The organism is Photobacterium sp. Ph5 (assembly GCF_022129445.1).
GTDB lineage: Bacteria > Pseudomonadota > Gammaproteobacteria > Enterobacterales > Vibrionaceae > Photobacterium.
The window spans coordinates 1-52,350 of the sequence record NZ_JADQAQ010000033.1 but is presented as its reverse complement, the minus strand read 5'-3'; the positions used below and the strand labels follow the sequence as shown (position 1 = coordinate 52,350).

The 52,350-nt window shown below is 38.7% G+C and carries 40 protein-coding genes and 5 pseudogenes; 16 read left to right on the top strand and 29 right to left on the bottom strand.

The features are described 5' to 3' along the window. Positions 1-96: 96 nt before the first annotated feature. Positions 97-1,923 carry a sodium:proton antiporter gene (locus I3259_RS13485; RefSeq protein WP_238030091.1) on the bottom strand — a complete coding sequence of 609 codons (1,827 nt, stop codon included), beginning with the start codon at positions 1,921-1,923 and terminating at the stop codon, positions 97-99. Between the two features lie 350 nt (positions 1,924-2,273). On the opposite strand from I3259_RS13485, the gene I3259_RS13480 reads away from it, so the two are divergent. Further along, positions 2,274-2,492: a hypothetical protein gene (locus I3259_RS13480; RefSeq protein WP_238030090.1), complete on the top strand. Its 219-nt coding sequence runs from the start codon at positions 2,274-2,276 to the stop codon at positions 2,490-2,492. Between the two features lie 100 nt (positions 2,493-2,592). Here I3259_RS13480 and dbpA read toward each other — a convergent pair whose 3' ends face one another. Beyond that, a complete protein-coding gene (dbpA, locus tag I3259_RS13475; RefSeq protein WP_238030089.1) occupies positions 2,593-3,978 on the bottom strand; it encodes an ATP-dependent RNA helicase DbpA in 1,386 nt (461 codons plus the stop codon). A gap of 410 nt (positions 3,979-4,388) precedes the next feature. On the opposite strand from dbpA, the gene I3259_RS13470 reads away from it, so the two are divergent. Further along, positions 4,389-4,817, top strand: coding sequence for a hypothetical protein (locus tag I3259_RS13470; protein ID WP_238030088.1), 429 nt, complete (start codon positions 4,389-4,391; stop codon positions 4,815-4,817). Positions 4,818-4,929: 112 nt separating this feature from the next. Then, the gene (locus tag I3259_RS13465; protein ID WP_238030087.1) at positions 4,930-5,478 is read left to right on the top strand and encodes a prepilin-type N-terminal cleavage/methylation domain-containing protein; all 549 of its coding nucleotides are present in this window, start codon (positions 4,930-4,932) and stop codon (positions 5,476-5,478) included. Between the two features lie 57 nt (positions 5,479-5,535). On the opposite strand, the gene I3259_RS13460 is transcribed toward I3259_RS13465, so the two are convergent. Further along, positions 5,536-7,065, bottom strand: coding sequence for an alanine/glycine:cation symporter family protein (locus I3259_RS13460; RefSeq protein WP_238030086.1), 1,530 nt, complete (start codon positions 7,063-7,065; stop codon positions 5,536-5,538). A 979-nt stretch (positions 7,066-8,044) separates the two neighbouring features. On the opposite strand from I3259_RS13460, the gene trpS reads away from it, so the two are divergent. The 5 genes from trpS (at position 8,045) to I3259_RS13435 (ending at position 13,040) form a co-directional block, all read left to right on the top strand. Continuing rightward, a complete protein-coding gene (gene trpS, locus I3259_RS13455) occupies positions 8,045-9,061 on the top strand; it encodes a tryptophan--tRNA ligase (RefSeq protein ID WP_238030085.1) in 1,017 nt (338 codons plus the stop codon). A gap of 98 nt (positions 9,062-9,159) precedes the next feature. Then, positions 9,160-10,806, top strand: a complete 1,647-nt coding sequence (locus I3259_RS13450) for a VRR-NUC domain-containing protein (protein ID WP_238030084.1) — start codon at positions 9,160-9,162, stop codon at positions 10,804-10,806. A gap of 107 nt (positions 10,807-10,913) precedes the next feature. Then, on the top strand, positions 10,914-11,258 hold the full coding sequence (locus tag I3259_RS13445; protein WP_238030083.1) for a hypothetical protein: 345 nt from the start codon (positions 10,914-10,916) through the stop codon (positions 11,256-11,258). 278 nt (positions 11,259-11,536) lie between these two features. Further along, positions 11,537-12,109, top strand: coding sequence for a DUF2913 family protein (locus I3259_RS13440; RefSeq protein ID WP_238030082.1), 573 nt, complete (start codon positions 11,537-11,539; stop codon positions 12,107-12,109). A 316-nt stretch (positions 12,110-12,425) separates the two neighbouring features. Then, a complete protein-coding gene (locus I3259_RS13435) occupies positions 12,426-13,040 on the top strand; it encodes a DUF2799 domain-containing protein (protein WP_238030081.1) in 615 nt (204 codons plus the stop codon). Between the two features lie 231 nt (positions 13,041-13,271). On the opposite strand, the gene I3259_RS13430 is transcribed toward I3259_RS13435, so the two are convergent. Genes I3259_RS13430 through I3259_RS13390 form a run of 9 tightly spaced genes read right to left on the bottom strand, consistent with a single transcriptional unit; the run spans position 13,272 to position 20,168 of the window. Next, positions 13,272-13,715, bottom strand: coding sequence for a F0F1 ATP synthase subunit epsilon (locus I3259_RS13430; protein ID WP_238030080.1), 444 nt, complete (start codon positions 13,713-13,715; stop codon positions 13,272-13,274). Positions 13,716-13,731: 16 nt separating this feature from the next. Then, on the bottom strand, positions 13,732-15,117 hold the full coding sequence (gene atpD / locus I3259_RS13425; RefSeq protein ID WP_238030079.1) for a F0F1 ATP synthase subunit beta: 1,386 nt from the start codon (positions 15,115-15,117) through the stop codon (positions 13,732-13,734). Positions 15,118-15,138: 21 nt separating this feature from the next. Continuing rightward, positions 15,139-16,011: a F0F1 ATP synthase subunit gamma gene (gene atpG / locus I3259_RS13420; RefSeq protein ID WP_005366517.1), complete on the bottom strand. Its 873-nt coding sequence runs from the start codon at positions 16,009-16,011 to the stop codon at positions 15,139-15,141. Positions 16,012-16,069: 58 nt separating this feature from the next. Further along, the gene (gene atpA, locus I3259_RS13415; protein WP_005366518.1) at positions 16,070-17,611 is read right to left on the bottom strand and encodes a F0F1 ATP synthase subunit alpha; all 1,542 of its coding nucleotides are present in this window, start codon (positions 17,609-17,611) and stop codon (positions 16,070-16,072) included. 13 nt (positions 17,612-17,624) lie between these two features. After that, the gene (locus tag I3259_RS13410; protein WP_107207375.1) at positions 17,625-18,173 is read right to left on the bottom strand and encodes a F0F1 ATP synthase subunit delta; all 549 of its coding nucleotides are present in this window, start codon (positions 18,171-18,173) and stop codon (positions 17,625-17,627) included. A 14-nt stretch (positions 18,174-18,187) separates the two neighbouring features. Beyond that, positions 18,188-18,658: a F0F1 ATP synthase subunit B gene (atpF, locus tag I3259_RS13405; RefSeq protein ID WP_005366521.1), complete on the bottom strand. Its 471-nt coding sequence runs from the start codon at positions 18,656-18,658 to the stop codon at positions 18,188-18,190. Positions 18,659-18,710: 52 nt separating this feature from the next. Further along, entirely contained in the window at positions 18,711-18,947 is a 237-nt protein-coding gene (gene atpE / locus I3259_RS13400) for a F0F1 ATP synthase subunit C (RefSeq protein ID WP_004727739.1), read from the bottom strand. A gap of 53 nt (positions 18,948-19,000) precedes the next feature. Further along, complete coding sequence (atpB, locus tag I3259_RS13395; protein WP_107207377.1) at positions 19,001-19,768, bottom strand: F0F1 ATP synthase subunit A; 768 nt, start codon at positions 19,766-19,768, stop codon at positions 19,001-19,003. A 1-nt stretch (position 19,769) separates the two neighbouring features. After that, positions 19,770-20,168: an ATP synthase subunit I gene (locus I3259_RS13390; RefSeq protein ID WP_238030078.1), complete on the bottom strand. Its 399-nt coding sequence runs from the start codon at positions 20,166-20,168 to the stop codon at positions 19,770-19,772. A gap of 1,391 nt (positions 20,169-21,559) precedes the next feature. Between I3259_RS13390 and I3259_RS13385 the strand changes: the two genes are divergently transcribed. Together I3259_RS13385 and I3259_RS13380 are read left to right on the top strand one after the other, a co-directional pair. Next, positions 21,560-22,621 carry an AraC family transcriptional regulator gene (locus I3259_RS13385; protein WP_238030077.1) on the top strand — a complete coding sequence of 354 codons (1,062 nt, stop codon included), beginning with the start codon at positions 21,560-21,562 and terminating at the stop codon, positions 22,619-22,621. A gap of 161 nt (positions 22,622-22,782) precedes the next feature. Beyond that, complete coding sequence (locus I3259_RS13380; protein ID WP_238030076.1) at positions 22,783-23,004, top strand: VF530 family protein; 222 nt, start codon at positions 22,783-22,785, stop codon at positions 23,002-23,004. A 251-nt stretch (positions 23,005-23,255) separates the two neighbouring features. On the opposite strand, the pseudogene I3259_RS13375 reads toward I3259_RS13380, so the two are convergent. Continuing rightward, positions 23,256-24,263: pseudogene (locus tag I3259_RS13375) on the bottom strand (helix-turn-helix domain-containing protein); the annotation flags it as partial. Between the two features lie 32 nt (positions 24,264-24,295). Between I3259_RS13375 and I3259_RS13370 the strand changes: the two are divergent. After that, positions 24,296-24,622: pseudogene (locus I3259_RS13370) on the top strand (transposase); the annotation flags it as partial. A 497-nt stretch (positions 24,623-25,119) separates the two neighbouring features. On the opposite strand, the gene I3259_RS13365 reads toward I3259_RS13370, so the two are convergent. The 8 genes from I3259_RS13365 to dpdE are packed head-to-tail and all read right to left on the bottom strand — an operon-like array spanning position 25,120 to position 41,709. Further along, a complete protein-coding gene (locus tag I3259_RS13365; RefSeq protein WP_238030075.1) occupies positions 25,120-26,331 on the bottom strand; it encodes a hypothetical protein in 1,212 nt (403 codons plus the stop codon). Next, the gene (gene dpdK / locus I3259_RS13360) at positions 26,312-26,875 is read right to left on the bottom strand and encodes a phospholipase D-like domain-containing protein DpdK (protein WP_238030074.1); all 564 of its coding nucleotides are present in this window, start codon (positions 26,873-26,875) and stop codon (positions 26,312-26,314) included. The genes I3259_RS13365 and dpdK overlap by 20 nt, the downstream gene beginning before the upstream one ends. Continuing rightward, on the bottom strand, positions 26,872-31,305 hold the full coding sequence (gene dpdJ, locus I3259_RS13355; RefSeq protein ID WP_238030073.1) for a protein DpdJ: 4,434 nt from the start codon (positions 31,303-31,305) through the stop codon (positions 26,872-26,874). The genes dpdK and dpdJ overlap by 4 nt, the downstream gene beginning before the upstream one ends. Continuing rightward, complete coding sequence (dpdI, locus tag I3259_RS13350) at positions 31,305-32,039, bottom strand: protein DpdI (RefSeq protein WP_238030072.1); 735 nt, start codon at positions 32,037-32,039, stop codon at positions 31,305-31,307. Before dpdI ends, dpdJ begins: the two co-directional genes overlap by 1 nt. Then, positions 32,029-35,208 (bottom strand): protein DpdH, encoded by a 3,180-nt coding sequence (gene dpdH / locus I3259_RS13345; RefSeq protein WP_238030071.1) that lies wholly within the window; start codon positions 35,206-35,208, stop codon positions 32,029-32,031. Before dpdH ends, dpdI begins: the two co-directional genes overlap by 11 nt. A 5-nt stretch (positions 35,209-35,213) precedes the next feature. After that, positions 35,214-36,203 (bottom strand): protein DpdG, encoded by a 990-nt coding sequence (dpdG, locus tag I3259_RS13340; RefSeq protein WP_238030070.1) that lies wholly within the window; start codon positions 36,201-36,203, stop codon positions 35,214-35,216. Positions 36,204-36,205: 2 nt separating this feature from the next. Continuing rightward, a complete protein-coding gene (gene dpdF / locus I3259_RS13335) occupies positions 36,206-38,587 on the bottom strand; it encodes a protein DpdF (RefSeq protein WP_269130328.1) in 2,382 nt (793 codons plus the stop codon). 32 nt (positions 38,588-38,619) lie between these two features. Next, entirely contained in the window at positions 38,620-41,709 is a 3,090-nt protein-coding gene (gene dpdE, locus I3259_RS13330; protein ID WP_238030068.1) for a protein DpdE, read from the bottom strand. A gap of 462 nt (positions 41,710-42,171) precedes the next feature. On the opposite strand from dpdE, the gene dpdA (I3259_RS13325) reads away from it, so the two are divergent. The 5 genes from dpdA (I3259_RS13325) (at position 42,172) to I3259_RS13305 (ending at position 48,120) form a co-directional block, all read left to right on the top strand. Beyond that, positions 42,172-43,425, top strand: coding sequence for a tRNA-guanine transglycosylase DpdA (dpdA, locus tag I3259_RS13325; protein WP_238030067.1), 1,254 nt, complete (start codon positions 42,172-42,174; stop codon positions 43,423-43,425). Next, complete coding sequence (gene dbpB / locus I3259_RS13320) at positions 43,419-44,537, top strand: DGQHR domain-containing protein DpdB (protein WP_238030066.1); 1,119 nt, start codon at positions 43,419-43,421, stop codon at positions 44,535-44,537. Before dpdA (I3259_RS13325) ends, dbpB begins: the two co-directional genes overlap by 7 nt. A gap of 69 nt (positions 44,538-44,606) precedes the next feature. Next, positions 44,607-45,521, top strand: a complete 915-nt coding sequence (locus tag I3259_RS13315) for a DUF6884 domain-containing protein (protein ID WP_238030065.1) — start codon at positions 44,607-44,609, stop codon at positions 45,519-45,521. Further along, the gene (gene dpdA / locus I3259_RS13310; RefSeq protein WP_238030064.1) at positions 45,518-46,912 is read left to right on the top strand and encodes a tRNA-guanine transglycosylase DpdA; all 1,395 of its coding nucleotides are present in this window, start codon (positions 45,518-45,520) and stop codon (positions 46,910-46,912) included. The genes I3259_RS13315 and dpdA (I3259_RS13310) overlap by 4 nt, the downstream gene beginning before the upstream one ends. Continuing rightward, positions 46,912-48,120, top strand: coding sequence for a DGQHR domain-containing protein (locus I3259_RS13305; protein ID WP_238030063.1), 1,209 nt, complete (start codon positions 46,912-46,914; stop codon positions 48,118-48,120). The genes dpdA (I3259_RS13310) and I3259_RS13305 overlap by 1 nt, the downstream gene beginning before the upstream one ends. 130 nt (positions 48,121-48,250) lie before the next feature. Here the strand turns inward: I3259_RS13305 and I3259_RS13300 are convergent. The 8 genes and pseudogenes from I3259_RS13300 to I3259_RS13265 form a co-directional block, all read right to left on the bottom strand. Next, positions 48,251-48,424 (bottom strand): annotated as a pseudogene (locus tag I3259_RS13300) (IS3 family transposase); the annotation flags it as partial. A 32-nt stretch (positions 48,425-48,456) separates the two neighbouring features. Then, the gene (locus I3259_RS13295) at positions 48,457-50,004 is read right to left on the bottom strand and encodes an IS66 family transposase (protein WP_238030062.1); all 1,548 of its coding nucleotides are present in this window, start codon (positions 50,002-50,004) and stop codon (positions 48,457-48,459) included. Positions 50,005-50,090: 86 nt separating this feature from the next. Beyond that, positions 50,091-50,399 (bottom strand): IS66 family insertion sequence element accessory protein TnpB, encoded by a 309-nt coding sequence (gene tnpB, locus I3259_RS13290; protein ID WP_346015700.1) that lies wholly within the window; start codon positions 50,397-50,399, stop codon positions 50,091-50,093. Positions 50,400-50,430: 31 nt separating this feature from the next. Continuing rightward, positions 50,431-50,730, bottom strand: a complete 300-nt coding sequence (locus I3259_RS13285) for an IS66 family insertion sequence element accessory protein TnpB (RefSeq protein WP_238030060.1) — start codon at positions 50,728-50,730, stop codon at positions 50,431-50,433. Between the two features lie 123 nt (positions 50,731-50,853). After that, positions 50,854-51,021: pseudogene (locus I3259_RS13280) on the bottom strand (transposase DNA-binding-containing protein); the annotation flags it as partial. A 138-nt stretch (positions 51,022-51,159) separates the two neighbouring features. Then, on the bottom strand, positions 51,160-51,519 hold the full coding sequence (gene queD / locus I3259_RS13275) for a 6-carboxytetrahydropterin synthase QueD (RefSeq protein ID WP_238030059.1): 360 nt from the start codon (positions 51,517-51,519) through the stop codon (positions 51,160-51,162). A 59-nt stretch (positions 51,520-51,578) separates the two neighbouring features. Further along, complete coding sequence (locus tag I3259_RS13270) at positions 51,579-51,815, bottom strand: hypothetical protein (protein ID WP_238030058.1); 237 nt, start codon at positions 51,813-51,815, stop codon at positions 51,579-51,581. Positions 51,816-52,003: 188 nt separating this feature from the next. Then, positions 52,004-52,276: pseudogene (locus I3259_RS13265) on the bottom strand (IS30 family transposase); the annotation flags it as partial. Positions 52,277-52,350 lie beyond the last annotated feature (74 nt).

The window sequence follows — 52,350 nt, the reverse complement described above, 5'->3', positions numbered from 1 at the left end:
ATTAGTTCAAAAAAATCCCCAAGCTGCAGCTTAGGGATTTGTGTATAAGAGACAGCGTTAAACGTGCCTTTGTCATTATGATGAGAGTTAGAATTGCTAAGCGTCTGTTTTTGTATCTTTTACTTCATCCGAAACTTTTAATTCTTTAATTAAAGAAACTATCGTCCAGCCTGGCTTCACAACAAATTCATCATTAATCGTATAAGTATAAATATATCCTTTAGGATCGACAGCAAACATTGGAATAAGTTGGCTTGCTTTATACTGCGAGTAATAATCTTCTAATGTAAAATTATCACTTAACTTAGTATGTTTAATCTCACCACCTTGATTGATCAAACTCGCTAATTTCTTATAGCTAATATCTTCACCAAATAAAGCTGCACCATTATGTGCTTGAGATGCTGAGTGTTTCTCTAAACCACTATTATGACGACGACCATTCAAGCGAAACACATTGCGGCTACCAAAATCACTTTCAAAGTGCATTGCAGCTACCGCATTAAAATGCTTATCTGGTGTTAACGCTAATAAGTGACCAATGCCAATGACATCTAAATACTCATCCGCATGACTCGATACAGCATTACCATAATAGGTTTCAAGCCCCGCCATACGTGCTGCACGAATATAGTCCCAGTTAGAATCTGTCACCACTACACGGCAGTCGTATTTTTTTAATGCTAACGCGATATTACGTGCAACGTCATTAGCACCTACAATAATAAAGCCTTTAGGTGAAGGCTCTGCAACACCGAGTAATTTTGCTACAGGTCGGGCTGTTAAGCTTTGCAGTACCACAGTGCCAATAATCACCATAAAGGTTAATGGAACCAACAGTTCAGCACCGGCTACCCCATCGTTTGAAAGCTTTAGTGCAAATAATGCTGAAATAGCTGCCGCAACAATACCTCTTGGTGCTACCCAAGCTAAAAACAGTTTTTCTTTAAACGCTAACTGGCTAAACATGGTTGAAACGAAAATAGATACAGGGCGAGACACTAATTGAATCACCACAAATACAGAAATCGCTCCCCAACCTAAGGCATGGAAGTCAGACATTTGAATACGTGATGCTAATATCAAGAACAAACCAGAAATCAGTAAGATTGTTAGGTTTTCTTTAAAATGCAGAATATGCTGGATATTGACGTCTTTTGCGTTAGCTAACCACATTCCCATCACTGTAACAGCTAACAATCCCGCTTCAGGCTCTAACGCATTTGCACCGGCAAATACCCCAAGTACTAATGCTAACACAGCAAACGGCTGGAGATATTCCGGTAATAAATGACGACGTAACACATGCGCTAATAGCCAACCGGCAACACCACCCAGTACCAAACCCACCAGCAACATTAGGCCAAAAACTTCTACGCTATGGATTGTGCTACTAGAAACGATGAACTCATAAACAATAACAACGAAAATCGCACCAATGGGATCAATTAAAATCCCTTCCCAACGTAAAATATTAGCAAGTTTGGCTTGTGGTCTAACGGTACGTAACAACGGAACAATCACCGTTGGCCCTGTTACCACGGTCATAGAACCAAACAACAAGGCTAATGGCCAACTAAAATCCAATAAGTAATGGGTAGCGACACTGGTAATCATCCACGTAATGATCGCTCCGACGGTGACAATGGATTTTACATTACGCCTTACATTTTTAATTTCATCAAAATTCAGTGTCAAACTGCCTTCAAATAGAATCACAGCTACTGATAATGAAATTAATGGAAACAGTAAATCACCAAATAAAATATTAGGATTAAATACCCCTGTCGCTGGGCCGATAATTAATCCAGCCATCAATAATAATAAAATCGCAGGCAATTTCATTCGCCATGCTAACCATTGACAACTCAAGCCTAAAACACCCAGTCCGGCAATAGTTAGGCCAATCATTTCTTCATGCATGAGGTCATACTCTGTCGCTTAATACACACCACATAATTTATGTGAATTTAAAAATATATCGAATATAGATCCCTATATTCTTATCTGGCTAATATAATTAAAAGCTTTTGTTTGCCATCATCTGACTAGTAAATAGATCTTGAGTTCAATCTTATCGTTTTATTGCTCATCTTTAGTACAAAATCAGCAAGGTACTTAATAATTATGCTAATCATAGATAATAACCATTCACATCACATATTAATTACGAATAGAAATCGAGATCTTCATTCCAAAAAAGAATTGATATTATTGTTATAAGGAATAGTTATTCATATCCTCGCTTCACTTTAATTATTACACTATTTTGTATGGCTATTTTAACAATAAACCTCAATAGTGATGAAAAACTCATCGCTGATATACCACTCAATCGTGAATTACAATTATGGAAAACAATTGCGATAGCTCTCAACTCGATTGATCAAGATGAACGAGACTGCACCCTATGTATTGATGAACATTCATTTCAACTGTCTTACTACCTTAGTGAGTTAATTTACTCTCAATACCAGCACTACTTCTTATAAGTTCAAGGGTTCATAAGGTCTTTTGGAGATTAAATAATAAAAAAGCCGATATCACTATCGGCTTTGCTTTACACTGTCTTTAGCTTAGGTAAATACGCATTTAGCGTAATTGACGAGATCGAAAGTTACGACCTTTAATTCGACCGTTTTCTAACTTCTTCAATGCAGCACGGGCAACTTCACGCTTCACTGCGACATAAGCACAGAAGTCAAAGACATTAATTTTACCCACATCACTACCAGCGATACCATTTTCCCCCGTCAATGCACCTAAAATATCGCCCGGACGCACTTTCTGTTTTTTACCGCCATCAATCATTAACGTTACCATTTCAGGGCGGAACGTTGGTTGATCTAATAGATGTTCGGCTGGTAACGCTTCACCTGAGATTGGGCGATCAAGGTAATCTTCAAGTAATGCGACTTTATAATGTTCTTTATCGCTAAATAACGAACAAGCAATACCTTTACTCCCAGCACGGCCTGTACGACCAATACGGTGCACATGCACTTCAGTATCACGTGCTAAGTGATAGTTAATCACCGCATCAAGATTATCAATATCAAGGCCACGTGCAGCCACATCGGTTGCCACTAGAATTGAACGGCTCTTATTAGCAAATAGCACTAAAGTACGATCACGTTCACGCTGCTCTAAATCACCGTGTAATGCAATTGAGCTAAAGCCATAGTCTTCTAGATCATCAGAAATTTCTTGTGCTTCACGTTTAGTGTTACAAAAGATCACACATGATTCAGGACGATGCTGGCTAAGTAACAAACGTACAGCACGTAAGCGATCATCATTACTCTCTACTTTATAGAAGTGTTGAGAGATACTGCTATTATCGTGGCTAGATTCAACTTTCACTTCAACTGGATTACGCATAATACGTTTTGCAATAGACGCAATTTGAGTTGGGTATGTCGCACTGAACAGTAACGTTTGGCGATCGCTTGGCGCAACATCAGTGATTGCATCTAATGAATCTTGAAAGCCCATTTCTAACATGCGGTCAGCTTCATCAAGCACCAACGTATTTAGCTCATCTAAACATAGAAAACCTTTACGTACGTGTTCTTCAACACGACCAGGTGTACCCACAATAATATGTGCACCATGCTCTAATGAACCAATCTGTGGTCCGAAAGGAGTTCCACCACATAGTGTTAGCACTTTAATATTATGAATAGCACGAGCTAAGCGACGAATCTCTTTTGCTACCTGATCGGCAAGCTCACGCGTTGGGCACAATACTAACGTCTGCACACGAAAGCGTTTTACTTTTAGATTCTGTAATAATCCCAAGCCAAATGCTGCTGTTTTACCTGAACCTGTTTTACCTTGAGCAATAACATCTTTTCCCTCAAGAATTAAAGGTAGGCTTTGCGCTTGGATCGGCGTCATTGCGTCGTAACCTAATGACGTTAAGTTACTGAGCAAATCAGGGTTTAGGTTTAACGTAGAAAAAGCAGTCTGACTCAAAATTATGTCCTGTATACAACTAACACAGCAAAGCGTGTTTTTAGAAGATCAGCATGTTGATTTAACAAGCATGCGTAAGGGGTGCGACACTAACAGCTAATTGCAGTGCTGACAATCGGCTTTCGCGAGATCACTTGTTTTGTTTACATTGCAATCAACTAAAAACAATACTCTTAGTCAAACTTGACTACATGCTATTAAAGCATAAAATGCGCGGCTTCATTGCACTGACATGGATTGCATATTGATTTATGAAACAGAACGGCTTTACTCATCTTGAACTCATAACATCTATTTTTATTGTTTGCCTGTTAGTTATGGCAGGAATACATGAATGCCGTATCCAACCAATAGAAGAAAAAAATAAAAGTCTTTATCAATTCAAAAGCGCTTTAGAGTCACACTTAGCCATGAGTTATTCAAAGCTTGCGGTTTTGGGATTGGAGACTGCACCATCCGCATCAAATTACCCAACACCGACCGAGGCGAACCATTTTAGCCCTCTTCTAAAAAAAGATGACATACACAGTTTACCTTTTACTGGATGTGCTGAGCACTCTCCCTTTTTCTGTGAATTTCAGTTTGGTTACCCCAAGTTAAGCAGCCAAACACTATCATGCTTAATCCCTAATTTAAGTGCTGAAGGGGATAAAAACCAAGATTGGACAACACTACATCTACATGATGCGATGCTAATTACCCATACTGATAATACTGTCATTGTCAATATTGATAATCACCCTAAAGCTTTACTTAAAAAGCCCAACTGCTATCTACGTTATCAACCAGCAAAAAAAGAACGTAAATACGTTCTAACGCTATGTCCTTGTAACGAATAAAAAGTCACGAGACATCAACTAGCTATGCAAAAATAGCTTGAACTAATTACAATAAAGCATAAAATTCGCAAAAAAACACCAATCAATTTGAATGATGCATGGGCTATTCCCGATGAAAAAGAACGGTTTTACTTTAATTGAATTAGTGGTCGTGATTGTCATTCTCGGCATCTTGGCTGTAGTTGCTGCACCAAAGTTTATGAACTTACAAGTTGATGCAAGAAATGCGTCATTGAAGGGGTTAAAAGGGGCTATAGCTTCTGGTCTAGGTGTAGGATATGCAAAAATGACTATTGCTGGATTAGAGAATCTTCCTTATGTCTCTAATAAAAGTCCTTATATGGATACTCCAGCACAAGATCTTCCTTTTGCTGGCTGTACTTTATTAAATAGTACCCAAGGTTGCACTTTTCTTAATGGATACCCTGACGGAGATACAACATCTTTAGGACTTTTAGTTGCTAAATTAAATCAGAATAGTGAATGGACTATAATACAAAACCCTAATGATTCAGGTCTTAGTCGTACTGTAAAAATAACCTTTAGTAAATATATTACAGATAAAACTACTTATAATGATTTAACACAGTGTTATATAACTTACACCCCTCCAGTGTCAAAAAACGCAAGCTACACATTAACCATGACACCATGTAAGTAACCGAAATAAAAATGCCGAGCATATCGCTCGGCATTTTGCTATCTAACAGCTAGCTATTTATTGTTTCGCTAACTTCGCTGCCTCTTTACCTTGTTCTTTGATTTCACCGTTTTTCAAACGTAGTAGGTAATCTTTCAAATCACGTTTTACTTCTGGTGCCATAATGTATAGACCAACAATGTTAACCAGTGCCATAGAGAAGATCATCGCATCAGAGAAGTCGATAACAGGACCTAAGTTCATTGAAGCGCCAATCACAACAAACGTACAGAACATCAGTTTAAACGCCATTTCCGCTTTTTTGCTCTCACCGAATAGGTACGTCCACGCTTTTAGACCGTAGTATGACCAAGAGATCATGGTAGAGAATGCAAATAAAACAACCGCTACAGCAAGTACCAGTGGGAACCAAGAGATTGAACTACCAAACGCTGCTGACGTAAGCTCTACACCCGCAAGACCAGAGTTAAGTTGACCAGTAATAATGATAACCAACGCTGTCATAGTACAAATTACAACGGTATCGATAAACGGTTCTAATAGGGATACATAACCTTCAGAAATTGGCTCTTTGGTTTTTACTGCTGAGTGAGCAATCGCCGCAGAACCCACGCCCGCTTCGTTCGAGAACGCTGCACGTTTAAAGCCTTGGATTAGCACACCAATCACACCACCAGTAATACCTTCACCAGTAAAGGCACCATTAATAATTTCAGCAAAAGCATCATCAATTAAGCTGTAGTTCATCGCAAGAATAACAAGCGCAGCACCAACGTAGATAATCGCCATAAAAGGAACAACTTTCGCTGTTACTTTCGCAATCGACTTAATACCGCCAATGATAACGAACGCAACCAATACAGCTAACAGTAAACCGAACAACCAGCCTTTATCTGCAAAGAACGACAGATCACCACCAGTAACACCGACAACTTGCTTATACGCTTGGTTGGCTTGGAACATGTTACCGCCACCTAGTGCACCACCAATGGCAAAGATTGAGAAAAGAACCGCAAGCGTACGACCTAATGCTGAGTTACCGCGCTTTTCTAAACCTTGGCTTAGATAATACATCGGTCCACCGGATACCGTACCATCAGGGTTATAAGTACGGTATTTAACCGCTAAAGTACATTCAACAAACTTGGTTGACATGCCCAGTAAGCCGGCAAGGATCATCCAGAAAGTTGCACCAGCACCACCAATCGTCACAGCAACAGCAACACCAGCAATATTACCAAGACCAACAGTGCCTGAGAGTGCCGTTGATAAGGCTTGGAATGGTGTTACATCCCCACTGTCTTTTGGATCGGCATAATCACCTTTAACAATTTTTACTGCGTGTTTAAAACCACGAATATTAATAAAGCCCATATAAGCGGTAAAAAATACAGCTGCGACTACAAGCCAAAGTACAATCCATGGTGCTTGAACATCTGTAAAAGGAAGAGGGATAGAAGAGAAAATCATTCCAACAAAAGGGTTAACAATGGGAGCAACAACTTCGTTAATCTTCTCATCAAGAGAGCTGGCAAAAGTGCTACCTGATGCTCCAAGCATCACAGCAGTCATTAAATATTTTTTCATACTACATCCTTGTCTGAACGCATTACATTCAATCTTTATAATTTTTTACATTGTGTTTACACCTTTTAACATAACAACATCCTAGTTATGAATAAACCCCTACTATAAAATTATGAAACAAACGTTACATATAACTAAAATAGCTATTAAGTAAATAAACACTCATCTCAAACCATATATCTAACCCTTTAAAAACAGTAAGATATTTCAATAATAGTAAGTATTAAATAATATTGACTTTAAAAGTACGAGAAAAACAAATGAGAATAATAATTATATAAATAGCGGATTTCTTACAAGATATGACGTGAATTATGGGTGATCTCTTACACAGAACCGTATTTTTATCTGCAATAATGAGATAAACATCAGATACTAAAAAGCGTAACAAGACAGGTAAAAGAATAACAAGTCATTTTTTGTGAATATAAAAGCAACACGATTACCTAATCTCGTTTCTTAATACTCACCGTTAACGTAAAATAATGTTCTTATTATTAATGCTCACCCATTAATGTATTTAGCACAATAAACTATAAATAAAGCAAACATCAATTTATTAAACTGACACCGCAAGTAGTGGAATGCCTATCCAAAGTACCGATGCAAAAATCAAAAAAAAGAAATATGTAAACTTAAAAGACATGATTTAAACCTCTGATTAATTTTTATTGGACACATTTTATACCTTTTGAGCTGTAACGTATGTTCAATAAATCAAGGGTTAGTTTTCAATTTTAATAAACTTAAATAAGCATAAAGTGCTTGATATAAAAATATGAAAGGAATATTGTTTTTATTATGAAATTACCATTAAGTATACCTCACTCCTCATTTTGTTGGTGGCGCTCTTACTAGAGCGGCGCTGAACTAACATACCTTATTTTTATGTTCATACGCTGCCGGAAGGTTTGCCATGAACAGACAAGATCTCTTTTCATCCCTCTCCGGTAGCAACAATTATTTTTTGGAGAGCACTATGACAACATCGACTCAACATACTAACGTTATTCTTACTGGCGATCGCGCAACAGGGCCACTTCACCTTGGTCACTACGTGGGTTCACTACAACAGCGTATTCAGTTACAACATCAGTACCAACAAACCATCCTTGTCGCTGATATGCAGGGACTGACTGATAATGGACATAATCCTCAGAAAGTCGCATCAAATATTTTAAACGTGGTCGCTGATTATCTCGCAGTCGGTATTGCTCCCAACTTAACCACAATTTGTTTGCAGTCATCATTACCAGCGCTAGCCGAACTAACAATGTACTACTCAAACTTGGTGTCGATTTCTCGCCTTGAGCGCAACCCAACCGTTAAAAATGAGATCCAATCAAAAGCATTTGGTCGTTCCATTCCTGCTGGCTTTTTAACTTACCCAATCTCGCAAGCAGCCGATATAACAGCGTTTAAAGCTAACTTGATCCCCGTAGGTGATGATCAATTACCGATGTTGGAGCAAACCAACGAAATCGTTCGTAAAATTAACCATATTGCAGGTAAAGAGATCTTGGTCGAATGCCAAGCACTATTGAGCAATGTGGCACGCCTGCCTAGTACTGACGGTAAAAATAAAATGTCGAAATCAATGGGAAATGCCATCACGTTAGGTGCAGACAGTAAGCAAATTAGCCAAGCGGTGAAATCAATGTACACCGACCCTAATCACCTACGCGTTGAAGATCCGGGTACTATTGAAGGGAATGTGGTGTTTACTTACCTTGATGCTTTCCATCCAGATCAAAACTATGTTGCAGAGCTAAAAGAGCATTACCAACGTGGCGGTTTAGGCGACGGTACCACCAAGAAAATCTTAGAAGCGTGTTTACAAGATTTAATCGCTCCGATCCGTCAGCGTCGTGAGGAATACTTAAGTGATAAAGCATATTTAGTTGAAGTACTAAAAAAAGGCACCGAAAAAGCCAATCAAGAAACGCAACTTGTATTACAAGATGTGAAAGGTGCATTTGGACTTAATCTGTTCTAATTGCTTTCATATCTCTAAGTCACTTGGGTATTAAAGACAGCTATGTTTATACTGACTCGGTTTTCAGATAAACATAGCCCATCACACAGTGCGGTAATATGGCAGCCATCGAACTCGAACAAGATTACTACCTTCACAACTTTAACGCGTTACTTAAAACCGTAGTGCAATACCATTCGTCATTATTAAGTGCAGATGAAAAACGCTGGTTGCAATCTTTTTATCAGCTTTCAACCGATGTACAAATGCTATTGATCCGCTTACTATCACGTAAAGGGGTATTATTTCGTTTCAATAAACTGAAATACGCTGAAATCACAAATATTGAACAAGCAAAAGATCAGTTGATTCAGCATGGCATGATCAGTACTGACATCTCTCAATTATATAAACAGCACGTTATTACCCTGACTGACATTTTTAGCCTCTATACCAAGCCCGAATTATTCATCTTATTACCAGAACTTGTTAGCAAAACAGATAAGAAAAATGAAATCATCATGAAAATTAAAGAGTATGATGATAGCAAATACTTACTTAGTATTATTAATGAGCCAATCGTTATGGTGCAACAACAAGTGCTACTGGCTAAATTTCTACTGCTATTTTTTGGTAATAGTCATCAGGATCTCAGCCAATTTGTATTAAGTGATTTAGGGCTACATAAGTTTGAAAACTACCCCATTGATGCTAGTACTCAGCTGTTTCATACAGTAGAACAGGTTGATCAATGGTTAGCTCTAACTCAACTATCTGACTTATATTGGCACGCCCATGATGCAAAAGACTACACTGCAATTTCGACTCTTTCGCAATCCTTACCTAATAAATCAACATGGGTACCACTGGAAAACAAGCGCCAAAAACTGATCAATCATATGGCGCGAGATCTAGAGCGTAACCAGCAATATAACACCGCACTCGCGCTATTTCGTCAAAGCGAACGTACACCAAGCCGCGAGCGACAAGCACGTATTCTTATGGCGCAACAGCAATACCAAGCAGCCTATGACTTAGTGAAAGATATTCAGCGTCACCCGCGAAATGAAGAAGAATACGAAGTCAGTATTCGACTAGAGAAAAAGCTCGCTAAATCAGTTAATCAAGTTTTCACTGCACCCGAAACGTTTACTCCAAAAGCATTACAGCTCCAACTTGCCAATCCTAAACAACAGCGAGTGGAACACTGTACCGCTGGTTATTTTGAATCCCAAGGCTGGACGGTGTTCTATCTTGAGAACCAATTTCTCAACAGCCTTTTTGGGCTAGCAATGTGGGATATTATCTTTGCTCCCATCAAAGGTAGCTTTATTAACCCTTATCAATTAGCGCCACTGGATATGTTTAGTGAAGAGTTTTACCTCAAACGACAAGACTTGATAGATGAACGACTACAAGCAATTGAACAAGGCTACTTTGATGGTTGGCAACAACACTTTAAACAGAAACAAGGGATCACTAACTACTGGGTGCACTGGGAGCTATTTAGTCAGCAAGCACTTACATTAGCGTTAAGCCATATACCACCAAGCCAATTGGTGGCTATGTTTCGCCGATTACTGAAAGACTTACGCCACCACCGCTCAGGTATGCCTGATTTGATCATGTTTAACGACACGGGTTATCAGTGGGTGGAAGTCAAAGGTCCTGGTGATAAATTACAAAACCATCAACTTCGCTGGTTGGCATTTTTTGAACAACATCAGATCCCAGCGCAAGTCGCTTATGTTACCTATCTAGATTAATGATAAGTATTGTTGCCTATCACGCATATTTATTGAGATAGCGTAACAAAAGCCACTAATGAATAAGATAAGATGCCAACATTCGCAATAACAGGTACATTTAGAACATGAAAATTACAGTAGACGGCGGCTCTTTCAAAGTATCGATTGAAACGGAATACGAAGGATTAATCGACGAATCAACAGCGGTATATAACGCAACGTTAGAGCAAGCAAAAACCACGGATAAAGCTATCCTACGTTTTCTACAAATTATCTTAGAACATCGTGACAGCGACGATGCCATTGGTTATGCCGTATTAGGTTTACTCGGTTGGTACAATAAGGTTATTAACTCGGTAGAAGATAAAGACATTGAATTGAATCTACCGAAAATCTTACCGCATTTACTCAATCCAGCTGGTGATTTAACCGCATTCAATCCCGTGGAAAAAACGACGTTCGCGCATTAATCATTGTATTGTAAGTGCCTATTACTCAATAACGATAATAGGCATTATAGCTGTGTAAAACCTTTACATTACGTCATTTCTAATATTATTTATCTTCTGTAAGCCCTAAGTTACGTAGAGGTATATAAACTTTTTGTGAGTAACTGTTTGTTTATGACACTCTTATGGCAAACATGCTAATATAGCGTCATTAAAAAATAATCAACTGATGTGACTCTACTATTATCTCTATAATAGTATGATATTATTGTTAATACCTGTTTCAACCCGGTACTCGAATGAACCAATCACAACTATTATTAGACGTTAGTACTCACGCTTTACTACACCTAGAATTCAAAAAACTAGATAAACGACTAAGCCTTGCAGAAAAAAATAATATATTGGTTCAATACCTAAAACCAATCGTTAAATCACACCAGTATCGACTCGTAAAAAAAACTACTAAGAGCTGGCTACAAATGGGTAGAAAGCTGAATACCGATTTTGAAACAACATTAAATCAAGAGCGTGAACGTTTGCAGCAAATGAGCTCAACCGATCTCTACCAGTTTATTGCCCTTATTCAAGAGATCGAAACAGAGCTAGATACTAAAGCACAATATTCTCTGGCACACGCGATCGATCTTAATGCGCGTTATGGCAAAGTTTTGGTCTGTGTTGTCGATGAAGATCTAACATCAAGCTTTGATGAAGATGGTTTAATGACCAAAGCAACGCAAATACTCTTTATTGGCGACGAAAAGCTAAAAGATCAATTTTCTGCAATTGTAGAAAAAAGTGTAGGTTTCCAATCTGTAGTTGCTTATGAAGATGAAAACCACTTACGTATTGAATTATTTCGTCTTTAATCACTGACGACCCCCATTCACAAAAACTTTGCAATAGTGTGCTATAGCAGAACCTTTACACTCCTATTTTCCTCTTTTTCAATATACCGAAAAAGCAATAAGCCTTTACACTCTCTTCATCAAAAAGTGTAAAGGCTTTATCTCATTCATACTGCCATAATATTTTTTCTCTCTTACAGTTATTAATAACCGCTATAAGCATCAACACCCTAGGTAAAGCTTGTTACATTCAAATAAAATATAAAACATTGTACCTTTATTTTTAACAGCAATACCTTTAGAGTATTCACCTTTATATTTTTGTAACAAGTTAGCTATGACGATAAAAACTGTAACACTAACACTCATGCTGTGCTCAACGTTGACGGCATGTTCTGTCATGAACCAACAAGAGTGCCAAACAGCTAACTGGCAAGCACTTGGTTACATGGATGGTTCTCAAGGTGCATCATCTACCCAGTTTAACGAACGTAGCTCGGCATGCTCCGAATACAATGTGCATGCTGATTTTAATCAATACCAACTTGGCTATAATAAAGGGCTAACAACGTACTGTACTGAAAGCCATGGTTTTTTTGTTGGATCTCATGGCAAGTCTTACCAAGGTGTCTGCCCGCAAAATACCGCCCAAGCGTTTGTAAAAGGCTATAACCATGGTCAGCAACTCTATACAGCTCAAGAAAATGTTTCTCGTGCAGAACGAGAATTGAGCCATGAACAATACGAAATTGATAACCAAAAAGAAAAATTAAACGATTTAAAAAACAGTTTGATTTATGACCAACTCTCACCACGAGAGCGCCGTGAAAAGCTCGATGAGATTGATGAAATAAATAATAGACCAAACGATCTTAGAAGAAAGCAGCATGAACTTAACAAGTTAAAACAAGAACTTGAAAAAGTACGAGCACAAATGAATAAATACTATTAAGACGGTATGAAAAAGCCCTTACTCTCGGTACAAAGTAAGGGCTTTAAATTGTGATGGGTTTACTGGAGATACCATCAGCAATAAATAACATCCATTCTATCTATTACTTTTCCTTTCACACCATGATGGTTATGCAAAAGGAATGCCTCCTTGTTGGTATAAAACATTATCCGCTTATCTTTCTATGGTGATTTAGTCCAACAAACGGTCACTGTATTTATTCCATCAAGGTTAGCGGCGCATTTGTTTCTGGGTTAATTCAACGGCACGTAATTGTGCCATTGCTTTCGCCAGATCCATTTCCGCCATTGCGAAGAGAATATCATCAGCATGCTTGTTGATATTCTCTTCTGCAGCGCGTCGAGCTTCGTCAGCGCGAGCCTTATCAATGTCCTTCCCATGCATTGCCGTATCGGCAAGTACAGTTACTACAGAGGGTTGAACTTCAACAATCCCGCCTGAGATATAAAGGATTTCTTCAGGATCCTTTAGATCAGTGACAAAACTCGCCACGCCAGGTTTTAATCGGCTCAATAAAGGAGAGTGACCAGGGCGTATACCCAATTCCCCATCAGAGCCAGAAATTGCCAGCGCATGAGCTGGGCCAGAAAACAATGGACCTTCTGCACTCACAATGTTGAGTTGGAACGTGTTTTCGGTTACGCCAATAGCCATGATGCCTCCTTACGCCTTAAAGATTTTTTGCTTTTTCAAGCACTTCTTCGATAGCGCCACAGTACAAGAATGCTTGCTCTGGTACGTCATCATACTCACCGCTTAGTAAGCCTTTAAAGCCAGCAATGGTATCTTTTAGTGAAACAAACACACCCGGTTGACCTGTAAACACTTCTGCTACGTGATAAGGCTGAGTTAAGAAACGTTCAATCTTACGAGCACGAGATACAGTTTGCTTATCTTCTTCAGATAATTCATCCATACCTAGGATAGCAATAATATCTTTAAGCTCTTTATAGCGCTGAAGTACAGTTTGTACACCACGCGCAACATCGTAGTGATCTTGACCAACGACCAATGGATCTAACTGACGAGAAGTTGAATCTAGTGGGTCAATCGCAGGGTATAGACCAAGCGCTGCAATGTTACGAGATAATACAACCGTCGCATCAAGGTGAGCGAACGTAGTTGCTGGCGATGGGTCAGTCAAGTCATCGGCTGGTACATATACCGCCTGAATAGACGTGATAGAACCAGTCTTAGTTGAGGTAATACGCTCTTGAAGTACACCCATTTCTTCAGCCAGTGTTGGCTGGTAACCTACCGCTGATGGCATACGGCCAAGCAGTGCTGATACTTCAGTACCTGCCAATGTGTAACGGTAAATGTTATCGATAAACAGTAGTACATCACGGCCTTCATCACGGAAACTTTCAGCGATAGTTAGACCAGTAAGTGCTACACGAAGACGGTTACCCGGTGGCTCGTTCATCTGACCGTAAACCATGGCTACTTTATCAAGTACCCCTGCTTCTTTCATTTCATAGTAGAAGTCGTTACCTTCACGAGTACGCTCACCGACACCAGTAAATACTGATAAGCCCGAGTGTGCTTTCGCGATGTTGTTGATAAGCTCCATCATGTTAACGGTCTTACCTACACCCGCACCACCGAACAGACCGATTTTACCACCCTTAGCAAATGGGCAGATAAGATCGATAACTTTTACACCGGTTTCTAGCAGTTCAGAGCTGTTAGATTGTTCTTCATAAGACGGTGCTTCACGGTGAATCGCATATTTGGTTTTTTCACCAATTTCACCACATTCATCAATCGGTGTACCTAACACGTTCATGATACGACCAAGGGTTTCTTCACCCACAGGCACTGTAATTGGTGCTTTGGTATTTACCACTTCTAGGCCACGACGAAGACCGTCTGATGAACCCATTGCGATACAGCGAACGACACCGCTACCAATTTGCTGTTGTACTTCTAATACTAATTCAGCATGCTCACTATCACTAAGGGTAAGCGCATCATACACACGTGGTACGCTATCTTGGTCAAATTCAACGTCAACGACAGCGCCGATGACTTTGACAATCTTACCAGTACTCATTTGATGTCCTCAAAATTCTATTTAAACGGCTTGTGCCCCAGCTACGATTTCACTTAGCTCTTGGGTAATGGCTGCTTGACGGGCTTTGTTATAAACCAGCTGTAAATCATTAATCAGCTCGCCCGCATTATCGGTTGCTGCTTTCATCGCAACCATTCGCGCTGCTTGCTCACAAGCGATACTCTCAACAGTGCCTTGGTAAACCTGTGATTCGATATAACGAAGCATCAGTTCGTTGAGAATGGGTTTTGGATCAGGCTCGTAGATATAGTCCCAACGGCTTGATTCATTAGCATCGGCTAACTCTTCTTCTTCAAGCTCAGGGTTAGGTAGCAACTGTGCCACCTTTGGCTTTTGCACCATGGTATTTACAAACTCGTTGTAAACCAGGAACAAGCGGTCAATCTTGCCTTCGTCGAAATACTCCAACATGGCGTTAACTGGGCCTAAAATATCTTCAAGTTTTGGTTCATCACCAATACCGGATGTTTGTGCAATCACGTTGCCGAAACGATGGAAAAACGAAATCGCTTTTGAACCGATCAAGGTGGTATCAACATCCACCCCTTGATCTTTCCACTGACGCATATCTGCCAGTGCTTTCTTAAACAAGTTAATGTTCAAGCCACCACATAATCCTCGGTCTGAGGAAATAATGATGTAAGCGACACGTTTTACTTCACGCTCTTCAAGATAGGGATGCTTATACTCCAACGAACCAGAAGTCACGTGTCCGATCACTTTACGCATGTTTTCTGCGTAAGGTCGGGTCGCTTCCATGTTCTGTTGAACTTTGCGCATCTTACTTGCGGCAACCATCTGCATAGCACTAGTGATCTTTTGCGTATTTTGCACGCTGGCGATCTTAGTGCGGATCTCTTTTGCATTTGACATGGTTAGCTCCTATCTACATTCATACTGCATCGTACTTGGACGGAAATGTTCTCGTCGCTTAGTACGACTGGGTATCAACGAATGTTTTTAGAAGCTGGTGCAAGCTTGCTTCGATGTCATCGTTGTAATCACCAGACTCATTAATTTTTGCTAGTAATTCAGCTGACTGACTCTTAGCAAATGCCATTAATGCTTCTTCAAATGCACCGATTTGAGATAACTCAACGTTATTCAAATAGCCTTTCTCCGCAGAGAAAATAGCAAGTGCTTGCTCAGCGACAGACATAGGTGCGTACTGCTTTTGCTTCATTAGCTCAGTTACTTTTTCACCATGATCTAACTGTTTACGCGTTGCATCATCAAGATCCGATGAGAACTGAGCAAATGCTGCCAATTCACGGTACTGTGCAAGTGCGGTACGAATACCACCAGACAGTTTTTTGATGATCTTAGTCTGCGCTGCACCACCAACACGTGATACCGAAATACCAGGGTCAACCGCTGGACGTAAACCTGCGTTGAACAAGTTAGTCTGCAAGAAGATCTGACCATCAGTAATCGAAATTACGTTGGTTGGTACGAATGCTGATACGTCACCCGCTTGGGTTTCGATGATAGGTAACGCGGTTAATGAACCGGTTTTACCTTTTACTTCACCATTAGTGAAACGCTCAACATAGTTAGCATTTACACGTGATGCACGCTCTAGTAGACGTGAGTGAAGGTAGAAAACATCACCAGGGAAGGCTTCACGGCCTGGTGGACGCTTAAGCAATAGTGAGATTTGACGGTAAGCAACAGCTTGCTTAGACAGGTCATCATAAACAATCAGTGCATCTTCACCACGGTCACGGAAGTATTCACCCATAGTACAACCTGCATAAGGAGCAAGGTACTGAAGAGCTGCCGCTTCAGAAGCTGACGCTACAACAACAATGGTATTTTTAAGCGCGCCGTTTTCTTCTAACTTACGCACAACGTTAGCAATTGTTGATGCTTTTTGACCAATCGCAACATACACAGAGTAGATACCAGAATCTTTCTGGTTAATGATGGCATCAATCGCCATCGCTGTTTTACCTGTTTGGCGGTCACCGATGATCAACTCACGCTGACCTCGACCGATTGGCACCATAGAGTCAACCGCTTTGTAACCAGTCTGGATTGGCTGATCAACCGATTTACGATCGATTACGCCGGGTGCGATAATTTCAACAGGCGCAAAGCCATCATTGTCAATCGCGCCTTTACCATCAATAGGCTGACCAAGGGTGTTAACAACACGACCCAATAAACCTTTACCTACTGGCACTTGGAGGATACGACCGGTACCTGTTACTTTCATGCCTTCAGCAAGATCAGCATAAGGACCCATCACTACCGCACCTACAGAGTGACGCTCTAAGTTAAGTGCCAATGCATAACGGTTGTCTGGAAGTTCAATCATCTCACCTTGCATAACATCAGCAAGACCATTGATAACAATAATACCGTCGCTTACAGAGACGATAGTACCTTCATTACGTGCCTGACTAGTCACGTTAAAGGTGGCGATTCGTTGTCTAATTAAATCGCTAATTTCGTTGGAATTCAGTTGCATATCTAATTACCTATTACGCCTGAAGGCTTGTAGCAAGTCGGTTGATAGAGCTTTTTAGCGAGCCATCAATCACCATTTCACCGGCTTTGATTAGCATTCCGCCAACTAGCGATTCATCAATGTGACAATCAAGCTCAACACTGCGATTTAATTTCTTTTGCAGCGCCTGTATCAGGTTCGCTTTCTGCTCATCTGTTAACGGCTCGGTTGTTGTTACTGTCGCTGTTACCATGCGCTCATGATCTTCTTTTAGCTCATGGAACAATTCAGCAACTTGCGCAATCACATTTAGACGTCCATTTTCAGCCATTACTCTGATCAGGTTCTGGCCATGTTCATCCAGCAGCCCCTCACAAACGCCCAAGAACATGTCAGTAAACGCTGATGAGTCATGCTCGCCAAACTGCTCGCTATCTTCAATTTGCTGAGCAATAACGGGTTGGCTAGCAACCGTTGCTGCGATAATTAACATTTGCTCCCATTGTTCCAATGCATCATTGGCAAGAGCGAAATCAAACGCTGCTTTGGCATAGGGCTGAGCAATAGTTAGTGGATCTGACATAATGTGCTCTCCGCTTACATATCCTTGATGAGTTTATTAACAAGATCGCGGTTAGCATCTGTGTCTAAGTTACGATTAATCAGTTTCTGCGCCGTTTCAATCACCATGTCAGACATTTCTGCACGGAGTTCTTGGCGAAGACGATTACGATCACTTTCCACTTCAGCATTGCCCTGAGCAATAATGCGAGCTTTTTCTTTCTCACCTTCCGCTTGGGCTTCTTCGATAATTTGAGCGCGACGCTTATTACCTTGCTCGACTAATTCATTTGCACTTTTCTTCGCATCATCCAGAAGCTTTTCACCATTAGCTTTTGCTAATTCAAGTTCTTTTGACGCGTTTTCGGTATGAATCAGTCCTTCAGCGATTTCGCGCTGACGTTGGTCAATTAACGCAGTTAGCGGTGGCCAAACATATTTCATACAGAGCCAAACAAAAATCACGAATGAGATTGCCTGACCAAGCATGGTTGCATTTAAATTCATACCATCCTCACTATTTAAATAACGTTATGATTTATAACGGTAGTTCTGGCTATTAAGCCACAGCAAAGATGATGTAAAGACCGATACCCACACCAATCATAGGTACCGCATCAACAAGACCCATCATGATAAAGAACTGAGTACGTAACATAGGGGTTAAATCTGGCTGACGTGCAACACCTTCAAGGTATTTACCCGCAAGATTACCGATACCAGCAGCCGCACCTGCCGCGCCTAAACCAATGAGAAGCGCACCAGCAACGTAAAGAACTGCACTTACAATATCCATGAATGACTCCAAAAATTTATTTAATAGATAAAACTAAAATCGAACTTAATTTATTAATGTTCTTCAGTTGCCATCGCTAGGTACACAACGGTTAGTACCATAAAGATGAAGGCCTGAAGGAACACAATTAAAATGTGGAACAATGCCCACGGCACGCTTAACGCCCACTGCATCCACCACGGCATTAATGCAATCAGGATAAAAATCATTTCACCTGCGTACATATTTCCGAAGAGTCGAAGTCCAAGAGAAATTGGTTTTGAAATTAATGTCACCAACTCCAAAACGAAGTTCACCGGATACAACAATGGGTGTTCAAATGGTTGTGTTGTTAACTCTTTAATAAAGCCAACAAGTCCCTTAGTTTTTAAGGTGTAACCAATGATTAAAATAAACACACCTAACGCCATCGACATCGGTACGTTCACATCAGCAGAAGGCAGATCTCGGAAGTGTTCAAAGCCCAGTGCTCGTGCTAATGCAGGAACGAAGTCGACCGGAATTAAGTCGATCATATTCATTAAGAAAACCCACACGAAGATAGTTAAAGCTAAAGGGCCGACTATCTTGCTTCTCGTCTGAAAAATTTCCTTAACAAGGTTGTTTACAAATTCATAGGTGATCTCAATAAAACATTGCAATCGACCTGGAACACCCGAGGTTCCGTGGCTAACAACATATTTAAAGACACCGATGAACAGTAAACCTAACACCCATACCATAAACATGGAGTCTATATTTAGGCTCCAAAAACCGTGGCCTACAGTAAGGAATGTTAAGTGGTGCTCAATATATTCGTGAGCGGTAGTTACTGCTTCCACCTTACGTCATCCTAAATTGAGGTTTGTTAAGTATCGGGGTTAAAAAGCATCCTAAAAATGTCACGCTATAAGCTAATAACATAGCTACATGATTTACTGGAATAAAACGAACAACAGCTAAAATCATTACTGCGGTATATACCCACTTAATAAAACTATTAAGTTTGGCTAAATATCGAATACTAATGTCTTTATTTGTTTTTATTTTAAAAGCAGCGGCACTTAACCCTAACAACGATGGAATAACAGCAATAGTCACTCCAATAATTGCAGATTTAACACCAAACCAATTCGTAGAAATAGAAGCGAAACAAATAAAAAGTAAACCTAATATTGCTTGGCCTATCACTATTACTTTTGCTGCAGATAAAATATCGCTAGAACCAGAGTTCGTATTCATTTCTAATCCTCTTTATTTATGCAATAACCTGCTAAACCCCTCCATTTCAACTTATTACGAATTATTTCAACTTATGACCAAGCTTATACAAACATAACGAATGAATAATATTGCAAGCAAAATAAAACAACCAAGAGCCAATACTTCATCAACAAAAAATGTTAAAAAAACATTAAATATAAAAGCAGAAAAGCATCATTTATCGCAATGCATCTTGTAACACATTTAAAATCAATAGCTTTGCTGCCACCTCTTGATGATTAAAATCTACGTGATCGTTATCACGAACGCTATAAAAAAAAATGAAATCAATGTTTTTCATTTTTGATAGACCAAATGATTGCAGCAAGAATGGATTATATTGTAGGCAGGACGAATAATTATGTATTCACATCATTAATCAAAATGAGCGAAATACATAATTTTTTATGGATTAAGAACTATTATCAACCATGAAATTTGACTGTTTTTTGCTGTTTATTGTCTTTTTTTGCAATAATTTTCAATTTAAAAACGTCAATATCATGCAATTGAAGCTCGTTTTCTTTCTGCCCCACCGAGAGATCTGGGAAAAATAAAGTAATAAAGACAATCATTGAAACGTTGTTAACTGTAGCGGATAAAAGAACAGGGAATAAATAAGATGACTGTATATATAGTCATCTTATTAAAAAAATAAGAGCACTTTACATCGAGAGATTAAAAATTAAGTCAAACAGCATGAAAAAATAAGATGTTGATTTTTAAAGATAATAAAAATGTGTGATTATACAAAAACTATTTAGCTATTCGCTCATAAAATATAAAGCACCGACCATTAGAAGCAAGTTTTAACATTGCAATTAACGATATGAAGTCATAAAAAACAGACAATATGATATTAACAATACCGCTCTTAACGAACGAAAATAAACAGCAACCATATAGCTAAAATAATGCATTCAAAATAAAATATAAAAGTCAATATATGCATCTAGTTCTAAATATAAAAGAGAGAGGATGGCAATTGCTAAATTCAGCCATTATATTTTTAAATTAAGGTTATATATAATAAAAATGAATCGTAATAAAAATAGAGCTACCCGACAAAATTTATCGACTGTTTGAGCTATAATTATAGATTAATAACTTTTCCATACGTAGAATTAGCACCAATAAAACAATATTAATGTGCTACAAGCAATGATAATGTTAATAATAAAAACAACGATGATACATATTTACTGATAAATAAACAAAGACAAAGACACAAAGCTGTTACTTTCAATACATTTTATCAATCAACTGATAACTGCATTTAGTAACATTAATTTCCACCCTCTATTTTATTTTGTCTTTAAATACACTGATATGTTTCTGAGATGTAACTTTTATGAGGTATATAAGTAATAATGGAAGTCAAATCTCAACTCTCATCATTAAAAAATACAGTCTCTTCCGGCTGGAAAAGTGTCATTCCTTTTGCAAACTTCAGCATTGAAGATAATCACACGTTTGACATGACCCATTTTGAAGGTCTGTGGCTAAAACAATACCTCTCAACGATCACGCCTGAGTATCATGCTTTATCCACCCAAATTACGAAAATAGCCCAGTCAGTAAATCCTTTAACCTTTAACTTCTATAGTTTAGCGCTATGGACAAGCCCTGATCGCTACACGCAATTACATACGCTGTGCCACTACAGCGCGTTACTTAATAGCTCTATTCGATTTCATTTAGATGAAAATAAAGGTGGCAACATCAACCTGTGGTTATTAAGTAATGAACCCATCGCAAAACATTCAACAGAAAGCCTATCGTTATTAGCATTACATTTTGCATTGCTATTGAATGTTATTAAGCAAACATGGGGAACAAAAACACTTAAAGGTGATGCTTATTTACCCTCACTGACCAATTTACGCATAGAACAACAATTATTTGATAACCTGATTGCGTCATCAGCACTGAATATAAAGTGCCACTATGGGTTTCCATTAATCCGCCTAACTTTTAGTAAAAAGTCACTATCATTACCTTTAACCGATTCTGATCCCGTGATTAATCAGAACAGTTTATGGCAGTTAAAACATCAGCTAGTCAACTACCACCAGAACAATGTGATTCATCAAGTTTACCGTGCACTCAAAAGCCTACCTGATTTAGACGCAGCATCTGGCAACCATATCGCAAGTTTAATGGATATCAGCTTTCGCACCTTAAACAGACGTTTAGCTTGTTTATCAACAAGTTATCGTGGCGTGTTAGAAAACTATAAATTAGAGATGGCGTTATCACTGTTAGATGATTCAGAGTTAGGGTTAACTGATATTGCACAGCAATTAGGCTTTTCTGATCTCAGTACCTTTTCACGCGCGTTCAAACGCTGGACGGGGCTGTGTCCATCTCAGTTGACCAGTAAAAACCAAACAATAGCACCGCGTGTGGTTTCACATTGGGAACTCATTTAAGACTCGTTACTTCACTATTCTTCGATTAACTGCCAAATAGGTCGCTGATTGTGAGCGATAAGGTAACGAGATATGCTTAAATTTTGTGAAAACTTTAAACCAGACCAGCGCATTCTGCTAAACTCCGTCGATAGATTTCGCGATGGTAGGAACACTCAATCATGAGTCAAGAACAAATCAACAACCCATTACACGGTTTAACGTTAGAAAAGATCCTTGTACGTTTACAAGAGCACTACGGATGGGAAGGACTGGATGAAAGAATCAAAATTAACTGTTTTTACAGCGATCCTTCTATTAAGTCGTCTTTAAAGTTTTTACGCAAAACACAATGGGCAAGAGACAAAGTAGAAGCCTTATATATTGAGACTTTTTGTAAGTAACCCGATTGGCATACGCACTTTAACCAATACATAAGTAAGGTATGCCATTTCTTCTTCGCTGTTCACTTCCCTCCTCTTTAATAACCACCGCAATCAACGTTCTTACTGTATTACTTAACCAGTCCGAATAATGATCTCGATGTCATTAAATGCAGCTAGTTTTTGTGATTACCGAGGGAGGTTGACGGTTTAAATACCGAGGGATTCTGTCGTTGTCTTATTTATAATAGTTCACTATGGCAGAATTACTCTTATTCGATAATTGAAGCCTTGGCACGAGCCTCCCGTAACTCTCTTGTATTCAGCTTTTCCGCAAGCCAGATGTTCCTCACGGTTGAGTGGCTGATCGATATATCAAAACGCTTTCTCATTTCACCGCTGATCATGATTGATGTTAAGTGAGGTAATTTGAGCGTTAGCAAGATGACTATATCTCTAGTCTTTTCATCAATACGATTACTATTGTGTGATTGACCATACATACGCTTTAAAGCTAACGGACCATGAGCTTCAAGTAGCTGACGGTTGTTGTGTATGCTTTTGACAGAGCAGCCGCTCTGTCGAGCCGCCTCTCTAACATTTCCTAACTCATTAGCGAGTTCAATAGCATTGAGCTTTTTCTGAACTTCTTCTCCGTATTCCTTTCTCGAGCTTGGCTCAATAAGTTCTCTAATTGTTAATTCTCGGTTTGCGAAATAAGCCGAAAATCCGCCATCAAGTTGTTTATGCAATTCAACCTGTTGGCCCACGATAGAATGTCGTAATGGAGAAGTAATTTGGTACATTTTGTTGGCGTAACTGAAGGTATGATCTCTACGTATTTTTCGATATTCTTTTTGAATACATACCTTATCGAGGTTGATATGTTTGGGAACGGGTCGATGCTCCGAGCGGACCTGTTTGGCGTTGACGGTAAGTGTCGTTGCCCAATACTCAGGGATAAAAGTGTTTTGTAGGTAATTATTAGCGCTATTCATATCAGTAACTTCAGCCAGTCTTAACTCAGGAACAAGACGATCTTGGAACGTATCAAAGGCACGTTCTATACGTCCTTTACCTTGAGGTGAATTAGCAAAAATAATTTCAATCCCCAGCTCTTCGCAGGCTCGCTGCATTTGAGAAAAGTGGCAACGTTTTGGACCACCAAAGATGCCAGCTCTATCGACATAAAGGGTTTTAAAAAGCCCTTTTTTCTCGATGTAAGCTTTCATTACCTTGAGACATCCTTCGGTTGTTTCTGAGGGAAAGAATTCCGCATTGTAGTGGTACATTAAATTTGGCCACCTACTCAGAGGTGATAGCATCGAGTGCTTTAGGCAAAGCGATAAAATACACGCTCGGCCAATGGCCTAAACTTATTCGTTATATTGAAGATGGGCACTTATCTATCGACAATAATCGTGCTGAGCGTGCGATAAAACCATTAGTTATTGGTCGAAAGAACTGGCTATTCTCAAATACCCCTCGTGGTGCTGATGCAAGTGCGATGCTTTACAGCATCGTAGAAACAGCCAAAGCAAACGGGCTTATTCTCTACGATTACTTGGTCAAATGCATGGTAGAGCTGGCTAAACCTGAGCCAGATATCAATGCTCTGCTGCCATGGAATTTCAGACATTACAATATCGCCCCGTGGGTTCATGGGGCGGATACGAAACATTTATTAAAACCTTTGCATGTATCGTACCCAAATCATCATGGCGTGCAATCACGCATTACCATCAACATAGCGATGTTTTAGATAAATGGCGAAGTGCCCTTAAAGGAGTCAAAATAAAGGTAGGTAGAAAGTCAAAAGGACCAATGCGAACTCAAGGTGCAGTTCGGCTTGAATATATTAGCCCGATAGAAAGAAATATAAAAAATAAAGGGGGCTATAAAAAATACTCCACGCATACTTTAATATATTTGTTTCACATGATGGGAATAATGATGTTAAACCTTCCAACGAAAAATAACACTCGAATACTTACAAAAAAGAAGCCTTATGTACCTAACGCATTATTAAAATTATAAAACGAAAAGCCATTACAGTCACATCTTTGTAATGGCAATTCTTTTTATAAACTACAAGCAGTAATCAGGAGTAGGAGGAGCATATCGTTCGATGTAAATCTATAAGCGATAAAGAATTAATGCACTTTCTTCTAATTTAGACCACAAGCGGTAATATAAGCAATCCTGTTTAAGTTCTATCTTTAGAGATATAGGCACACTCTCTAGCCATTCATAAATTTGTATCAATTCGCTTTCATGACATGTTTGTGCATAGTTAAGTACAAATAATATTGACACTTTATCATGAACTTGTGTGGTTAAATCTAACTTCCTCTCAACATGTACTGGTACCGCGTTGACACTAGTATCTTGTTCTGAGAGTGTGTTCAACCATTCTTCATCTAGATGGGGTTTTGCTTTATCAAACCCCTGCTCTATCTTAAATAGATGAACCAACACTGCCCATAATTTCCACTGTTTCTCGCTTTCAAATAATGGTGGTTTGGTAAAAATGGGCAAAAACTCAATGGATCTTTCATACATTGACGGCCAATCCAACTCAAACGAATTTATCCCTTTATCACTCACGGTAGACAGTGAAATAACAGCGTGCATGATAGCGACACTAACACCACTCGAAATAACCTGAGCAGATACATTTCTTTGACGAGCAAACTCAATGATCTGTTCCCATTTCTCTTCTGCCTCAAGCAACATGAACTTTAACGTATCTTTGTTGCGGCGCTCAATGTCTTCACTGCTCGCAATCGAATCATAGTGCTCAACCATCGATGCATGATCATGATTTTCGTATGCATCAATGAAGCCTTTCACCAGCATCCCAATTGGTTTTGAGGTCTGGCGGTTTATCACAGGGGAACTCAGATAGCGAATAAGCAACCTGTTCAAGGCCTCTTGACTCTGCTTCATCGCTTCTGGCAAAAACATGCGGTATTTGGCTTGATCGATACCTAAACTCTCACGTCCCCAAACCGTAACCTTGAGAAATCCATGTGGCCAATGCTGAAGTAATACACCTTCAAAGTCATATTCTGCTGTTTTACAAGGGCGTGCAAACTGACAGTAATAGCGGGGTAAAGCGCAATTTAACCAATCTTTGGTATGCTCCATTAACTCTTCACTATCACACAGTATGTAAAAACTTGGTGATGAACCTTGAGGGTAGCCGACCATATATTTGATCGCACTGCCACTTTCCAGTTGAGTCTGTGCATTGTTCACTTTTTCATGCCATTGACTGTTAGGGATAATCTTATTCTCCCCCTTGAAAAAGCCTTGTAATATTTGGTTAGAATAACCAGTCATCATCGTCCTCCTCATCTACCGTTACAACAAGGTTGGAGAAGTACAAGTCTTCATACGTGTTTTTCTTTTCTGCAATCGCACTCGGGTTAGTGGTGTAGGTAATTCCTTCGAAATTGATACTTGCGCCGAAAAAGGTAAAGTTCATCGAACCACGTATCAAACATGAATCCGTGAGCAATCCCTTTTCGTGTAAGTCTTTATGTTCAGCAACCACAAATCGTCTCGGATAGTTCTTTAACGCTTGCTCTAACAAATATATTTTGTCTCTGTTTTCACGAATGGCTAATTTCAGCGTCGCACCTGCTTCAACACAATTTTGCAACAATTCAAAAAAATGAATTTGGCGATGCCCCCAAGCAGGGTTTATCGAATCAAAATTGCCAGATGTATTATCTAAAACAGGAAAATCAGAAATCCATGGGCTTAATATATAGATCTCTCCAGGGTTTAAAGCCTCACCCACCAATATAGAGGTGAGAAGATCTTTGATATGGGCTCGACCTATCGCTTCTTTTGTCTCAATAGAGCGCTCTGTTTGAATCATCATTGGAGGATATCCCTCACTTCAACCGAGATATGCATTGCTGATAAACGAGCTTGAATTTTCGTTATTCGTGGATAGAACATCATCTTATTGTATTCAATCATGCTAACATTTAACTCACTAAGCACAGATTTTACTTGTGACCTATCCCCACCGTTAAATACCAAGATACACTTACCTGATAATTTTAACTCAGCTGATAGTTTTTTACGCCAAGTTCCAATAGTATCGAAATCGACCAGAACATCTTTTGCCGTGATAATTTGAGTTAACAGAAGGCGTTCGGTCTTATTTTTATCTGCGCTAAACTGGTTATAAAAACCTAACTCTTGCTCTCGAATCATTGCACCACGCTGCCATAATTGAGACTGGATACGGTTTTTATTGCTATAAATGTCGCTATGCGTACCTCCTAGGTTACGAGCTGCAAGATAAGCCACAATATGCAATGGAATCTCGATATCTACACATGCTTCGTAATTACTCCATTCCTCGAGCAAATCTACAAGACGTTGATCCGTAGAAGAATTAGCACCTTTTTTCAGGATGCGAGAATAAAGCACACTATTCCAAGCATGTGAAGGTAATATACCTAATCGAGAGATCTGCAACTTCAGCGCTTTTGTCGCTTGTGAACGGCCATCTAAACTATTCGCCGAACGAATATTATTCACACCCTGCTGCAACACTTGATTTTGAGATAACTCTAACAAGAAATGTTGTAGATCAAAGTTTACCTGCTCATACTCGCCAGTCTCAAAAGCATGACTTAGATAACCTAACGTACGAAGCGGATCTTCGCGATATGCCTCCCTGAACTTAGTGATATAACCAATCCCACCGACTTCGTTTTCATTCAACCAGATGTTTAATTTATCCCCATCCCAACTATGATCGAGATTAAATGACTGCTCCGAGACATCAGATATCAACTTCAAGAACATCGCATTAATACCGCCGCACAAAGTCTGCCCTAGAACCTTTTTTCCCCACTCAAAATAGTGCTCCGATTGCGCGTAACAAGGATCAAGGTTAAGTGCACACCTAACAGCGACCATGTTGGAATCATTTTCAAAATAGTCTGATAGACGCTGATGCAAACCTTGCTCTTCATCCCCAACCTCTGTGTTACGGCGTTGGAACATACCATTCACCACCTCAAGCATCAATTGTTTACCAGTAGGTGAATAAAGGACTTCAAAGGCATCATGCAGTGCCAATTTTCTTTCCTGACAAATTACAAACAATGCTGACATAACACATTCAAATATCCAGTTCGCCAAAAAGTACTCATGTTCGAAATGGTCTGAATTTAGAAAAGTGTCATGTAGATACTGATAATAAAGTCCTTTTTGGTTATCGTTATGTGAGAGCAACTGCTGAATTTTCTCCTCAGGAAACTCAAAACTAAATTTCGCACTATCGACCCACAATTTAGCCCCTATAGCAACTTGCGCATTTTTCTGTTGCCATTGAAAAAATATATTTGCTGGATCTAGACCTTTTTGAGCAAATGGAATACTTGCTTTTGCTCCTGTACAAAATCGAATCAATTCTACTGACGTGGAGTGGTCATGTGTAAAAAAGTCGATAGACTTCAATACTTCAAACCATTCACTATTTTTCGGCACTGGTGTCAAATTACTGACCGAGGGTTCGCGAATATCAAAATGCCACTGAAGAACACTACTGCTTTTATTAGTAAGCTTTTTGTTTATCGCTCGCGTGGTCTTAACGAATCTAGGCTGATAAACCGCTATTTGATTGCCATCAAACTCGACATAATCTTGCAACACTTGTTTGCTTACATCACCGAAAGCATCTTCAATATCAAACCCTAAAATGTCTTTCTGACCTGGCGTGGGTTCAAAATCTACAGGTACCAACCAGTCTGGTACGTTCAACGCCTTAACCGTGTAGCGTTTAGACATTCGCCCCGGAGCAAACTCCTTAAGAGTCTGAAAGAAAGCCATGTTTTCTCGTTTATAGCATTGCTCATTCTTAGTCGAGCGATCCAGTACAACCGATAGGCCTTGAGTGTTGAGTCCAGAAAACAACTGAGATGCAATGTATTTAGGCATAGGCCCTGAATTACCATCGCCAATTCCCTGCCAATGCTGACCTCTTGATCCCCAACTATATGCCAGACTTTGTTCAAGTTCAGGAAGAAAAGACATCATTATTGAACGAGGTGGAGCCCACATAACCACTTTAACTTGCTCATCGTTCAGCCCCAGCGTATTTTTTATGTGGGTGGTTAATTGCACTATCTTTGAAGGGTTGCCCAACAATTCACTCACTGCGCGGTGTAAATTTCCGAGCCTTTCTGCATTTTTCTGCGGGTCTTTCAATGCGCTCCAAATATTTAACCATTGTAGCTGAGGGGTATTTTTAACAAACCACTCCAAGGTAGCAAGAGAGGCGTGCATCTTATGAATATGCGAATTTTCTGTCGGCAACTTAGTGGTACTGACTTTAGGGTCAATGAGTTGCTCATACTGCTGAAAGGCAATCCTATCTCGGCCAAAATCAGACAAAATAGTATACATCCACGGTCGCATACCCCGTCGACGCCCAGCTCGTCCCTTACGCTGTAGATAAGATGCTACGTTTCTTGGCGCTTTATGTTGAATTACAGCACCTACTGTAGGATCGTTATAGCCAACTTCTAATGAAGCGGTTGCAACAACCACATTTGCACCTTGGTTAACACCACTATCCTGACTTGATGTGCGCTCAACAATGTTAGCTTGTTCAAGGTTGTGCCCAATCTTCTCAGCAGCAAACCAGTCTTGTCCAAGTTGACGCTTAAGCGCTCGTGAACAATCAGTATTGTTAGGGGAACGCAAATAAGCTAACGGCTTTTCATTTCTTAAGCTCGGCCGTAATTGTCCAAAAAAGTCTTGCTTACCTTCTGCATCCAAATAATCGTTGTAAAGACGGTTAATAACATCAAGATCATCTGTAAACACAAAAGCCTTTTGACCAAATATATCGTGCGATATATTTCTCTGGGCACCAACATGGGTATCCAGCATACGACTTCCAAGCATCGTTGCCTGAATCGTTGCAGAAAGAAGACCTGTTTGAGAGGCAGGATCTCCACGAAGTGCTAATAGATATTCAGCACCTTCTTCCTCAATCTCTCGCTCAAATGACTCAACCAACTCGGTATTTTGGGGCAAGGTGCCAGTAAGATCCGCAAAGAAGTTCTTTGCATCAGCAAGCGTTGCAGATAAACCAACAAAATGGGGCTTAATACCGCTAAATGCCATCCAGCGTTTCAATAAAAATGAGGTTTGCGCTCCGCTACTACCTTCATAAGTATGCACCTCATCAAGCAAAACCAAAGGTATAGCAATGTTACTGTCGTTTACACCAAAAAGCTGATTGAAATTCTTGTCACTAAGACGCTGGTTCAACATTTCTGTTGTTGTAAAAAGGATATCAGGGGGATTTTTTTGAGCTCCTTCTCGTGTGGTGATGACTTCCTCGGAAGAAAGAGTCGCATGACAGTTCGAGCAAACCACCTGCTTTGATTGCTTATTGAACTTTAGGACGCCACCACAATCGTGTTTTGGGCAAACCATTGGCCCAAATACAGCACCATCATCTGCATAACGCTCAGATAACGTATCACCATAAAACGTGCCAATGGTGATTTTTCTCTTACCTTTGGATTTTAAGAAATCATCCAACTTACGTGCTTCTCGATAGGTTTCCGAAAACTGGTCTTTCAGAAGTTCTTTACGAGGATAAATCGCAAGAATGCGTACTCGCCGATCATCATCATTAATTAAATCGGATGTCAGTTTAGTCATCGCAGGTAGGTAAAAAGAGAGTGTTTTACCGCTACCAGTGCCGGCACAAACAATCGTCGCGCTAGGATGATAAGCCCTTTTACGTCTATGCTGCTCATATTTTGTAAGGATACGCTCTGTCGAGCGCACCTGAAAGCCTGACAACTGAAACCAGTCATCTCCTTTTTTCAATAAACTACTAAGAATGGCTTTCTCATTCGATGACTGGAATAGATCCTTTTTCTCCCATTGAGTAATTAACGCTTGTGCATCATTGTCTCGCTTAGGATATTGGCGAGGTCGCTTTAAAAAACGAAAGTCCGAGATTAGCGGTTTAGCATCCTCAATTTCCTGTTTAGAGAACCACTGACGAGACAACACTTGCAAGCGTACTGTCTCTGCCATTCGCGTTCGATAACCATCATTATCAATCGGAAAGATAAAACGACGCTCTATAAGAGCGTCAAAATAATCGTTCACATAATAATCAGAAATCCCAACATTTTTAAGGCTAGACTCAATTTCCGCGCGGCTAGAGAATACTTCAACGTCACCCCAAGCTAACAGTTCAGATTCTCTATCTTCAATTTTATCTAATGCTTCAATGAGCTTATCTTTATCGATCGTGGTCATTATCTTTGCTTTACCATCAATGTATCGAGTTTATTGTTCTTTTCTAACCAGTCCATGACTTCAGGTGTAAGCATAGAAACAAATGCTACTTTTCCTACCGTATTCAACGTATCAAACAGTTTCTTCACACCTTCTGGCAATGCTTCAGTATTCATCTGAGACTTGAACTCAGCACACTGCTTTGCGAAATGTTGAATACGCAATAATTGTCCCTGATCAAAGGTGAAGCCATCCATTTGGCTATCAAATTCTCTCTTTGCACGCGTATAGTTATTGTACAAATCAACATTACGATGCACGGACTTCTGCTGCTCTAAAATTACATCATTGACATTCGCTAAGCCTTTTTGCTCTTCCGTCCACTCTTGCCAAATCAGTTGATGATTTTCAGAGAACAAACTAGCCGTTTTACTAACAGCCTGAGTCATTTCATAAAGAGTGTTGTCCTCATCAGCCAAGCTTTGGTCTTCAATCTCTCCCCAAAGAGTCTTGAATGCAAAATATCGCTTACCGGCAGTCTCTAGTGCTAAATCTCCGTCCTTACAATAAAGATCGATTCCATCAATCAACTTTAGGCACTCTAATTTCTTAGCCTCTTCTTCAATTCGATTAGAGGGATTAGCGATACGCGTAGAGATCGTCTTAAGGGCCTCCATCTGGTTTTCTAGGTTCGCACTGTTATGGTAATACTCAATTTGCTTATTCAGTTCTGCTATTTGGCTTTTAAGACCCATGCGCTGCTCCCAATTTTTGTAAAGATTTTTCTACACACAAAAGACGATCATTTATCACTTTTTTGTAGGTTTCGATTTGGTTGACACCATTCTTAGCGTTAAATTCTCTGATATTTCTATCTACTTTTGGTGATATTCCTTTCCAATCACTGAGCACTTTAACCCAAAGATCCAGCTCTACTCCATTGATTTTATTTAGCAATTTAACCGGGTAATCCTGAGTTAGATTTAATGCGATTACCGACTTAGGAGTGAGTGAGGTAACTACTTCACCCAGTTGCTTAACTCTCGAACGTACTGTTTTCAGACTCACGTCATAATCCGACATCATATCTGCTGGAATATTTTTATAACTGATGTCCAATTTCTCTAGCAATTCCCGCAGTTGTTCTTTCGTTTCTGACCCCTCCAGATACTCTATTAACGATGCACTGGTATTCTTCACTTCGCGAATAACCAGATTGAGTTCACTAGCAGATCTCACTACGTTGTCTCTGTTACGAAATGCATTAGCGAAAGTAACGGGATGCACGGCGTTGTTTGTACCAATTAACATGGTATTTAACCACTGAGTTCGTAATTCATCCCACTCTACCAACCATTTATCGAATACTGCTTTATGTTGTGGATTAATTGCCGGTGGCAATTCACTTTTAATCTGACTCGACGTTTTTACTAACTGATTTAGTGCCTTATCGATACCTGATAAGTCAAATCCCATGCTATTGGCTAACGCGACATGATTGCTAATTGGAGTGTGCGCCGTTTGTTTTGCTAACTCAACACATCTAGTCATCGCTACTGGTACCCATTTTTGAGCGAATTGCATATATAAAGCATAATCTTCTAGACCTTGCTCATAAGACCAACCAACTTTAGGGTCTTTAGCATTCATTCTGAAATGACGTAAAACAGCGATCATTTGCATCTTTAGAGGTACAGAATCAAATGTGTCTGATAACTCTTTATCCCCAAAGGCATTTACTTTTGCCTGTTCGTTGTTCGTACGGGAACCAGGTAGGCGAATCAATGTTATGCTTCCTTTCTTGAAGAAAGCATTTAATAAACTTTTACCTTTCCACACAATATTTGTGTTTAGAGAATAGTCTGAAAACCCTTTTTGTTGTTCAAGCATTTGAAAGAGCGCTCGTCTCAAATCATTACTAGGCCCTTGTTCTAGTATTGACGAGCCTGAAAACCAATCATTTACTAAATCAACAACTTCGTCTCTTTGTGGTTCTGGGTCTACATCTGGTCCATTTCCAGGTTGTGATTTACCACCAACTTCTCCCCACTCTAGTTCCTGTATTACGCCTCTAGTTTTATCAGGAACTTTCTTAACTAAAAATTGGCCAGTCGCTGCTATGGAAATTTCTTCCGGCAGCAATGGTGTATCCAAACCAAAAGCTTCAGCTTGTCGCTTAGATACTTGTTTGAAACAATCTTCACTGGTAGGTGCGTCAGAATAAAGGGACATAAAACCAATTAGTCGCCTTGCTTGCTCTTTATCTTGTGTATTGCGATCAATTAATAGAGCGGTTTGATCATTACGGAACTCACTTAACTGCTCTTCAAACCAAGCACTTGGATACCCATTTTGAACAAAGCGTTCCCGATGATCACGAAGAATTGATAGTAGTACTTCCTGAATAACGACACGCGGGTTAAATCGAGTGCGGCTATTACCCATGAAAACATGCTTTTGCGCTAATTTCGTAATTGCTTGTTTATTATACGGAAACAGTGAAATCCCTGTCTCTTTACCATTATTAGAAGACGTTGATGCCATAGAAAAGCCAAAATCATCTAATACCGCTACTTCCGATTCATCAAGATCTGTCTGCCATGCTGGCAAATGGACTTCACTGTCCTGCAAATCAATCAATTGATTGATAGCATTCATACCATGACGAGCTGCATTGATATAACGGGCACAAAAATCTACCACTTCATCTGTAGAAAATTTAAGTTCAGGGAAGTTCTCAACATCAAAATCCGTTGGAAGACGCCACTCAAAACGACCTCGAGTCCAAATTGTATTTCGATGACTTTTATAACTCTCGAGATCATCTGTCGTTGCAATCACTGACTTCATCGGACAAAGAACCTGAACACCACTATCTTTATCTTGCTCTAAAAGACTCTCGATAAGGACATCATCAATAGAGGATATTGCGGCTAAATCTTCCACTAGAACCACTAGAGTTCTATTTTGTTCTAGTAAATATCTGCGGATTTCCTTAAACAAATCTTGGAAGTTACCAGTACTAAACTGGAATAGACGGTTGAACATTAGCTTACAAGCACGCTCAATGGCTTTATTGGTCATCTCTGCCGCCATTTTACGCTTGGATTCATCCGACTCTAATTGAAGATTTGCATAAGCTTTTCGCGCTTTTGCTCCCAATTGAGTAGAAATTTCCTCTCCACTAGTGAACTTAAAGTCGTCTTCTACAACGTGAAAATTATCTTCTAAAAGTTCTGCGTAGGATTTAATTTCGATCAAACGTGAAACACGACTTCTTATAGCCGACTCATTCCCAGAGAAACTTTCCTTAATATAGGGGTCGTCAAAAAAGTGCTTCAGCTCATTGGCAAAAGACATTTCTGCCATAAACTGTTTCATTTTTTCTTGCGTCATCACCCCTTCAGATTGCAGTTCTTGACTTTGCTTCTGCAAGCTAACTGGGACTTCTCGAAACGCTTCGACAATATGCGCGAACATCAAGTTTTTAGTGGTTTCATAATCTAATGAATTAGCCACTTTACCTATTTGTTCACGCGCACTATCAAAGATATCCCCTTCTAAATCACGCAGTAAGATCTCCAGAACTTGGGACAAGCTTGCATTCTTGGGAATTCGAATGATGTGCCACTGTTCTTGCTTTGCTTTAGGGTGGTTATTAACAACCGCATGCAGCCAACGTATCAAGTGAGATTTGCCGCTTCCTGACTCCCCGACAAGAGGAATGATGCTGTTATTCGCTAAAAGTTGTTCCAACAAATCCTGCTGACTTTTTACAACCGGCGTTTTTGAACCGTAAGCTGTCGCAACCAACTTCATTGGGTGGTGTACTGAAAGAAGCAACTTATCACTCAGTCGCTCTGCTTCGCTCAGGATACAATCGTCTATGTTTGCGAGACTAGGCCAATATGTTTGAATACCCATTTTTACTACGCTCTAATAAATCTGATGTTAGTTACTTCGGTAAGTGTCGTCTTTGGTAAAGTGAGTTCAAAACGCCTACTACTATCTGAACGTGCCTCCAAACGAAGCACATTCATCGACTCCAAACGAAACAGTGCTAGGCTCATTGACGAAGATAGGCGAACATTACCACTACGTGATACAAGTTCTGGCCTCTTGGTATTGAGATACTGTGGTAACTCATCTTGATATGCACCAGTATCAAAAATAGGTAGGATATTATTTAATTCATCTAGCAGTTCTTGTAGCGACATTTCATCTTTCGATTCAAAAATACGGCCCAAATGCCACTGTATAAACCTCGTAGGGTCAGCAACATAAGTGTCTTTACCAACGACTTCTAACAAACCAAGCAGATGTCCATAATTAATGACTCCAGCAGATTCATTACTTTTGTTGTAGGTAATTTTTGCCGCATCCGGAATCACGCTGCTGACCATCAGTTCATAAGCACCACTAGCTGTAAAAGGATTATTCTTACCGAAAGTGATTTCTTCTTGATATAAGAAAAAACACATCGCTAATACAAACAACGAAAAGTCTTTAGATAAGTCATCATCTTTAAAATAATCATTCAATGAGATAGTCAACTCACCATCTTGAATGTACTGTTTAGAAATGACATCAATAATTCGTTTAGGTAGATTTGCAGAGTTACAAAGCGGACTGGTTGCTGAGTATGTTATTTCTTGTTCTGACTTTGACACTTCCCATAACCCATAATTTCCCCAAAAAGACAGAGACTGGCCCATCTTTTTCTGAGCATTTAGATTAGGCTTTAAAGAACCGTCTGATTCTTCTCTCAAATAAAGGCCATCGGGCATAGATGAACTAAGTAATTTAGATTCTAATATTTTTGCATCACTGTTTTTGGACTTCATGTTGTTCAACAATTCATCAATTAGTTGCAAGGTAGGGATATGACTACCTGGGTGTGCGTTATTAATAATTGCCATAACTATATCTTCGTCAATGTATTGATATTCTTAATATTGTTGCTCGACTCCCACCATCTTCTATGGGGGTTAAACGGATCTTTCAGTTCAGAGTTTCCAAAGAAGTAGCTAGGAAATTTTTCCATTAAGGTGAATGGCACCTTTATACATGAATGTGAATACACTTCATCCTGCACAATAAACTTACTGTATTCATATAAAGCCGAGTCATTATCCTCGTACACATCAAAGGGAGTATAAAACCAAACATTACGAATAGAGGAATCCAAATAAGGTTTTGCTTGCTGTAGAAAGTTTTCGCTACAAACGAGGGTGGTTACTTCACCACAGTTCACTTTCAGCTTGAACAGATCCATCAAACGCTCAACAGAGCATGGGGTTGAGTCAAAGTAATACTGCTCAAGACTATTTGAACCATCTGAGGGTTGGGATACAGTGAAAACATCGCCGACTAAGGTCTTACTTGTCGCCCTTCCATTTTCAACATCTCTTCGACCACATACTCTCAATGGCATGAAGTTATCTAGCGTAAAACTAACTTGCAAAACCTCACCAAGAGACTTTTTATCCATTACCCAGTCAAGTAATAATTCACTACGCTTCTTGAGAACCGTATTTTCTTGAGATCGATGAGTATCAACCAGCCCTTCCCATGTAGTCTTAATGACATGTCTATCATGCAGAACCTCTACAACAACTTTATTGGTAAAATCAGACCAGAATTTCGCCCAATCATCTTCGTTATCTGGGACTAAAGAAGCATCTGGATAGCATAAGTACAACAAACCAGCTCGTTGCATAAGCAGGAGTGTTTTCCAATTCCAGGTTTCATTACCATCAGAGTTTTTTTCTATATGGTCGGCTTGATTATTTACTTGAATTTCAAATAAGTTATCGCCAACCTCCGAACGTTGTTTCCACATTGAGTTCCAACGTTTAAAGCCAAGTTCAATCCCTATTTTTTTACTGTGGCTACGGTTAGTCAGTTGCTCTTGATGGTAAATAACTTCACAATAAGAAGCTTTTCCATCACGACCACTACGACCAATTTCTTGATAATACCCATCAATATTTTGGCTCAGTCCAGCATGAATGACGGTTCTTACGTCACCTTTATCCATCCCAACACCAAAAGCTGTTGTCGCTACTATAATATCTAGGTTATTGGCATCCCACTGTTCAATGATCTCTGAGCGTTCAGTGTCTTCTGTATCACCAGTAAACAAGCGGACTCTATTAACCCCTTTTTCAGAAAGCTCTTGATAAATATCATCACACTCTGTCTTTGTAGACGCATATACGAGCAGAGGCTTAGGAGAACTAAGTACTTTATCCACCACCGTCTGAATATAATTCTCTCGTGAAACTTCTTGTTTTATACAAATCGGCTCTGGGCGTAAGAAAGCGCCATTTATCAAAGTAGGAGTCGTTTGGGGATCACCAAACAATGCTTTAATGGTTACTAAGGACTGATCCGTAAATGTCGCAGATAAGAATACCTTTCTAAAACATCCGCCTTTCTTTTTCAGTGCTTGTAAAAGCGCCCCCAACTTTTGAAAGTCTGGACGAAAGTCATCACCCCACGTATCGATCAAATGTGCTTCATCAAAAACGATATTCTTGAGAATCTTCGCTTCAACAGCTTTAAACAGAGTCGGTAAGATTCCACTTACCATAGACTCAGGCGAAACAAATAATACTCTCTGCTTCCCGGATAAAATATCAGCTTTGATTTGCGCTTTAGCATCCTTGCTTAATTCACCACGCCAAGCATACTCTGTACAAGGTTGATACCCCATTCTGGTGATGGATTTCCTCATGCGCTTCGCTTGATCTAAAGCAAGTGCTGTCGTGGGTATTACCACGACAGTTAACTCATCTGAACGACTGAAAGCCGTTAGCGTTTCGGTAATAAGTGTCTTACCACAACCGGTTGGCAAGTTCACAATCACGGTCGCATCTGGCTTTGAGGCAAGTGTCAATCTTACTGCTTCACGTTGTGCTGGCGTTGTGTAAGTGTCAAACGGCAGGTTTAGTCTCTCTAACACTGGGTCATGTGGTGGTTGCTCGGAATAACGCTTTATCACCTGTTTATAAATAGGATCAGCATACGCATCTACAGCACCCGGTTCCAAAGCGACAGAATCAGAAATTGGATCGAATTTTAAGCCAGCACTAATTCCAGCGGCCAACTCCTCTTTAGTTGGTCTTTTGCCAAGTCTCAAGCGCGCACTATCTAGATCATCTTCTGTTGCCAGTAAATCTTTGGTTAAATACCAGAACTCTGTCAGTGTTAATTCCGGAGAATCCAATGCCTGTATAAAACGGCTCTTGAATTGAGAATCAAAAAAGAACTCAACCTCTGACTTAAGGTTTTCTAACATGTAATTTGGATAAAATTCACAGAATTTCATAGCTAAGAACCAATCAACAATACATACTTCAAAGTCAGCAACTTCGCTTTAGAAACAACATCCTCGAATTCACTTTGTTGTTCAAACTTCTCGATAGCAAGTGCCTTGCTCTTCTCAAGTACTAAGTCTAATGCACTATTAAATCGGTCTTTATTCGCTAACGTTTCAACTAACTGCCATACATCAGTATTACTAACATCAGATTGGATAGTGATATTAGTGTCTTGATAAGGTACTGGACTGCTACCAATCTCTATTTGAGACTGTTTCGTGCTGTATCCCGCTTTAATTAAGGTTGCCATATTCTGTACAGTAAGCTTGCCATTTTCACCAAACACCTCTTGGTAAACAACCGGTGGATATTGAGAATCAACCGCGAGTTGTTCAGATGCAGAATACGTCTCACCTTCGACTAACCATTGCGGAATAAAATACAGCGATGGTTCTTGCTTAATTGGGATCTGACGGATAATAGCACTGCAGTTTCCTAACGGTGATAACAAAGAAGCCTCAGCAATCGCATCAACAAATGGTTGCCCGTATCGTAATGGGTAACTGCCATTCCTCACACTATTCAATCGTGACAAAGACAATTCTTGAGTCACTGGCGATGAGTAATCTGATGCTTCAATATCAAGGCCAACGATACATTTGTCGATTAAAGTTGACGAGCGCATCTTTGTCAGGCCCGATATGTACTTAAACCGATAAAGATCCTTGGTTTCGCCTCGTAGTTTTTGAAATAAAATCCCTTCCGTAATCCAATCTGTTAATGAAGATGACTCTTCAAAAACCTCATCATCATTGCGTATTTCTGCTAATAGTTTTTCTGCCTTTTCTGCATCGATATCTACCGTTGCAAGCTTAGCGATAATATCTAAGTGCTCATACGTCTGCTTTGTCTTATCTTTTAGCTTTACTTCAGCATCTTCAAATGCAAGGTAGCCCTCTTCCCAAACCGCTGGCCACACTTCTTGGTTTAGCAATGTATCAATTTCATCTTGAATATTGGCACGATAGTGAGAAAAACAACCTACTCCCATCGTCAGCGCTTGGACCCACTTACTATACAGTGTGGCTCTCTCCGTCGATAAAATCATAGTATCGATAGGGCACACTCCCGTCGACAATGCACTGTATCGATTCAAGCGACCATTGCGCTGCTCAATGCGACTGATCTCCATTGGAATGCTGTAATGTATCGCTAGGCGACGCTGTCCCTGGAGGTTCAAACCATCTTCACCTTTTTCATCACAAACCAAGACTCTTACCGCGCTATCGGTAACAAAAGCAGGAGTTTTGCCTTGTTGATGACGTTCTACACCAGTTGAAATGTTATCAACAAGGAACTGATACACATTGTCGGCAGTTAAACAATCTCCACAAAAAATGACTGCCTTACCGTCAGGCATATCCTCTAACCATTTTGTTAGCGCAAATGCCGTTGATTTGTTTTTGCTTAATTGCTCGCAATCAAATTGCTCTAGCATATACTGCCAGTGAGAACGTTCATCACTGGTACAACTCACTGTTTTCAGATAGCGATCAACTGCTGATTTGAAAGAAATTGGACTGGTTAGCAATGCTTCAACTAACTGCTTAAACTGTGAGATGTTCAATTGCTTAAACGCGTCATTGCCCACCATTTCAGAGCGATACTGTTCAAAATGCTCATCTAGGTAAGCTTCATTGTTTGGTGCATTCCATGTAACCGTTTGAACAGGATTTAGGCCTGGGAACAGGTTTTCAATTTCATTAACGTCATTATCTAATAGACCTGTTGATCTCGAGGTACGAATCATTCGGTAACTAAACAGGCACTTATTATTCAAATAAGACAACAACTCACCAATGAGACGATCACGTAACTCAAGGTCTTTTTCAAGTGCAAACATGTTAACTTGAGGAAGCAACGCTTCTACCATTACTTCTAAGTTAGGGTCTCCAATATCCAGATCCAATAAGTCATTGAGTGAAGTATAAAGAAGAAAGTCTTCATTCTCTGGTACAAAGATACGGCTTAACTCACGAATTCGATCTTGAATAGGCAGTAACTTATTGAACAGTTCAATCGTTCTATCGATCAATGGAAAGTCATTGGCATTCAATAAGTGCAGCAATGCCAAATAAGCCGAATCGTGCCCAGCCATCGGCGTTCCCGTTAGCAACAGAGTTACGCCTGAATGATTGGCAAGCTTAGAAATAGCAATAAATTGCTCCCTCTCTAACCATTTCCCATTAAATGGATAACTTGAAATTTGATGCGCCTCATCAATAACCACCATCGTTGGATCGAATGCGTACGTCAGCGCCTGAGCATAGGTCAAAATATGAATATTTGGATCAGCATTATCTTCGTCTGTATTGAGTAACGATCCAAGATGGAAGCGATCTGATAATTCTCTCACCCATTGATGAGTCAGTGCCTCAGGAACCAATACAAGTACCTTTGATTCTCGTCCTCGTTCTAATACATGCTGACGAATGATAAAACCGGCTTCAATCGTCTTACCGAGACCAACTTCATCACACAGCAAATATTTCTTTTCTGAGTCCTTAAGGACTTCATAGACAGCGGCTAATTGATGCTTTTCTAACTCAACCGAACTCGACAGCAACGCTGAAATTGAACGACAAGAACGTCTCTGAGCAAAATACTCTTGATAGAAATTAGCTAATGCATTACACAAAAAAGGAGATGACGCACCTTGCCCCTTCAAAAATTCTTCAACAACAAATTTCTCGTCAGGATAGGCATTAGGAATGAATAAATCACCGAAATCATAAACATCTTTCATTTCTCTAGAAAAATAGATAAGCGCTTGCTCATTTGGTCTTTCACCTTGGTAGTGCCCCATTTTCCACGAAGAAGAACCAGGGAACAGCACAAACACCTCAGTATTTAATCCAAGAGATGTTACTAATCGAAGGTCTGTAGCAGAAACATTAACTATATTAGCAAATGGTCTTAGCGGAGAAGCAAAAAAGCCGACATCAGCAGATGAAGTTTCTTGATTTATCGCGACTATTTTTCCTATTCCACGAAACGCATTTGAACTTTTAACAAGAGAGCCCACTCGAACTGATGGCATATTGACCTCAATGTCATAAAATAGATATAGACAATGCTTATTTGTCATTAATGTTTAATAGAGTTATTAAATTATTCATTGAATATACAAGACCATTAAAAATTCAAATTAAGAACTTAAAAATAGATAAATGAGTAATTATCAACGATAACTGATAGAAAATTTAATATTCAAAAAGATAACATAAGTAATTTATAATTACTGCGCTGTGATCAATGTATTATTTACTAAACAAAAATAACACCCTCTCAAGTTAACAATAATGAAAACTTTATCACATAAAATCAATAAGCATCAAGTTGCAATAAATATCTAAAATACACTAAACTTATAGTTTAAAAAAGCAAACTACTAGAAAATAATGTAAAATATTATTTCATAAAAAATTTAATAATTTTTTATTGTTATGATTACTAGCTACTTCAAAACTATTAGACTATAGTTATGACAAAGGAGGTTAATATGAATTTTTTTTTCCCTGATAGTCATGATTTTATTGATCCTTCCTTTGATTTTTATACAGAAAAACGTAGTCCATATAGAATACGGCAGCGCGACGACCTATATGCCCATGAAGCAATGCTTCAGAAACCTTATGATGGATTGCTAATATCAAAAGCATTCATTGATGGTATTCCTGATTCACCAGGTAGAACACAATACTCACCTCAGCAAAAGTTTCGATTCTACCGAGAAAGATCTCACACTTACTTCCGCTTACCTAAAAATATGCTTGTTATGGGCGATTGTGGAGCATTTGCTTATTCAAATCTAACAAAACCACCGTTTACAACAGATGAAGTAATAGAGTTTTACTGCAATGCAAATGTTGATCTGGGGATATCTTTAGATCATATTGTCTTTGATTATGAAAGCAAGAATTATAAAACTGGCAGAGTAAAAAAAATAAGCAAAGACCGTATTTTAAAGGCAAAAGAGAGGATAGAAATATCACTATTTAATGCTGAAGAGTTTATTAAAAGATCTAAAAGTCTAAATTTCATCCCCTATGGTGTTGCTCATGGTTGGAATAATGAATCATACTTATACTCAGTTAATAAACTCCAAAAAATGGGCTTTAAAAATATTACTCTTGGTGGGTTAATACCTTTAAGAAGTGATAGTGTTTTATCAATCCTTGAAGATTTAAAAATAAAAACAAAAGCAAATACAAAATATCATTTATTAGGAATTAACAGACTTAATTATTTAAAAAAATATCAATCTTTAAATGTTTCAAGTATTGATAGCACTTCTCCTCTAAAGCAAGCATTTAAGGATAGATGTAATAACTATTATTATAATCATAAGAATTATATTGCAATAAAAATCCCTCATCCTGAGAACAACAATAATTTAAAGAAAAAAATATCATCAGGGAAATTATCTATAGAGAACGTAAGAACATTAGAATATAACGTATTAAACAATCTAAGATATTACGATAAAAATAAAATAAGTTTAGAAAAGACACTAAATTCAATTATTGCTTATGAGAAATTATATTCAGGTAAAATACCAAATAAAAAAACAATAAATAAATATATTGAAGTTCTATCTGATAAACCATGGAAATATTGTAATTGCGACATCTGTAAATCATTAAGTATTGATGTGATTATAATAAGGGGTTCAGAGTGGAATAAAAGAAGAGGGTTTCATAATCTACATGTTATTTATAAGATGTTCTCTATATTAGGTAATGAATCATGTTAAAAAAAACCGCTATAAAATTAAACCAATCTCCAGAAAACCCTGTTTTTATAACAAAAATGAATAGAAAAGAAATAAATAATTTTTGCAGAATTGAGAGAATACATAGAGGAGATGATAATGAATTATATGGGTACCAAAGAACACATGTATTAAATCATATAGAAAAAATAAAAGAATATATTAATTCAGACAACTCTATTATACCTAATTCTGTTGTTATTTGTTTTGACTCTAGTGTGACTTTTACACCATTTCCAGATAATAGCGATTTGGGAGAAATTAGTATTCCTACACTGTCAAATCTATCGACAGGAAATCCTCCCGGTTTTATTGTTGACGGCCAGCAGAGAATAGCAGCATTAACAAGCAGTTATAATGATAACTTTGAATTACCCGTTTCTATATTTATTAGTGATGAACCTAGTTTTCAGCGACAACAGTTTATTCTTATAAATGCAGCAAAGCCATTATCCAAATCACTAATTTACGAACTCCTTCCTCATACAGAATCAACATTATCCTATGATATGATGAAGAAAAAAATACCATCAAAAATAACTCAAGATTTAAATTTCAATCCTAACTCCCCACTATTCAAATTAATTAAAATGATAACAAACCCTAATGGAGTAATCGCTGATAATTCAATAATAAAAATGGTAGATAGCAGTATTAGAGATGGAGCAATCTATGATTTTAGAGACTTGGAGAGTGGCAATATTCAACTAAAATCATATTCGATTATTTTAAAAACGATTTCAACCTTTTTTGAAGCCGTAAAAAATGTTTTTCCTGATGACTGGGGACTCCCCCCCAAGAAATCAAGATTATTTCATGGGGCGGGAATACAAGCGTTAGGACAGTTATTTGATGAATTCTATTATGACTTTATTCATCACGAACAAAATGATGATATGTTAAATTTCTTTGAAAAACAATTATATACTATAAAACCTTATTGCCATTGGCATGAAGGATATTGGAACTTTGGGAAAGACAATAATGGTATTGACTTAATAAAAAAATGGAACCAAATACAAAACTTATCTAAAGATATAAATATACTTACTAATCATCTTGTAAAAATTTATCATAAAAACAAGCATACATAAGTATTCTTTGACAAGTAACTTAGACTTATATATACCATAAATTTAATATTTAAAAATTTAAATTGTTAGATGAAAAACATTCACTTCATTACTACTTGTACAGCTCGAAAGTCGGTTATACCATCTGATAAACAGTGCTTGAATAATTACAAAAATAATAATTATTTGAACTGGTTTACACAACTTGGTCCATATGGACAAGAAGGGGTACTAGTATCAGTTGATGAGTTATATACAGGGCAAAGTTTTAAAATTGCAAAAAAAACTTGTGAAGAACTAAACATTGATATGCATGTGTTATCAGCAGGTTTTGGCCTTCTAGACTCCAAACAAAAAATTCCACCTTACAATGCTTCATTCTCACCAAGTAAGCATAAAGTTCCATCACCTACCAACCAGTGGTGGAAGAAAGTCACTACAAATGAATACTTTAATTTTAGCGGTTCGATAAAGGACCTATTTAAAGATCACCCTAATGATACTTTTATCATCTGCTGTGGGAAGGAGTATTTATTTGCAATCAAAGATGATCTTCACAATGCCATCACATCACTATCTGATACTGAAAAACAACTGATTGTTATCTGCTCTGATATCAGTAAAATGTCCGCTGCTATTAAGAGTAATTGTATAAAGTCTGATTCTAGATTTAAGAATGTACCACAACAAATTTTCAACAATAGTTCTATAACAGATAGAACATTAACGACACATGTAGGGTGTGTCGTTATGAAAATGTTAGTTGATGGTTCAACAGTTAATAGCATTATTAATGAGTTAAATGAATTAGTTAAAGATGTAGCACCCCCAACGAAACCCAAAAGACAGCAACAATCGGACGAATTCATACTAAATTTTATCGAAAGAGCCTTAAAAGATACGCCTAATATTGGATGTGCTTCATTACTGAAGCAGTATCAATCACAAGGAAATGCTTGCCTAGATACTCGTTTCAAAGCTCTTTTCAAACAGGTAGTAAAATGACCAAATTCAGTTTTTTTTTCCCAGATAACAAAGATTTTGTAGATCCAAAATTTGATGGTCGAGACAGTAGCCGTACAAAACATCCTCGAGTATACGATGATGATGTTTATCCTCATCAGATTTTAAACAAATTACCTTATAACGGTATGCTGGTATCTTTAGCTGGCGTTGGCACAATGCAAAAGCGGGGAAAATACTATGAAACTGAGCTAACAGAAGACTTTTACTTCAAAGGTGCAAGAGAATTTCTTCGTTTAAACACATCACCACAACTAAAATCAGTCATGTTAATGGGAGACTGTGGAGCATTTGACTATGCCAATGAATATGAGCCCCCATTTACCATCGATGAATTGATTGAGTTCTATGAGCGAGGAAAATTCGACTACGGTATTTCACTCGACCACATTGTATTTGCATTTACTAATGACGAAAATGTTCTTGATGAAGATACAGTCAAAGAAGCTAAACGTCGAATAGCAATTACATTAAAAAATGCTGAAGAATTTCTTGAGAAGTCTAAAGGAAGATCATTTAAACCATATGGTGTCGCCCATGGTTATGATATAGATTCGTTTGTGGCCTCAGTAAAAGCACTAGAAGACATGGGATACAGACGAATAACGATCGGTGGTATGGTAAAATCTAAAACAGATGACTTACTTAAACTACTCGATGCTCTAGGGAAAACAAAACACCCTGACACTGTTTTCCACCTTCTTGGCATTTGCCGTTTTGAAAATATCCCTGCTTATGTTAAAGCTGGTGTCACTAGTGCAGATAGTACCTCACCTCTCATGCAAGGACTGAAAGGTGGTAAATACTATTGGATCAATGAAGAATCGAAAAAGGTTGAAGAGTATGTATCAATACGTCTTCGTCAATGCGACCATGATAATGTTCAAAAACACATTGAAAAAAATCGAGATTCGCTGCAAGCACTTATCATTCAAATGCAAAGAAATGACGAATTTGACATTGATTTATCAAACTCTTCACTATCAGTCAATGAATGCCTTAAACGTCTAGAGACAGACTGTATAAGCAAACTAATCGAGTTTGACAAGACAGGGTATGATATTGATGGCACGTTTAAAGCCATTATGGCTTATGAAAAAGTTACAAACGATGCATACCTAAATGAATCAAAACATGCGCAATTAGCAAAAGAAAGTGAGAAATATCGTAAGTTCTTAAACATGCGTTTATGGAAAGAGTGTCGATGTGGTATCTGTGAGAAGGGTCTAATGAATATTATTTTCCGTTCAAATCAAACCAATCGTCGCCGTGGAATTCATAATCTTGCTATTGTGACTCAGCATAAAGATATTGTATTAAATACTTTAAGTAGCCAAAATTTACAACAGCCAGTAATCGAAGAATTGTTCTAATGAATCAAGTATTAAAGATAAAAGTTATTAAAGAAACAGTAAATGGCGTAACTGTATTTACTGGCTGGGTAGAAGGTAAGAAAGTTCGAGATGTAGCTAAAATTGTACATTTAACTCGTGAAGGTGAATTCATTAATGGCTACCAGCGTAACGAACTACCGAAACACATAGAATCTATTACTGAGTATGTTGAGTCTCCTAATTCAACGATTTTAGCGAACCTCGTTATCGGTTTTAACAACACTGTCTCATTTGAACCATTATTTGAAGGTTCTGAGTTTGGTTACTTAAACGTACCATATAATCCAGAGGGAGCTTCTATTGATCTTCCTGGTTCAATCGTTGATGGTCAACAACGCTCTGGTGGAGTAAAAAATAGTTGTCATGATAGCTATCCTCTACCTGTATCTATTTTCATTTCAGAGGATGATACTGACTACATTCAACAATTCTTAATTCTTAATTTGGGTAAACCTCTTACATCAGTACAATTAAATGCCCTTGCTTTATATAATGATATTTATAAGCCTGCATCTTTAGAGGTAAAAGCATTTCCTCTTTCAGTAAGTGAAGAACTTGGTTTCAAACGTAAAGATTCTCCTCTTTATTTATTAATAAAATCAAATGGTAATAAAGATGGGCTTATCGCTGAATCATCAATCACCGACTTTATAAATAATGTTGAACGCCAAATACTTCAACTTCTAGATGTTCGAGTACACCAAGAATTATCCGCATCAGAAAAAAGTAAATTTATTACCGTTATCAGTAACTTCTGGAATGCTGTAGCTGAAGTTTTTGAAAACGATTGGGCAAAAAAATCACGCGACATGAAGAAGACATATATAACACATGGAACTTCTATCGCAGGATTCTCTTATCTATGCCGGCATATGCTACGTGTTTTTCAAGAGCCTAGATTATGTGAAGAGTTAACATTATCAAATATTGGTACTGGTAATGATATCCCATCCGTTAATTTCTTTATAAGCGAATTAAACATCCTAGTAAACGATTGTTACTTCAACAATGGATATTGGCCCTTAGGTAAAGAGTTATCACACGATGGTACAAAAACCGACATTGTACGAAAATGGAATGGGTTCCAAAACACCAGTTCAGAAAAGCAACTATTTGCAACCAACCTTCTAAAGCTATATGAAATCAAAAAAGGTTTTAGAAAAGACTACGCTATATATCGCAACTAAACGAAAGGTTGCCTAGAAGGCCTGTCTCTTGATCACAAGTCATTGTGTTCAAGAGACTTAGCTAGCTCATATCCTTCAAGGATGGTTTGTAACCTAAACCATCCTTGCCATAATGCCTTTACAGAAGCAATCCAGCAGAACCATTACTTGCAGCATGTACCTCTTTGATTAAACTACACAGTTTAATCAATTCAAAAGAAATAGATTTTGGGCGTCTTTGCCAATATTTATAGCTACTGCGATGAACATCGAATACGTTGCATAACGTTGTTATGCTGTGGCTCTTCCTGAGTTTCTCGATTAACGGTAAGCGTCTAATTAAGCAGTGAGGCCTTATTAGGCCTCATCGATTAGGAAGTTCCAGGGCATAAGATCAGTAAGATCATCTTGCGAAGTGCGGGTTGGTAGCACTTTGAATAAGTGCGCAAAGTAGTAATACGGATTGATATTATTAGCACGACACGTCATCACTAAGCTATACAGATTAGCGCTCGCTGTTGCTCCTTCGACCGACGTCGAGAACATCCAGTTTTTCCGTCCCGTTGTAAACGGGCGGATGTCCCGTTCAGTGACATTATTATCGATACTTATATCGCCATCCTCTAGATACGTGAGTAACTTTGGCCATTGATTAATGGCATAATTCACTGCGCCGCCTAGCTGACTTTTAGGTAATATTTTATCTTGGGTTTCAAGTAACCACTCATGGAATTTATCTAAGATGGGTTTCGATTTTTGTTGACGTAATTGGTGTCGTTCAACCGCACTTAATCCTTTCGCTTCTTGCTCAATGCCATACAATTTGGCGATAAAATTAATCGCTTTTTCGACTCGACCTGATTTTTTCTTCGGTTGGGCTTTTTGTGCATCCGTAAACTTACGTCTAACATGTGCTAAACATCCCGCTTGGATAACATTCTCCAATCCATTATAAGCTTGATAACCGTCAGTCAGCAGATAGCCAGAGTAATCACCCAAGAAGTCTTTCACGCATTGACCAGCGCGACTTGGCTGATAGTCATAAATGACAATGGGTTGCTCAACGAACTCACCGCTGCGATAAACCCACATGTAAGATTTACTCTGTGCACTTCGGTCTTGCTCACGCAATACCTGAACAGTGGTTTCATCTGCGCAAATCAGTTTATCTTTCAATAAATGTGTTCTCATTGCTTCAATGATGACATTTACTTTATTGCCCAACTGTACACACCAATTAGATAATGTACCGCGACTTAACTCAATGCCTGATCGCTTTAATATCTCGACTTGACGATAAAGCGGCAGCGCATCAACATATTTAGCGGTCACAACAGCGGCAAACGCTTCAGGTGTCCCCATACTTTTAGGGATCATATTGGCAGGCTTTGGAGCTGTGATGATTTTACTTGTGGTTTGCGTTTTCTCGCATTGTCGACAAGCGTATTTAGTTCGCTCATGGCGTACGACACTGACTTTTTGCGGGATGATTTTTAGCTCTTCCGATGTTTCTATACCACACTCATGCAGAGGTTCATGGCAACAATCACAGTAAGGTGTATTAAGTTTGTGTTGATGAACTTCACGCTCTAGCTCTGCAGGTAATGGATTTCTGCCTTTTTTATGATGTTTTGGGGTTTGTTTTGGAAGGGCATTTTGTTGCTCAGCTTCATTAAAGGTACCTTTCGGCTCTTTTTCACTTTTAGCCGTGAAACGCTTAGATTTACTCAGATTAAGTTGTTCTAGAAGCAACGCCATCTTATTTTCTAACTCAACCACTTCCTCTGCTTGAGTTTGAACTGTTTTCTCTAATGTAGCGATAGCTTCATCTTTATATTGATTTTCTTCCTGAAGCTTCAGCAACATAGCTTTGAGTTGTTCTATATCATTAGGAAGTTCGGTCATAGTTAGGGCTCGTTGTTACTCATTCCCACTTAGTCTGACAGTGAAAAAGGATCGTTCAAGTCCAATATGATGATCAGTATCCTAGCTCACACTTCTCGCCCATAAAGGGGCTGATGAGCGTTAGGGTTTTCAATGTTGAGTCCAGATAATAGCCAGTTTAGTTGTTGAGTGGATATATGAATATGACCTGATGGCGTTGGTTTAGGCCATTTAAAACGACCTTTTTCTAAACGCCGATAATAAAGCCAAAATCCATTTGTATCCCAGAAGAGGATCTTGATTTTATCTTTGCCGCGATTACAAAATATAAACCATGCACTGCTTAATGGATTCATTTCGAGCGCATCTGCGACAATAAGAGACAGGCCATCAATCGACTTTCTCATATCGGTGATACCAGAACAAGATAGACAGCACCACTTGGGATCATTGTAGCCCCTTAAGCCATGTCTGAATCTGAATTAATGTCAGTGACGCTGGTAATTCCGCACGAATTCCATTGGGTAGATGAATAACCACTATTTCACCATTTAAAATGGGTGGTTCACTGATAACGACTTGATGGGCAATTTGTTCATTATCAGTTTGTTCAATTTTCTTCATCCAATAATGAAAATTAGCGTAATTGATATCGTTCTGTTTGCAAAATTGCGGTATTGAAATACCACTATCTTGCTGCTGATTAACGATAGCTGTCCAATACTGGTGTTTTTCGAATTGTGTCATAGTTCCTCCTTTTAGTCGGAAAAACTATGACAAAAGCGGGCTTTAATTAGAATGTGTGGTTAATTAGGCGCTTACAATGATATCACCTCTGAGTAGGTGTCCAAATTTAATCTACCACTACAAAGCCCCTTCCATATCTGCAGGGGAGATGATGAGTTTTGAGACGGGTATACCAGGTTGCTCAGCCAGTGAGGCGGCAAAAGTGACGAGTCTTTGAGTTCGTCTTGGGTCATTAAGGTCAGCTTGACCGAATTGTTTTTGTGCCCAAAGAGTTGGTTCTATATAGGTCATGATAATCATCCTTGTCATTGCTTTGATGATCAGATCATGAAACGTAAAATTAGTTCAAAAAAATCCCCAAGCTGCAGCTTAGGGATTTGTGTATAAGAGACAGGCCTAGAAGGCAGCCTTTTTTAATAAATAATTTCACTATGGTGTGTAAATGCATCCTGCTGTACAAGTTTCTTTTACTTCAACTTTACTTAACAAAGGTAGTAACGGTTTTGTCTGTTCCCAAATCCATTTAGCTAATACTTCACTTGTAGGATTCTCTAACCCTTTAATATCATTCAAGTAATGATGGTCTAGTTGTTCGTATATAGGCTTAAAAAGCTTTTTCACATCAGCAAAATCAATTAACCACCCCGTATTAGGGTCTATGTCCCCACAAAGGTAAAGGCGAACTAAAAAGGAATGCCCATGTAACCGTCCACACTTATGTCCATCAGGCACATATGGCAGTTTATGCGCGGCTTCAAACATAAACTCTTTATAAATTTCAATTCCCATTTAAATTCCGACAGTTAGCTCTAAATTAGAAAAGATCCTACCACATATAATAAATAGAATTAATAATTAGAATTTTGCGAAAAGTAAAAATGTTCATCTGGTAACAAATGACATGTCAATAATCCCTGTTCTTCAAAATCTTTACAGCACTTCAAGCAACAATCGACTAACTCACTTGAAACACTAGATAATTTCAAATTATGGGCTAAAGTTCTAGCCAATGTCTGATGACTAAATCCACCATGAGAGTGAGTGATGATATCTTGTATATATGCTTTATAGTCATTAGTAACCATAGAATACTCCTTTCAGACTCCTCATAAATATAGACTAACCACGGTTAACAATGCAGTCTATAAATCAATCTACTATATAGATAAATATTATTCTGTAAGAATTATCATAATTTCTAATATTTTCCTTTCTGAGATTAAATATTCATATTGCTCCCGAATTCAACTTCGAAGTGCGACACTCTCTAATATCAAGTAGCCATTGCCATCTCTTTGAAAATAAGGGCTGACTGCTTGAATCCTAAACACTTTTTAGGACAATTTTAATCCTTGATTGAGCAAACTGAATATCGTCATCCGTCACCGTTCTCAGGCCCGTCCCTTTCTTCACATATTGCCTTAATAGACCAATTGGCGTTTTCATTTGCGCCTCGCTCCTAAGAGTTATACGGGTGAGCAAAATACCAATCTGCATCCAGCGCCTCTGCGATCTCTTGATGGCCTGCGAACTCTCTGCCATTGTCACGGCAGTAATCGTGTGTATGTAGTGGTACATTAAATTTGGCCACCTACTCAGAGGTGATATCATCACCTCTTA

What these genes read in the sequence shown, in the direction of transcription:
- atpD (WP_238030079.1), bottom strand. Translation starts at nt 15,117, where the DNA reads ATGAGTACTGGTAAGATTGTCAAAGTCATCGGCGCTGTCGTTGACGTT.
- I3259_RS13450 (WP_238030084.1), top strand. Translation starts at nt 9,160, where the DNA reads ATGGCAGCCATCGAACTCGAACAAGATTACTACCTTCACAACTTTAAC.
- atpA (WP_005366518.1), bottom strand. Translation starts at nt 17,611, where the DNA reads ATGCAACTGAATTCCAACGAAATTAGCGATTTAATTAGACAACGAATC.
- I3259_RS13430 (WP_238030080.1), bottom strand. Translation starts at nt 13,715, where the DNA reads ATGGCTATTGGCGTAACCGAAAACACGTTCCAACTCAACATTGTGAGT.
- dpdI (WP_238030072.1), bottom strand. Translation starts at nt 32,039, where the DNA reads ATGGGTCTTAAAAGCCAAATAGCAGAACTGAATAAGCAAATTGAGTAT.
- I3259_RS13435 (WP_238030081.1), top strand. Translation starts at nt 12,426, where the DNA reads ATGACGATAAAAACTGTAACACTAACACTCATGCTGTGCTCAACGTTG.
- I3259_RS13390 (WP_238030078.1), bottom strand. Translation starts at nt 20,168, where the DNA reads ATGAATACGAACTCTGGTTCTAGCGATATTTTATCTGCAGCAAAAGTA.
- dpdA (WP_238030064.1), top strand. Translation starts at nt 45,518, where the DNA reads ATGACCAAATTCAGTTTTTTTTTCCCAGATAACAAAGATTTTGTAGAT.
- dpdK (WP_238030074.1), bottom strand. Translation starts at nt 26,875, where the DNA reads ATGATGATTCAAACAGAGCGCTCTATTGAGACAAAAGAAGCGATAGGT.
- I3259_RS13445 (WP_238030083.1), top strand. Translation starts at nt 10,914, where the DNA reads ATGAAAATTACAGTAGACGGCGGCTCTTTCAAAGTATCGATTGAAACG.
- I3259_RS13465 (WP_238030087.1), top strand. Translation starts at nt 4,930, where the DNA reads ATGAAAAAGAACGGTTTTACTTTAATTGAATTAGTGGTCGTGATTGTC.
- I3259_RS13365 (WP_238030075.1), bottom strand. Translation starts at nt 26,331, where the DNA reads ATGATGACTGGTTATTCTAACCAAATATTACAAGGCTTTTTCAAGGGG.
- I3259_RS13440 (WP_238030082.1), top strand. Translation starts at nt 11,537, where the DNA reads ATGAACCAATCACAACTATTATTAGACGTTAGTACTCACGCTTTACTA.
- I3259_RS13485 (WP_238030091.1), bottom strand. Translation starts at nt 1,923, where the DNA reads ATGCATGAAGAAATGATTGGCCTAACTATTGCCGGACTGGGTGTTTTA.
- I3259_RS13480 (WP_238030090.1), top strand. Translation starts at nt 2,274, where the DNA reads ATGGCTATTTTAACAATAAACCTCAATAGTGATGAAAAACTCATCGCT.
- I3259_RS13285 (WP_238030060.1), bottom strand. Translation starts at nt 50,730, where the DNA reads ATGACACAATTCGAAAAACACCAGTATTGGACAGCTATCGTTAATCAG.
- dbpB (WP_238030066.1), top strand. Translation starts at nt 43,419, where the DNA reads ATGTTAAAAAAAACCGCTATAAAATTAAACCAATCTCCAGAAAACCCT.
- I3259_RS13380 (WP_238030076.1), top strand. Translation starts at nt 22,783, where the DNA reads ATGAGTCAAGAACAAATCAACAACCCATTACACGGTTTAACGTTAGAA.
- I3259_RS13470 (WP_238030088.1), top strand. Translation starts at nt 4,389, where the DNA reads ATGAGTTATTCAAAGCTTGCGGTTTTGGGATTGGAGACTGCACCATCC.
- dpdJ (WP_238030073.1), bottom strand. Translation starts at nt 31,305, where the DNA reads ATGACCACGATCGATAAAGATAAGCTCATTGAAGCATTAGATAAAATT.
- atpE (WP_004727739.1), bottom strand. Translation starts at nt 18,947, where the DNA reads ATGGATATTGTAAGTGCAGTTCTTTACGTTGCTGGTGCGCTTCTCATT.
- dpdH (WP_238030071.1), bottom strand. Translation starts at nt 35,208, where the DNA reads ATGGGTATTCAAACATATTGGCCTAGTCTCGCAAACATAGACGATTGT.
- I3259_RS13460 (WP_238030086.1), bottom strand. Translation starts at nt 7,065, where the DNA reads ATGAAAAAATATTTAATGACTGCTGTGATGCTTGGAGCATCAGGTAGC.
- I3259_RS13305 (WP_238030063.1), top strand. Translation starts at nt 46,912, where the DNA reads ATGAATCAAGTATTAAAGATAAAAGTTATTAAAGAAACAGTAAATGGC.
- dpdF (WP_269130328.1), bottom strand. Translation starts at nt 38,587, where the DNA reads ATGTTAGAAAACCTTAAGTCAGAGGTTGAGTTCTTTTTTGATTCTCAA.
- I3259_RS13315 (WP_238030065.1), top strand. Translation starts at nt 44,607, where the DNA reads ATGAAAAACATTCACTTCATTACTACTTGTACAGCTCGAAAGTCGGTT.
- dpdG (WP_238030070.1), bottom strand. Translation starts at nt 36,203, where the DNA reads ATGGCAATTATTAATAACGCACACCCAGGTAGTCATATCCCTACCTTG.
- dpdA (WP_238030067.1), top strand. Translation starts at nt 42,172, where the DNA reads ATGAATTTTTTTTTCCCTGATAGTCATGATTTTATTGATCCTTCCTTT.
- trpS (WP_238030085.1), top strand. Translation starts at nt 8,045, where the DNA reads ATGACAACATCGACTCAACATACTAACGTTATTCTTACTGGCGATCGC.
- I3259_RS13295 (WP_238030062.1), bottom strand. Translation starts at nt 50,004, where the DNA reads ATGACCGAACTTCCTAATGATATAGAACAACTCAAAGCTATGTTGCTG.
- queD (WP_238030059.1), bottom strand. Translation starts at nt 51,519, where the DNA reads ATGGGAATTGAAATTTATAAAGAGTTTATGTTTGAAGCCGCGCATAAA.
- dpdE (WP_238030068.1), bottom strand. Translation starts at nt 41,709, where the DNA reads ATGCCATCAGTTCGAGTGGGCTCTCTTGTTAAAAGTTCAAATGCGTTT.
- atpF (WP_005366521.1), bottom strand. Translation starts at nt 18,658, where the DNA reads ATGAATTTAAATGCAACCATGCTTGGTCAGGCAATCTCATTCGTGATT.
- atpG (WP_005366517.1), bottom strand. Translation starts at nt 16,011, where the DNA reads ATGTCAAATGCAAAAGAGATCCGCACTAAGATCGCCAGCGTGCAAAAT.
- I3259_RS13270 (WP_238030058.1), bottom strand. Translation starts at nt 51,815, where the DNA reads ATGGTTACTAATGACTATAAAGCATATATACAAGATATCATCACTCAC.
- I3259_RS13410 (WP_107207375.1), bottom strand. Translation starts at nt 18,173, where the DNA reads ATGTCAGATCCACTAACTATTGCTCAGCCCTATGCCAAAGCAGCGTTT.
- I3259_RS13385 (WP_238030077.1), top strand. Translation starts at nt 21,560, where the DNA reads ATGGAAGTCAAATCTCAACTCTCATCATTAAAAAATACAGTCTCTTCC.